Here is a 41,721-nt window from a genome sequence, read left to right on the forward strand (position 1 = left end):
CTCGATGGGAAGAAGCATATCCTTAGTTAAAGCAGATTTTCTTCCTCAGTGCAACCTAAGTCGATGCTTTCTCACGAGTGCGGGTTCATTTTCTAGGTTGACTTCGGCTTCCTTACCAGCATTTATTGAGATGTTGCCAATTGTCTGCTCTGCTTGCCATAGATCGTATTGCATTTGCTGATTGAGCCAACTTTCAGGAGATGTATCGAAAGCTTTCCCTAAGCGAATTGCCATTTCGGGGCTAATACCTGCCCTACCATTTAAGATGGCAGATAGGGTTTTTCGACTTACACCCAATGCTTCAGCAGCCTCAGTCACAGTCAGATTCAAAGGTTCGAGACAAAGTTCTTTAAGAACTTCACCAGGATGTGGTGGATTATGCATTTTCATCAGTGGTAGTCCTCAAGATCGACATCACAAGCATCAACACCGTCAAAGGTGAAAGTGATCCGCCAGTTTCCAGATACTCTCACCGTCCAGGTTCCTTTACGTTGCCCTGCCAGTTCATGAAGTACCAATCCGGGTAAGCAATTATTGTAGGTTGGGTTGACGCAAGGAAACCCAACAAAGAGTAACCTTTGGGGTGGTTGGGTTTCGCTTTTTCAAGCGAATTAAGCTATTTTCGCCTCAGTATTGTTTCGCTCAACCCAACCTACGAGGCTATTTTTAATATATCTCGTGGGTAGTGCGTTACGACGGATTGCTAGTCCTAAGTAAGAGCAGAGATTGTCGCCGTCTAACGCACCCTACTGGACTATTAATTACACGGAAACTTTCCGTATATCACGCCCAAAAGCGTGTTATCCAGATTAGCCTACTGCTAGTGGAGCAGTAGGAGCCACATTAGGGAACGCACCCTACAGCGATGGCCATCATACTGACAGTGGGAGCAGTCTAACGGTTGATCTGAGCGGCGGCAGATAGCCTCGGCATCACCCCCAATATCTCCCGTCCGTCCGCTCCAGCGCGTTGTTAGCCCGCTTTCGGCACCACGCGATGAGTCTAGAGGCAGACTAGATCTAGATCGCCAAAACTGATTTAAGCTGCCGATACAGATCTGAAACTGTATCGAGAAAATCAGGCTCATCTCTATCACACAGCCAACCCTTGCTGTACCACTTATGATAAGGAACGTGAACAATCTTCCAACCAGCCCGTTGAAGGATATCAATCCGTGAGAGATGACTTTCGGAGTAGGTGTAGCCACCTTCAGCAAAGTGATGTACACCATCAACTTCTATTGCACAACATTCCTCGTTTAGAGAGTTAAAGATAACAAAATCCAGTCGTTTGCTACAACTCTCAACCTGATTATAAATTTTCAATGATTCAGAGCCATGACTCTGAACAAATTCTTTGAGGTACTCTAGTACCTTAAACTCAAATTCAGATTCAACTTTTGATTCATCAAATCTCCAACTGAGCCTGTTGTCTAAAACTGTTTGTTGTTGAACGGGTTCTACCAAGCTACCTTCATTAACTGGATAACCGAAATTCTGCAAATACTCCTTTAGTAAATGAGCAGTTTTAGGTATTCCGCCATAGATAAGATAGGTATAATTTACAGCGCGACTGGTTGCTACATTAAACCGATTAGGGTTTTCATAGTGACCTTTTGCCCATCTATTGTTAGTTCCATCAAGCCCTAGAGTTATAATTATTATGTTCTTTTCATTTCCCTGAAACTCTTCAGGTGTGCCAACAAACAATTGATAATCTTTCCATTCATCATCAGAAAATTTTTCTTGAAGTCGTTCTCTAATGGCATTTCTTTGCTGAGTTAAGAACGACAAAACCCCAATTGTTGGTTTATTTCTAATCGTAAAGCCATGATGACTCAATGGTTCTTGTAGGTAGCTATTTTGACGGATCAAGCCACTGAGCTTGTTGATGAGTTCTTCAATTTCTTCAGGAACAAATTTTGTAGTCAATTCTCTTTGACCACCAACCTCAACTGCCTCAAAGCAAGACTTATTAACGTTTTTACCTACCTCTGTCATAATTAATAGGCTATCGTCGTAAAAGGTTTTGCTTGTAAATCTAGCTAGTTGAGGCATAGAACGAAAGTGTTCATTGAGAGTCACTTTTGGAATGGTAAAGTAATTATCTTGATTTATAATAAAATCAAGAATTGAAGATTTGCTTACAATTAGATCCTTTCCTTCTGCTTTTTCATAGGAAATAACCTGATTCAATCCTGCAAAGCAATGGTTCCAAATAAGTCTTTCAAACTTTCTATTCAGTGAGAATAAACCTGCTGCATTTAAGCCAAGTTGCTTATCGTCTCCTACCACACAAAAGCTTCTACCTCTATAAAAAGCAGGTATTATTTCTGCAATATTGACTTGAGAAGCCTCATCAACAATGACGAGATCAAAGATTTCATTTTGAAAAGGTAGAAATTGACCAATATCCTTAATTTCACCAGCCCAAAGCGGGAAAACACTGGTAAGTCTGTTGTAGTCAATCCTACTCATGGCTTCCAAGACTCTAGTTTGATTTGTCCACCTTAGAAGCTTCCGAAATGCATCAGTGACATTTTGATTCTGTTGTAAGTTTCTGGTAAATTGATATTCAATTAGCTGCTTAATATATTGTCTCTTTTTATCTAGCAAGACTTGCTCTTGCTGCTGAATCACTTTCCTTATTTGACTTAAACTAGGATTAATTCTACGTCGAATAGATACAGATTCGGTATAAGAACTATTCACTTTAAAGAGCAATTCTAGATATAGAGGAATTTGACCGAGTTCATTTCTTGAAAATCTAGTCTTGTCAGCTTTTAGTCCATCAACACACTGCTTGTAGAAGCGTCTTATATAAATAAAATCTTTACGCTTAAGATTCCCTGATGAGAGTTTTTTTTGAAGTTTATCAATATTTTTTATGAACCAATCTTTACCTGATTCATGAATTTCTTCCTCTCTTAAATCAAGTTGCTTTGTGTAGTTTCGGTCAAAGATATCAGCAAAATGATTTCTTTCTTTTAGATATAGATCGTTCGCCCGATAGAATTCATTTTCTGTATCTAAAGCTCTTTTCAATTGATCTCTGTGCTTTGCAAGCCCTTGATCTAGATCTATAATTTCTTGATGCAAGGAATCAAGTTCTTGTTTCTGCTTAGAAATATGACTAAGTAAATTATGTGCATTAACTCCCGAAGATTTTGCTTCAATATAAGCTTGAAGCTGCTTACGTTCTTGGCTTTCAGAGCCTACGTAAATGACGGTGTTTTTACCCAAAAAATCTTCTAATTTTCTACGAACGACATCAATAGCAGCCTTTTTTTGAGAAACAAATAATACTTTTTTGTTTAGCAGTAAGGCTGAAATCATTATTGCTACGATAGTGTAAGACTTCCCCGTACCAGGAGGTCCCTGGATATAGGAAATTTCACGCCGCCAAGCATTGTATAGAGCATCCTTTTGGCGATCAGAAAGAGGTAGTGGCAAATAGGCAACTGCCTTATCAATTGATAAACATTCGGTTAAATCGCTATTAAATTCAACAGATTCATTCTGCAAAATTCCTTTAAATAGCTTTTTCAGAACTTGATTTTGAAATGGCATTTAGCTAACCTCTGAAATCAGTTTTCGTAGTGCTGTATAAGTTGATAGTTGCCCAGGTGAGCTAGCAACATAAAAAAATCGATGATTGTAGAAGGTCAACTCTACAGTACCTAGCTTCTCTAGCTTCTGAAGAGTGAAGTCTTCCGTTGAAGGGTGTATTTGATTGAACTCAGGGATTTTTTCATGGATTCGTCGAAAAGTTTGGTCTGCTAATGAATTAGTCGTCAATTTTACACTCTCATGCCTGAGAATATCCTCTAAACTATTTTCTATATCTTCTAGAACTTCAAGCTTGTTGGCATCAACACCTGCACTCTGAAATCCCATTCCCTCATCTTCTTCTTCATCAAGATCTTGCTCTAAAACCAGAGTAATTAAGTCATAATTTAGACTCACCGAATCCAATTCAATGCTATAAGTCAATGACCTGCCGTTTTCATCTAGATCAGTTTTGACGAGGAAATAAATTAATGGTGCGGCAACATACTTCTTGACTTGCTTCTTCTTGAATGAACCAGCGATCAAGCCATTTCCCAGGAAAAGTTGGCGATCACTTTCCTTTTCAAGATAATTTCTGACATCACGCAAATACTGAGAATCTACATCTGCATCTTCAAAGGGTCGATAGTAGTGAGGGCTTTTCTTAGTTTTTCCATAAAGAGTGTTTTCCATCCCAGTACGCAGGCTAATTTTGCGACTCATTTCTTGAAGATAAGATAAGTACGCATGAACTACCTCGGATGATTCTTCTGAGTGTTTGGAATCCATATTTTTAAAATCTAACTGATTCTTCCAAGCTGTTTTTCAGCGCTTCAAGCTTATCTGCAACCGTTTGAAGTTTCCCTACTTGCAGATCCCCACCTCCACGTAGGAGTTCATATAAACTAGAAATATTTTTCTTTAGTATCTCAAGCGTATCAATAATTGCCTGGAGTCTCCCAATTTGTAGGTCTCCACTCCCACGTAAAAGTTCATATACTTTGTCGATAGATTTGCTTTGAGCATCAATTAGTTCAACTAACTTTTGCTCTATAGCTTGATTTCTTTGTATTAGACGTTCAAGCTGTTTGTAGATATCTGAATCAGATTCAGTCCGTTTCTTAGCGTTAGTGTTTAGACTTTTCTGTATTTGCAAAAGAATAAATGCAAGAATTGCAGTTGAGATTGCTGATACGGCTGAGAAAATTACCAAGGCTAGTTCCATCTTTGAGACTCTTTGGGTAAAACGATCCTTAGCACAGGATAACAAAAACTGTTGTGAGAGGCACTTGCCGATGACTTTACCGTAGCTTGATGCTTAACGCCGACAGGTAGCCCCTAAACTACTGCCTCACAGATAACCTTGCGGGCTAACTATTGATTATACGGAAATTTTCTGTATAACACTCCTGAAAGTAATGATATGGGTCAACTTTCGGCATATCACCCCATTTAGGCGCGATCTCCAGAACTTTTCCGTATATCACGCCCAAAAGCGTGTTAGCCAGATTAGCCTACTGCTAGTGGAGCAGTAGGAGCCACATTGGGGAACGCACCCTACGGCGATGGCCATCACAATAATTATATACTAGACGGATTTTTTCCATACAACACCCCAAATACAGATTTTCTGGCTCTTCGTTACTTGTTATGGTTCGATAGGGTGGCATAAATCGACTAAATCCTTATCTGGCAAGAGATTTAATTGATTAGTTCGCTCTAGATCGCAAACAATTGACAAAAATCGCGGTAATGTCTGTCTCTATAAGGGTTTCATTCCTTATAACCCCCATCCATTGCATAACACAAACCGAAGAGCCCGATATTGCTGATTCCATCGTTTATATTGTCCTTGAGAGCTTCGCAGGGACTTAATTACAGCAACAGCTTCTTGTAACTCCCGATTATCTGGATAATTTCTGGCTAGTTTATAGAGAGAATCTACTCGATCGTCGATATCCATGTTTATCTACCTCTTTGCCTAGATAATCTTATGATACCCAAGCTTACCGATAAAATTAACCCGAAGAACCAGCCTTTTGGAAAATCATTAAATGTTGTTGGGGCAAAGTCTCGATGATTTCTTCTGGCAGTAAACCAACAGCGGCCATTTCTTTTTCTACCTGTCTGCGGGTCATTTTATGAAGGGCTTTGATGGGAATCAGGGGATTTTCACGACGGTATTCTACTAATACCACCCTACCATCGGGTTTTAAGGATTTGACCAGATTCTCCATCATCTCGCGGGGAGAGGAAAACTCGTGATAAGCATCGACCATTAAAGCTAAATCGAGCGCATTTATAGGCAATTTGGGATCGGTTTCTGTGGCGAGAATTGTGGTTATATTCTTCACTTGATTTTCCTCGGCTAAAAAATCAATTGCCCCTAACATTTCCGGTTGCACATCGACAGCGAAAACTTGTTCTACTAAATTCGCCATAGGAAAACTCAAATAACCTGTCCCCGCGCCGATATCTGCCACTAGGTCTGTGGGTTTTAAATGTAGTGCGGTGATCAGATCATCGGGTTTTTCCGTGAAACGGCGACTAGGACGTTCTAACCATAACATTTCTTGGTGTCCCATGACTTTAGCGATTTCCCGTCCTAGATAAAATTTACCGATACCATCGCGACTATGAAGCGATCGAATCTGATAATATTCCTCTTGCGCTAAAACTGAAGCATCGTAGGTAAAATTTAATAATCCGAAACCGCAAAAAACCACTATTAGAAACGAGACAATTAAGAAAAATTTTTGCTTAAACAGCATCGGGATTAAAAACGGTGGGCTAGAAAAAATAAATTCCCCGTCCGGGACAGGGAAAAAATCCGTCTTGATCAACAAAACAATTAATCCAAAAATCCCATTAAAGTTTCGGGATCATCGATTTCATTGGAAGCAACGGGACGATTACCCATGACTGTATAAGTTTCGCTAATGTGCAGATGACTGAGAGCGATCGGACGATTGCCAGAAATCGCTAGAGTGCTACTGACTTCCATACCACTAGAGCCGACAGGACGCAATCCACCGACGGAAGAATAGGTACTAACCACTTTCAGATGGCTAACTTCCACGGGACGGCCCCCTGGTAACATTTCATCTTCCGTGAAGTGAAGATGGCTAGTACCAACAGGACGATTTTCGGGTAAGCGATGTTCAGGTTGATAGAATTTTAAGGCTTTGGAAGCCGATTCAGCGTTGTTTTTCACCGAAAGGGCGACCACTTCTTTATCTTTGGCGGTTTTAGCCGTAGTAGCTTTACCGCGTGGGCTGCTGGTCTTTTCTTCTGTGGTTGCTGGGGTTTGAGTCCCGTTCGTTTCTAGATTTTCCACCGTCATAACCTGATACTCCTTTCCGTTAATAGCTTCGGGGAAACGATAAGATTTAAGTTTAGGGTATTCTCGAAGACTTTTAATCTTTTTTTAAAATCCTCTCTAATATTAAGATACATCTTTCTTTCCCAAAACCCTATAAGTGTTGGTAATTTGATTGATAATTTATTTTGCCTGTTCTCTACACCTAGCCGCTAATGACCGCTTTTCAACTACAAGCACCCTTTCAACCCACTGGGGATCAACCGGCAGCGATCAATAAATTGGTAGATTCCCTGCAAAACCAGCATCGTTTCCAAACCCTCCTAGGGGCAACCGGCACCGGCAAAACCTTCACCATTGCCGCTGTGATCGAGAAAATTGGCAGGCCTACCCTCGTCCTTGCCCATAATAAGACCCTGGCGGCCCAATTATGCAACGAATTGCGGCAATTTTTCCCCAATAACGCCGTGGAATACTTTATCAGCTATTACGACTACTATCAACCGGAGGCTTATATTCCTGTCAGCGATACCTACATCGAAAAGAGTTCTTCAATTAATGATGAGATCGATATGCTGCGCCATTCGGCCACGCGATCGCTGTTTGAACGCAGGGATGTGATCGTCGTCGCTTCCATTAGTTGTATTTATGGTTTAGGAATGCCTGCGGAATACCTAAAAGCGGCGATTTCCTTAACAGTTGGTCAAGAGTTCGACCAAAGGCAATTATTACGGGCCTTGGTGTCAGTGCAGTACAATCGCAATGATTTGGAGTTAACTCGCGGTCGTTTTCGTCTGAAGGGCGATATTTTGGAAATTGTTCCCGCTTACGAGGATCGGGTTATTAAAATTGATTTTTTTGGCGATGAGATTGAAAGTATTCGTTATCTCGATCCCCTGACGGGGGAAGTTTTGCAAAAATTAGAGCGAATTAGTATTTATCCGGCCCGTCACTTTGTTACCCCGGAGGAGCGTTTAGAGGTGGCTTGTCGGGATATTAAAACCGAGTTAGATAACCGTTTATTGGAGTTAGAAAAAGCGGGCAAATTACTGGAAGCGCAACGTTTAGACCAACGGACTCGTTATGATTTAGAAATGTTGCAGGAAGTGGGTTATTGTAATGGCGTAGAAAATTATTCGCGGCATTTAGCGGGTAGATTAGCGGGGGAACCGCCGGAATGTTTGGTGGATTATTTTCCCCAAGATTGGTTATTAGTTGTGGATGAATCTCATGTTAGTGTGCCGCAAATTCGCGGGATGTATAATGGCGATCAATCACGAAAAAAAGTTTTGATCGATCACGGGTTTCGTTTACCCAGTGCTGCGGATAATCGTCCTTTGAAGTCGGAAGAATTTTGGCAGAAAGTTAATCAATGTATTTTGGTTTCGGCCACTCCGGGAGATTGGGAATTAGAACAGTCAGAAAATCGCATTGTTGAACAAATTATCCGACCGACGGGAGTTTTAGACCCTGAGATTTTTGTGCGACCAACCGAGGGACAAGTAGATGATTTATTAGGGGAAATTAAGGAGCGAGTGCAGTTAAATGAACGGGTTTTGATTACCACTTTAACTAAACGCATGGCGGAAGATTTAACCGAATACTTGCAAGAAAGGGGAATTAAAGTTAGATATCTACATTCAGAAATTCAATCAATTCAACGGATTGAAATTATCCAAGACCTGCGAGAAGGGGTCTTTGACGTGCTGATCGGGGTGAATTTGCTTCGCGAGGGGTTAGACCTGCCGGAAGTGTCTTTAGTGGCGATTTTAGACGCAGATAAGGAAGGATTTTTAAGGGCTACCCGCTCTTTAATTCAAACTATCGGCCGGGCCGCTCGTCATATTCGCGGTCAGGCAATTCTTTACGGAGATAATCTCACCGATAGTATGATTAATGCGATCGAAGAAACCAAGAGACGACGCGCTATTCAACAGGAGTATAATCAGCAACATGGGATTATTCCGCAACCGATTGTTAAAAGGTCAAGTAATTCAATTTTGGCTTTTCTGGATATTTCCCGTCGCCTAAATTCCCAACAATTAGAGCAGGTTTGTGAGAATATAGAAGAGCTTTCTTTGGAACAAATTCCCGAGTTAATTCAACAACTAGAAGCGCAAATGAAAGAAGCGGCGAAAAACCTAGAATTCGAGTCAGCAGCTAAATATCGTGATCAGATTAAGCAATTACGAGATAAGTTATTAAATCATGTTAGATAAACCTATGACTAGATTTATTCATGACCAGTTTGCCAAAGATTATCTCGAAGAATTATTATCTTCTCTGGGAGAGGTAAAATCGGCACGGGTTGTACGAGGAGAAGTACGAGAAATCGATGTCTGGTTTTCACCCCAGATTCTCGATAATAATCCTAGAGAACTGCTGGGATTACTGGGAAAAATGGCGATTAATCCCTGTTTATTTGAACCCTTTCGTAATCCTGTCACCGCTACAGAAATTAGAACTTGTCTGTTAAAACTATTGGAAGTGGAAGGGGAAATTAATCGTCAAGCAAATCGTCAGAAAACGAATCTTAACGATGGGGAAATCCCCCGTCTCTGGATTTTGACTCCCAGTGCTTCCTCGCAACTGTTAGGAGGATTCGGAGCTAAATTAGATGAGGAGAATTGGGGGGAAGGTATCTATTTTTTGGCTCCCTCTTTACGCACGGCAATCACCGTTATCCATCAATTACCCCCAACAGAAGCAACTCTCTGGTTAAGAATTTTAGGCCGGGGAAAAGTACAAGCAAGGGCGATCGATGAGTTAGAATCGTTACCAGAGGACCATCCTTTTCGGGTAAATGCTCTAGAATTATTATTAAACTTGAGAACTTCTTTAACTAACGATCAAGAGCTTGAACAGGAGGACAGAGAGTTAATTATGAGATTATCACCTTTATACACTTCCCGTCTTCAGGAAGAACTGGATGCTGGCCGTCAACAAGGTCTTCAACAGGGTCTTCAACAGGGTCTTCAGCAAGGAGAACGTCTGGTGGTAGAAAATTTATTGAAAGCTCGTTTTGGTAGTTTAGACCCAGATTTGTCCCTAATCATCGAGCGCATTTTATTATTACCAGTGGAGGAGTTTACACCTTTAATAATTAATTTATCTCGCACAGAATTAATTGCCCACTTTTCTAATTAAAAGCATAACTCAATCCTTTGATGATACTGGATTTTAAAATTGGCTGATTAACCAGAGCAGTCAATTTTCTGGGCAAATTCGGGGATATTGAGGATCGTTCTGGAACCAGCATCAGCTTTTTTTGCTAATTTGTGGCCAATTAGCGGCAATTTAGCTCTGATCACCTGAGAATAGCTTTTCTAAAGCTTCCTTCAAGGTTGGTTCCATGACAATTTTATTTTGATAAGCAACTGTTACTCTAGCGATTGTCGGGACACTATTTTGGTCTGCCACTAGATACAAAGGTTCTACATAAAGCAGCGATTGTTCAATGGGAATAATTAATAGATGTCCTTGCAAAACTTTAGAACCGTCCCGATTCCAAAGGGAAATCTGTTGAGAAATATCTGGATCTTGGTTAATTAAAGCCTCAATTTGATTCGGCCCGTACACTAACCTTTGTTTAGGAAATTGATAGAGTAATAACTTACCATACTCTCTATCATCTGAACGTGCTGCCAACCAAGCGATTAAATTTTGCCGACTAGAGGGAGTATAGGGATGGAGGAGAATAAATTCTTCTTTGTCGGAATCGGGCAGTTTCATGATTAAATAATAGGGTGATACAGCCTGGGGTTCCGTACCGTAAATTTCTAGGGGAATTTCCCATTGATCCTCCCGATTATAAAATACTTGCGGATCGGTCATGTGATAGGTTAATAATCTTTCCGCTTGGGTACTAAATAAATCTTCGGGATAACGGATATGACTGCGGATAGTTTTCGGCATTTCTGCTAAAGATTTAAAGAGATGAGGAAAGATTTTACTCCACGTCTGAATAATTGGATCATTTTCATCGGCAACATAGAAATTCACCGTTCCATGATAGGCATCCACTACCACTTTGACCGAATTGCGAATATAGTTAAATTTATCTTTCCCCGGGTCAGAATAGGGATAGCGATCGCTGATAGTATAAGCATCAATAATCCAATGTAATTTACTACTACTATCGCCCACATCTGCCGCTACTAAATAGGGGTTGCGATCATAATTTAAAAAAGGGGCGATAGTTTGCACACGATTTTGGATATCACGACGCATTAATAAGCGAGTTTCGGGAGTAAAATCTTGGCTAAATAACATTTGCCAATCCCGCAGATAAAGGGCAAATAGCCAACGTCTCCACCCCGTCCCCACTAGGATTCCTCCCTTACCATCGTAGGTATTATAGACATTTCCATCCCCACTAGGAAAATCCAATTCTTCTACGGTGGTGGGAGTCATCACATAATTATTAGTTAATTCCCCGTAGTAAATGCGGGGTTTACCAATGGGAATACTATAATCAATTAATTCGCTAGAGGTTTGTAGGGCCCCTTCGTCTTTATTTGTGCCGATATCTTTGACAAAATAGTAGGGTAAACCCCCGGCAGCCACTAAATTAACCGGGGAAAGAGTGAACCCATAACCGTGGGTATAAACGAGATGTTTATTCACCCAAGTGTTAGCAGAAGTGGGAACCGCACTATAATCTAATTCTCTAGCGGCAATAATTGTCTGTTGTTTTTCAGATATTTGACGTTCTTCGATTTTTTCAGGCAATCCTACTCGTACCCGATAGCGATCGATATCAGCATCGGGGAATTTATAATATAAGCGAATTTGCTGTAATTGTCGGTTAGTTTCTAGCAGTGGTTTGGTGTCCCAAAGACGAATATTATCGATAGTTAGATGGTTTCTCTCTAAAACTTCGGCATTTAATTCGGCCTGTGGATCGAAAACTTGGGCATCAATTCTATCTAAGGAAAAAGCCGCTCTTGTGGATTGAATACTTCTTTCGATATAGGGTCTTTCTCTCACTAATTCATTCGGTTGTACGACAGTTCTTTGCAATAGTCCACTGATAATTGTGCCACTTATCCAAACAATTAAATAGAGAAATACAGGAACTAAGTAGGGGAAAAATACCAACTTTTTCTTAGGATTTTTGTATAACTTGCGACGGTCTTTTTTACCAAATAATGCTTTTTCTCCTAACCATATAGAGGTTATTCCTGCAATAATTCCCAGAATAATTTCAATAAATTGACCAACATGAACATCGATATAACCCGCACCATAAACTACCCCTTCCGGAGAATAAAGTAGCAGGTAACGCTGAATAATATGGTGTAATACTAGCAGCCCCATTAACCCACTCCACAGGGCGTATAAATGACGCAGTTGCGGACGGGAAAACCCCATAAATTTTCCCAGAGAAAGACTATCACCCGAAAAAAGATAGGTTAAAATAACAGCAAAAAGAGTATATATTCCCACACCAGTGAGCCATAATTCTAGTAACTGCCACAGGGGTAATTGAAAGATGTAAAAACCTAAATCATTCCCGTATTGAGGATCGTTAATATTGAAAGGAACACCATAAAAATATTTTAAAAAATTCGCCCACTGCCCAGCAATAATAAAAGATAGCATGACAGTGAATACTATAGATATTATTCGCAAAAAATACTCGGTTTTAATTAATAATCCCAAGACTAAAAAAGCGATAATTAACCCTTGCCACAAATTACTGGAAATATCAGTTAATACTTGCCTAATCCAAACTATTTGCAGAGGAGAATTGAGGGAAGAACTGAGGTTAGGGAGATTAAAATCTGGTGTCCAGAGACTGAGGGCTAGTTTACTGTAATACAATAACATTGACCCGATCCAAGCTCCAATTCCCGTTGCGATAATCAAAAGGCCGAGTAAATTAATACTAGGAGATTGAGGACTAAGAGGATAACTATCTTCCCGGGGTTTTTGCCAACGAAAACGCTGGGCTAAACGTAAATTAGTAAAAATAAAGAGTAGAGAAAGAATCGCACTTCCCCAACCTAATCCTAGTTGCCAAGATAATTGTTTCAGGAAAGTGTTTAAATAACCCATCTCGGTAAACCAGAGGCTATTGGCTACCACTAATACCCCCAACTGCCCGATCACAAGGCAGCCGAGAAACAGTAAAATAGGTTTAGCGATCGAGCTTCGGTTATGTCTGATCAGCATGGATAAAGTGATAAAAGAGAGTCTTCTTTCATTCTAGCGATTTTAGTTTCTCCCTGCTGCTTTTTCTTAATTTAAAGATAAACTTAAGAAACTATAGCCGGGTTAGGGCAATAATTTAGCTTAAAGTCAGCAATTTTCCCTAATTTTAGCGAGGATTAGCAGACTGGAGTATTTCTCGAAAAATCCTGCGTCGATAGGAAGGAGATTCATTGCTCATATTCCATAAAGTTTCGTAGAAAAAGAAAGAAACGCCAAAATTTTGTTGTCTCGATTTTTCCACTTGTTGAGTAATATTAACCATCGGAATCGGACGACCTTTTAAACCAGATAAAATCCCAATAGCCACGGGGATAGATTCTCTAGCTTGCTGTAATTCTGGTTGCGATAATTCCCAGTCAAAGGCGTTCATATCAGTTCGATACACTTGTATTATTAACTCATCAATCAAGTTTTTTTGTTGCCATTTTTGCCAATCTAAAAGATAGGATTCTAGGGAGAAAGTGTAGGGATTAGGAGATAGGGAAATAATCGCTGTAGGTTGGCGCTTTTTAATCATCTGGGCTAAACTATTCATATAGTCAGTAATTTTATCGGCCCGCCATTGAATCCATGCTTTATCTTGGTAATCTTGCGGGGGTAATTGTCCCGAATGTTCCCTTTGATAGAGTTTAATCGTGGTTTCATCATAGCCAAAATCGGTGGGATAACCAAAATGATCATCAAACTGAATTCCTTCTATATCGTAGTTAGTAATAATCTCGCTGACTAAATCCGTAATAAAGTTTTGTACTTGCGGATGTAAGGGATTTAACCACACCCGTTGATGCACTTTTCCTTCCCACCAAATCACACTTTTATCCTGTCTTTGGGTTAACCAATCGGGATGTCGTTTGGCTAATTCTGAATCCGCAGGAGCCATAAAACCAAATTCAAACCAGGGAATAATTCTTAATTTTTTCCGATGACCTTGGCTAATTATTTCCTCTAAAAAGTCGCGATTTTTTAAAGATTCATGGGGATCGATCGCTCGTCCCGTAACTTTTTCTGCTACCTTAGAAGGATAGAGTGTATAACCCCAATTCCAGACCGTGGGATAAATAGTATTAAAGTTTAAATCAGCCAACCTATCAAGGGCATCTTTTAGGGTTTCCGGTTTAAATAATACCTCACTATCGATATTAGTTAACCAAACTCCACGAATTTCGGGTTTTTCTTGGGGTTGATTGGTCGATTGTGCCGGATAATTAAAGGTTATCGTCATGATACAAGCAAAGATAATTAAAAATATTACCCAGCTTATTTTTCCGTATCTTTGACTATAAATCACCAAACTATCGGCGAAATTATTAAAGGTTTTACTGATTCTATTCATAATGGGAAGTGGGGAAGTGGGGAAGTGGGGAGGTGGGGAGGTGGGGAGGTGGGGAGACCACTTCGTGCGCGTTGCGGGGGGAGGTGGGGAAATTGAACTACAACCCTAAAACCCCAAAACCCCAACCCCTAAAATCTATCTCCTGCCTGCTGCTGACTGCCTCCTGACTGATAAAATAACTAAATTATCTCTCTAAATTGCGAGGATCTAGGGCATCGCGTAAACCATCACCGAGTAAATTAAAAGCTAAAACGGTGAGAATAATTAACAAAGCAGCTGGCCAAATTAACCAGGGTTGTAGAACAATAATTGAGGCATTGGTAGCCAGAGAAAGCATATTTCCCCAACTAGGATCCGGTTGTTGAATTCCCAAACCAATTAAACTTAAAACCGATTCGGCCACAATAAACCCCGGCACGGCTAACGTAGCAGAAATAATGATATAACTGGCAGTTTGGGGCAGCACATGACGCAGAATAATATAAAGGGGTTTTGCTCCCATAGCTTTGGCGGCCTGAATAAATTCCTGTTCTTTCAGGGATAAAACTTGACCGCGAATTACTCGCGCTAATCCCGACCAACTGATAAAAGAAGTAATCAGGACGATTAATAAAAAGCGTTGGGTGCTGGTTAATCCTGCGGGTAAAACGGCCGCTAGGGCCACGAGTAAATATATGCCGGGGATAGTCATTAAAACTTCCACAAAACGCATTAAAATCGCATCTAACCAACCGCCAAAATAGCCAGAAACGCCACCGACAAATAAACCGATAGGGAAAGAAATTAAAATCCCGACCAAACCGATAAATAAACTAATTCTGCCCCCGAAAATCAAGCGACTAAAACTATCGCGTCCCGATTCGTCAGTTCCCAATATATTGATTCTACCATCGCCGATGACTCCGAACAGATGGAGATCAAAAGGGATACCGGGGAATAAAGTTACTTCCTGCCATTTTGGCGGCAAAGGTAGGCGAATTTGACCGAAATTATAGGTTTCACCCTTAACCAAGAGACGCAGCGGCAAGGGTTTGTTAAAATCTCTCATTAGCTTCCGCTCACCAGTTTCTATATTAATAGCACTTTGAGTGGTGGGATAGACGTGGGGGCCAATCCACTCACCCTTGTTACTTCCCGACTGCGAGCGCCAAAAGATTTGGGTGGGGGGTAGGAGAGACTGACCGGGTTGGGAGGAGTAGGGAGAGTAGGGAGCGACAAAATCCGCCGCCATTACGCTTAAATAGAAGATTAACAGTAAAACTGCTCCCCAACGGGCGAGAGGATTATCTTTGAGTTTGTGCCACCAGTCCATAGGCGATGAGGTCAATAGGAGAGTTAATCTTTATTTTGCTAGTCTGATTGCTACAATTTATCATACCAACAAAAAAGCTGTCTAATGTTTATTAATCCCCTTGTTTATGAGAAATCCTCTGTCTATCGTCAAGATTTTGAGACAGCGCAACCGTTTAAGCATTTGGTCATCGATAATTTTTTAGTTGGGGAGCAAGCGCAAATTTTGCTGGAAAATTTTCCCAGTTTTAAGCCGCAAAAAGCCATTAGTGAGTTAGGAAAAGTTGGCGGGAAGGCGGTTAATGAGGATTTAATCGGTTTAGGGGGTGTTTATCAACAGTTTGCCCGCCACGTTCAAGCTCAAGAGTTTTTAGAGTTAATTTCCGAATTAACCGGTGTTGATAATTTAATTCCAGACCCTAGTTTTTATGGGGGTGGAACCCACGAAAATTTACAGGGTCAAGAATTAGACCCTCACATTGATTTTAACCTCGATGAGCGTCATTGGTATCATCGCCGCTTGAATTTATTAATCTATTTAAATCCCCAATGGCAAGCAGATTGGGGAGGTAATCTAGAGTTACATTCCAATCCACGTCAACCGGAAGAAAATAAGATTAAATCTTTTGTACCTATCTTTAATCGTTGTCTTATTTTTGAAACCAATGAATATTCATGGCATGGATTTTCTCAGATTAATTTACCAGAAAATAAACGGCATTTATCGCGTAAATCTCTGTCTATCTATCTCTATACCAAAGAACGTCCAGACCAGGAATTATCACCATCTCATACAACTTTTTACATCCCGCGCCCGCTGCCAGAAAATATTCAACCCCATCAAGTTTTAAGCTCGGAAGATTACCAACAAATTAAAATTTTACTGAAAAGACGGGATGATTTAATTCGTTTTTATCAAGATAGAGAACTGAAAGAATCTCAGGATTTAGTTAGTTTAAAATCCCATATTAAGCGCTATCTATCCCTCCAATATCCTCGCCTATGGAAAATTATTAAAAGTTTACTCCGTTGGCGAAAGTGACCTGAGAAAAAATCCCTACTTTCCCATCAGAGAGAGTAGGGAATAATCAAAAAAACTAACTGGGAACTTAGCCTAATAACTGGGTAGCACGCGCAGTTAAAGCATTGGCAGTCAAACCATTATAGGCCATAATTTCCCCGGCACTGGCGGTGGTTTCTCCCCGTTTCCAAGCGAAGACATCCCGACGCGCATTACTGCGTAACATAATTGGTTCTAACATGGCGCTTGTACCACCGGTTACTCCGATTAAAGCATCACCGGCAAAGAGACTGTCAAAACCAGCATCATCGAGGAAATTATTATCAGCTGCCGAGCTAGTTTCACTCATCACATCGCTAGGACGGTAGAGACGACGGGGATTAATTACCGAGACGATTTTTACACCGATTCCCGCTGCTTCTAACTGTTGTGCAGACTCAAAGACGGGTAATAAAGTCATATCACCAATGACGGCAAAAACAACTTTTTTACTGCCTTCCGATTCGTGGAGAATTACGCCGCCTTTTTCTAAAGCTTGACGGGTTTGCTCAAAAGTGGTTCGCACCGGTAAAGGCGATTTACTAGCGGTGATTGTAATGCCTTTATTGCTAGTTCCTAACGCCCATTCATAACAGACTTGAATACTGTTAGCATCGCAGGGAAAGAGAGGAAAAATATTGCCATTTCGCATCATAGCGGCGAAATAATTTTCAATCTCTGGGCGTTGGTGTGTCCAACCATTACGCCCTTGCTCTAAGGCTCCGGCGGTGAATAAAGTAATAGTAGAAGGGGTGGGACGACGTAACTCGGCCATCGCTTGGGTTACAGTCTGCCAAATCGGTAAACCATTGATAGCAAAAGACTCGTAGGAACACCATAAAGTCCGCGCTCCCAAGAGAGATAAACCGACGGCTAATCCAGCACAGGCATCCTCGCTTAAAGGCTCATAAACTTGACCGTTAGGTGCTTGGAAATAGGTATCATCGCTGGTGGGGTGAATAATCTTTAAACCGACGTTAATATTATTAATTCCCGAAGCGGCATTACCATCAGCATTAGTGACGACAAAATTGGGGTCAGCTTTACCCACAGCTACCACTAATTCCCCCATGGCAGTGGTGGCCACTTTTTTATCACCACCCACAGTATATTCGGTCATGGGTAAGGTTCCTAAATCCGGCAGCGGGAAGACTTTTTCCGTTACCACTATTTCTGCTGCCGAACCCCCTCCAGAGCGCTCGAAATTAGTACGAACAATTGCCCAAGCTTCAGGGGGTAAAGCGCGTTCTTGTAAGGCAGTAACGATATAATCTTTTTCTAAAGAATCGCCTGGATAAAGATTATGGGAAGCCGCTCCCCGTTTGTGAACTCCCGCCCCTTTAAGTTGTTTAATAATGATCACCGTTAGTTGGCCTCCTAAAGCTAATTGGGCGGCTTTATCCGTGGCCATTAACACCACTTTCATGAACTCCAGACGCTGGTTAAAAGAGAATTTGGTGCTATCTACATATTCCCCATTTTGATTAGCATCATCGAAGTCTTTGGCATTAATGAGAATCACTTCCTCGAAACCATTACCGCGCCAATAGGCTTCCATTTCGGCGTTAGTTTTCAGGGACACCATGCTATGGTGTTCTTGGGAATAGCCATTCCAAACTAAAATCGGCAGAAAATTGGTAATTTCTGGATAAGCAGTGTGAAAATGACCGAAACTACTCATAATATACGGTTCTCCTAAACCACCATCCCCGATAGTCACAGGGAAAAGGGTATTAGGGTGTAATTTGGCCGCCGCCATGGCGAAATGTTGGCCTTGGCCCAAAGGACCAGCCGGCCCGAGCAGTCCGGGGATTTGTCCGGAAAGATGCCCTAAAAGTCCGTGTTTTTCCCGAAAACGTTCTCCCAATTCCCTGACGTTGCTGATGCCCATGGCTTCGAGAGAGCGATCGAGAAAGACGTTACTATAAAAACCGGGGGCATGATGGCCCACTTCGGTGAAAATATTTTTTTGGCCTAACATCATCAAAGAGGCAATTACGTCGGCAGCGCTGGCAAAACCGCCGGGGTGTCCCGATTCTTTGGTAGCGGTGATTTGTAGGGTGAGGTAACGCAAAGCATCGGCGGCTAGGAGGGTTTGATAGATAGCATTCGGGTCATTAGCGGCAATAATAGCGGTTTTTCCCTCAGCGATAGCGGCTTTTCCTGCATATTTATCAAATTCGGGTAAGGAACCCCCAAAATATTTTATTCCTTGACAAAAATCGGGAATTGTGCTAGTAGCTGTCATAAAATTAATATACCCCTTTACATACAGGCAATCGTTAAAACTATCTTACAGTTAGCGGTAACTCTCGTTAGATGCGATATTACACGGGGTTTCCATAGGCGATCGACTATTTGTGCTACACTGATCGCCAATGTTAACGATAAAATTAATCCTATTGATCATGTTAAATAGCAACCAATTACAGGATTTAATCAGTAAATCCCTACGTTATCTATTAATTATCGGCACTATTGCCCCCCTAACTTCCTTAGAGGCTCGCCCAGTCCAAGCCACTCCTCCGAGTAGTCCTACACCCGCTAAAGAGGCGATTGCTCCTATCCCCGCAGAAAGCAAAGAGTACACCCTAGGAGAAGGAGATAAAGTCCGCGTCACCGTCTACCAAGTCGCGGATTTAAGCGGCGATTTCCTTGTTTTAGCCGATGGAACCCTGACTTTACCTCTGATTGGTAGCGTCAAAGTGGAGGGAATGACCGTCACCGAAGCCGGCCAAACCTTGGCCAAGCGTTACACCACCTATCTCAAACGTCCCGTGGTTACTGTTAGCATTCTCACTCCCCGGCCTCTGCAAATCGCCATCGCGGGGGAAGTCAATCGTCCGGGTACTTATACAATTAACCCCGAACAAAGCCAAAAAACGCCCCTATTGACCGAAATAATCCGGCAAGCGGGGGGAGTGACTACGGTGGCCGATATTGGTCAAGTTCAAATCCGACGCAACCTCAAGGGACAAGAACAGCTAATTCAAGCCAATCTCTGGCAATTAATCCAAAAAGGCGATAAAACCCAAGATGTTAGCCTTAGAGATGGTGATAGCATCGTTATTCCCACTAAAACGACCCTTAGCGTCGGGGAAGTCAATCAATTAGCTGATGCCAATTTTGGACTAGATAGCGATCGAGAAATTAATGTTACTGTGGTGGGAGAAGTTTATCGTCCGGGGTCCCATCGTATTGTCCCCAATCAAGTTAACACCGTCACCACAGAGAATAATCGGGGAATTCGACGACAACCGGCCCGACTAACCCAAGCTATCCAAGAAGCGGGAGGTATCAAACCCCTCGCTGATATCCGACAGGTGCAAGTGCTGCGTTATACCCGTGACGGTTCCCAGCAGAAAATCCCCGTAGATCTCTGGAGTTTGCTCGATAAAGGCGATATGACCGCTGATATCATCCTCCAAGAAGGGGATACGGTGATTATCCCCACCGCTACTGAAATCTCGGCCAAGGAATCGGAAACCCTAGCATCGGCCAGTTTTGCCCCCAAAACCATTAACGTGAAAGTGGTCGGGGAGGTGAAAAAACCGGGGACAATTGAAGTTCCTCCCAATACCCCTCTCAATCAGGCAATTTTAACCGCAGGAGACTTTGATAAGCGTCGCGCCAATCAGTCCACAGTGGAATTAATTCGTCTCAATCCTAACGGGACTGTCACCAAAAACTCAATTAACATCGATTTTTCCCAGGGTATCAACGAGAAAACTAACCCGATTCTCCGCAATAATGATGTGGTTGTGGTTCATCGTAGCGGTCTGGCCTCTGCCACCGACACCCTCGGCACGGTTTTAAGTCCCTTTACCGGTCTGACAGGCCTCTTCAACGGATTTTTAAATCTTTTCCGTTAAAAAAGTTCACTTTACCCCGATGTCATTAGCCCAGTAATCGAGCTAATAATAGATATAGAAACGGCAAAAAGTCGTGAGCAGTCACGGCTTTTCTGCTCAATAGACTCAGGAAAGAAAACTATGATTTTTCTCCTTACTCTAGCCCTCATCGCCCTGTCGATTAGCTATAATGTTCAAGGCGAAATAATTAGCCTCAGTACCCGCTTATTAGGTCTTTTTTGTGGCTTGTTAAGTTTGTTCTTTACACCCCTACTGGTAAAGGTTTTTATCCTTGTCACTTTAGTCCTCTTTAGCTGAGATTTTAAACCCTAAACCCGACTAAAACCCTAAGCATACATAACCCATCAAAAAAACTGTTATGCAAAAACGCTATCTCGGTCAGACTAATATAGAAATTACTCCCCTTCTTGTGGGTACTTGGCAAGCAGGAAAAAAGATGTGGGCAGGTATTGAAGATGAGGAAAGTATTAAGGCTATTCGTGCAGCTTTTGAGGCAGGAATTACCACTGTAGATACAGCCGAAATCTACGGGGAAGGTCACTCAGAATTGATTGTCGCTCAAGCTTTAGCCGATATGCGAGAACAGGTAATTTATGCCACCAAAGTCTTTGCTAATCACCTCAAATATGAGCAAGTTATCGCAGCTTGCGAGCGCTCTTTAAAAAACCTCCAAACTGATTATATAGATATTTACCAAATTCATTGGCCTAGTGGTTCATGGAACACGGAAATAGTGCCTATTTCTGAAACTATGGCCGCTCTTAATTATCTAAAGGCACAGGGAAAAATTCGCGCTATAGGGGTTTCCAATTTCTCCCGCTCTCAACTGGAAGAAGCCAGTCAATACGGCAGAATTGAGAGTATTCAACCTCCCTATTCTCTGTTTTGGCGCTCGGTAGAAAAGGAAATTATGCCCTATTGTATAGAAAATAATATTTCTATTCTCGCCTATTCTCCCCTTGCCCAAGGTTTATTAACAGGAAAATTTAGAAATGGTTATCAGTTGGCAGCGGAAGACCATAGAATTAAAAATAAACTCTTTCATGGCGAAAACTTTCAGAGGGTACAAGCGGCTTTAAATCAATTAGAACCGATTGCTGACCGCTATAATTGTTCCCTAGCTCAATTATCTCTTGCTTGGTTAATTAAGCAACCCCAAACTAATGCAATTGCTGGGGTAAGAAATGCTGCTCAAGCAGTTAATAACGCTCAGGCAATGACAATTAATTTAACCCCAGAAGACCTAAAATTAATTGATAATATTGGTAAACAGGTAACTGATTTCTTGGATGATAATCCCGTGCTGTGGGATTTCTAAAAATTATGCAGCAGTTATCCTAAGGGTGAGATAGAAGTTTTGGTGGGTGCATCTCAACATTTGCAGAAATACCGACAATCAGCAATTATCAGTGACTCTTAAATTGGTACAAAAATATGAACAATCGCGTCTAAGCATCCCACCGAAAAACTAATGCGCTCCGGGGTTTGGGGGCGGCGCCACGACCCCAACGGGGGGTTTGGGGGGTAGAACCCCCCAAAAGCTTGGATTGAGTGATAAAATCGGAAGTAACGGCCAATTTTAAAAGAGAGTTTCCCTTTAAAAATCCCAACTTAGTAGATTTACGAAAGTGAGATTCAGTTCCTGTTCTTTGATTGTAACTGGCTACTTAGTTGATGATAGGTGGTGCGTTAGTAACGCACCCTACGTTTTACTTCATCTTTATGAGAAAGGCTTGATATTTAATTCTCAGGAAAAAGCCTGTATAATGATAGCTATAGTCCGATTCTGATCGCAGGATTATCCCTATGGCTAAATCCAAAAAACACAATCTGCAATGGATCAAAGAAACCCTCGACTTAAATCCAGATCATAACTGGAAATCTAGTCCAGGTAATAGTATTTTTGTAGCTGGTCGCGGTGCAGTGCGCTTTGAAGTTCCTCAAGATTGGCATTTTGAACCCGATGATAATTCCTTTCGTTTTTTGGATAGAAAACCCCCCAATGATGATTGTCGTTTAGAGGTTTCCTATAATTTACTTCCCCCCGGAGATTGGAAAGAATTACCCCTAAAAGGAATGGTCAAAAAGTTAGCTCGTGAAGATAGCCGCAATCCTCACGAAATTGGCGAAGTTATCCAAGAAAAACGCCAAACTGCGCGCATTGTTTGGGTGCAAATTCAATTCATCGACCCCCAAGAAAATCGGCCAGCTTATTCCCGTATTGCCGTGGGTATTGGTTCTGGAGTTCAATGTTTAATTACTATGGATTATTGGGTCGATGATGCGGAAAAATTCACCCCCGTCTGGGATACGGTTATCTCCTCGCTGGTGTTAGGTTTATACATTCGCGATCCCCGCAGCGGTTTAGCTTTCCCCGACTAAAGGTAATAGCAATTTTGTAGGAAAATTTCCTTGACAAAAAACCTTAATTGTGATAAAGGAAAAATTGATCGCTCGACTCTGGTGGGGATAAGTACCTAAGCAAAATTAATTACACATATCTAACCCCCCCTTGCCTCTTGGCTCCTGCATGAGTGCCTTTCTTCACTAGGAAATTTATTTTGCACGACTACTTAGCTGCCGGTTCCCGCATTGACGGGATGTGCAGGAAAGCAAGAGGCACTGAGACTTAAGCGCAAGCTATGACCTTTAAGTACCTAAGCAAAATTAATCACATATACATGAGTTAATCTGAGAGACAGTTCATTCGATATGCGATTACCCTGTAATACTAAATCCTGTTTAAAAGGGATAGAAGAGTGGGGAGCAGGGAGCAGGGAGCGGGGATTAGTGAGAGGAAGTTCGAGGATTTGTACTAAAATTCCCAATAGGCAGTTTAAAGGCAGTACAGCTTACAGCATTTCTCAGATAGATGAGGTTTGCTCTTGCATCTGAAATACTTGATTAGCAAGGATCAGTCTGTGCTTCACCTTTACGAGAAAGGCTGTATATAAAACTTTCTAGTTTTGACCGTTAAAACTGGATTTCGATAGTAATCAACTCCCTAACGGGGGAAAGAAGACGAAGGCAATTAATCCCTACAGCAGTGTCTTTTTGCTCCTATAAAATAAAGCTTAATATCTCTATCTAAAGGGATATGATTAATTTTCCTAGCTCATATAGAATAACCAGTAAGAGATGAGCAAAATATGAAAGCATATAACTGACTGTCTAAAGTAAATTATTCTTCCTCGATACATTTCTTGAATTTAAACCTCAGTCATATATATGAATACCCTAAGTACAGGACAAAAAATAATTTCTTCTCTGGCAAAAATGGTTCCAAGCTTTATCTGGAGAGACTTTCGGGATTATGTTCCAAAAGTGCTACCGTGCAAGGCTTTCAAAGATTTTGTCCTGTACTGAGATGAATACCTTCATCTGTAATTAGCAGGGCTAACCCTTTGAAATTATCACCGATATTAGCAAGGAAATTATCTACAATCACCATGCTATTAAACCTTTGTCGACCAATTATAAACTAGGATAAAACACTGATGAAAGTCCTATTAGTTGCCTCGACGGGAGGTCATTTCCAAGCGATGCAAAAACTGCGACTTTTTTGGGAAAACCACAATTGTTGTTGGGTCACTTTTCGTACCCCCGAAACCCAAGAAATCTTGCAAGACTATCCAGTTTATTGGGCTTATGCCCCGACTAATCGCAATATTCCCAACCTATGGCGTAATTTTGTCTTAGCAGCCCAAGTTCTTCTCAAAGAACGTCCTCAATTAATTTTATCTACAGGGGCAGGAGTTGCCGTTCCCTTTATCATTTTGGGCAAGTTATTGGGATGTAAAACAGTCTTTGTTGAGTCTTTTACACGGGTTGAAGCTCTCAGTTTATCGGCACGATTAGCCCAACCATTTTTAGATGTTATCTATGTGCAGTGGGAACAGCTAAAACAACGTTATGCTAAGACCGAAATGGTAAATTAACCGATATTTATGGCAATTGTCGAGGAAAATACTATGATTCTAGTCACTGTCGGTACAGAGCAGTATCCTTTTAATCGTCTGATGGAATGGATAGATAGTTTAATCAAACTAAGTATAATTTCTCCAGAAGAAAAAGTGATTGTCCAATACGGTTCTTGTACCCATTTACCGAAAAATGTGGAAGCATACCCGATTTTGCAGCCAACAGAGTTTCAAGACTTAGCCCAAAAAGCCCGTTTAATTATTGCCCATTGTGGAGAAGGAACGATTGATTTATTGGCGACCTTGAAGGTTCCCTTTATTTTAGTTCCCCGTTCCCATATTTTCGGTGAACACGTTGACAATCATCAACTAGAATTAGCGGCAGCTCTCCGGCTGAAAGGAATTTGTATTGCCCAATCGAAGCAGGAATTAGCTTACTTTGTCAGTGAGCCTAAACTGACCAGTTTAGGGAAAGCTCCCACGGATTATTATCACGATATCTGTGATTCTTTAAGTCAACGCTTTCAGGATAGGGCTCTCTTATTCCTCTTATTGTGTGATCAGTTTAACTTACTATAGAAGCGATCAATCTTTGTGTCCTCTGTGTCTCTGTGGTTCCTTCCACTCGCTCGCCAGCAGGACTGTATCTTAGAATACATTTTACCCACCAAACTCAAGAGAGCCAGGATAGTTACGAGCCTCGTCTAGCTTCTACTTGGCGGAAAGTATCTCTCTCTAGAAAACTCCGAAAAATTTCCGAGGGATTGTTTGTAGAAATCAGCTACCTGTGGAAAAACCTTAGCCGCTATCTCCACTTTTCCTTTCTTCAGTCCTGTCCTTTAGGAATGTCTTCACTTTAAGACCTGGCACTATATAAGAGGGAAAACTGTCTATTAACTGTCTATTAATTGACGCAATTGTGATTAAAATCACGGTTAGATCGAGGTAAGTCTGTTTCAGTAGATTTATATTTTCCAGTGATTTAACACTCACTTGTCTTCAGACAACTTATAATTTATTCTTTCCAAAAGTCAACTATTTTTAGGAATCAACTATGGCTAATCGATTAAGAGTGATCATGCTCGGACCTGATCCCCACGAACAGGGCGGCATGGGGTCAGTGGCTTCTTTGATTTTAAATACACCTATACCCAATATTAAAATTCAATATTTGTCCACTTGGAAAGCTTATTCGGGCAAGGCAAAAATCGGCAATTTGTTGCATTTAATTGCCACCTTTAACCAAGCATTTCTGTCTTTTTTGCGCCTGTTATTGCAGGGAAAAGTTGACGTAGTGCATCTTCACCTCTCGGAAAGGGGCAGTGCTTTAAGAGTCAGTATTATGATGGTCTTTGCCCTGATTTTTCGTAAACCGATTATTATCCATGCCCACGGTTGTGAATTTCATGAATTCCACGATAACTTAGCTGCACCTCTGAAAAAAAGCTTGGATTGGCTGCTACAACAATGCACCTATCTGATTGCCCTATCCCAAAGCTGGCAGAATTATTATATTTATCATTGTGGCCTAAAAAGTTCTCAGGTTTTGCTCCTAAATAATCCCGTACAGCTGCCCGCCCAAATTCCCGAACGTCAAAACAGACAGCAATTAAATTTAGTTTTTTTAGGTAGAATAATTCAACGCAAGGGAGTATACGACCTCCTGCACGCTCTCGCCAGACTAAGCCAAGAATCCCTAGGCAAAATCCATTTAATTTTAGCGGGTAGCGGTGAAGTTGACCAAGCTCAAGCTCTCGCCCAAGATTTAGGCATAGAACCATATATTAGTTTCCCTGGTTGGATTAACCCCCAAGAACGCGAGCAGCTCCTTGCCCAAGCAGATATTTTTCTCTTACCTTCCTATAATGAGGGGCTACCCATGGCCCTTTTAGAAGCCATGAGTTGGGGACTAGCGGTAATTACTACACCCGTGGGCGGCAGTGGCGAAGTTGTAATTCACCAACAGACAGGTTTATTGGTTAATCCTGGCGATAGGCAAGGATTGGCAGATCAGTTGGAATTATTGGTCAATAATGAATCACTCCGCCTAAAATTAGGGAAAAATGCCCGAGAGTTCGTTACTCCTTTGGATATCAATAACTACAATAGGTCTCTTGCCAACCTATACCAATTAGCCCTTAGAGCAGCCAAATCTTTGGCTGTAGAACCAAGTTTTTAGTACCTAAATTTATGGAAAACCGACACCTAACTGAGGAAATTGATTTCCTCAAATACTGGTCAATTGTTAAGCGTCATTGGCTCCCCGCCACGGCTGTGGCAATGTTGCCATTAATGGCCTTGCTATACTTAGCTTTTTCGTCCGAAAAACAATACGAAGCTTCTGGTAAACTCAAGTTTAAACGAGAAAATGTTACCTCTGCCTTGGTCACGGAAGCGGGTGAGAAAATTGGCAAACTCGATTCGTTAAAAGTTCAAGATACACCTCTAGATACAGAAGCAGAAATTTTGCAATCGGCTCCCATAGTTACTGAAGTGATTAAAAACTTAAATCTTAAGGACAAAAAAGGAGAATTGCTGATATATGAAGACTTTTTAAAGAATTTAAAAGTTACTAACATACCGGGTACCGATATTTTGATGGTTAGTTATAGAAGTCCCAGTGGAGATCAGTCCGCAAAAGTAGTTAATGAGGTGATGAAGAACTATTTAAAAAATAATATCACCTTGAATCGGGCAGAGGTCGAGGCGGCTAAACAATTTGTTAGTCAACAATTACCGAAAGCTGAAAAAGCTTTAAGAGAAGCAGAAAGTAATTTACAAAGCTTTAAAACCAAGAATCAGATCGTTGATTTGCGAGGAGAGGCAAGCCTACTTGTACAGCAAATTGGGCAATTAGATCAACAAATTAGTCAACTGCAAGGAGAAAAGGCTAAAGTGGCAGCAAAAAGTCAAGAACTACGCCAAAATATCGGCACAAATCCCCAAAAAGCGATCGCTCAAAGTAAGGTTAATAATTCCATTGCTGTACAGAATGCTCGCCTGAAACTGCAAGAGGTGGAAAGAGAATTGGCTGTGGAACGCACCCGTTATACAGAAGCTAACCCAGTGGTGATAACATTAAGAGACAAACAAGCGGTTTTAAAGAATTTATTGAATCGGGCAGTCCAAGAAGCGATGACACAACCCGGAAGTAATTCTCGCGTGTCTCAAAGCAAGGACTTACAGGACAGTTTGACAGAATATCTAGTCAGTAATGAAGCGGAAAATAAAGGTCTAATCAAGCAATTAACTTCTCTACAAGAAACAAAAGCTGCCTATGCTCAACGGGCTAAACAAATTCCACAACTAGAGCAAAGCCAAAAAGTTTTAGAGCGTCAAGTGGAAATTGCTCAAACTTCCTACCAAGCACTCAGAAAAAATCTCCAGGAGCTAGAAATTACCGAAAAACAGCAGGTAGGCAATGCTCAAATTGTCAGTGATGCTGTGCTTTCTAAATATCCGAAATCATCGCAAAAACAGTTAGAGACTATCGGTATAGTTGTAGGGGGTATAACTTATTTATTAACGACTTTTCTGTTAGAATTGGTTTCTCCTTCACTTAAAAGTATTAAAGAGATCAAGAAAATTTTTCCCTATACCTTTTTAGGTTCTTTGCCTCGACCAAATAAAAAAATGACTAATATCATTCTTCAAGAACAGCCCAATTCCCTATTTAGTCAAGCCTATCGCCGCGTTTTGTCCCAAATCACTATTGCTAATCCCGACAAAAATCCGATAACTGTTATTGTTACCAGTAGCATTTTTGGAGAAGGAAAATCAGAAGTAGCTGCTAATTTAGCTCTGGCTAAAGCTGAACTTGGTAGTCAGGTTTTAATAATTGATGCTGATCTCCCTAATCCTCAACAACAGAGAATTTGGTCTTTAGACAATGATCAAGGCTTAAGTGATATTTTGGCAAGAAAAACTCAATTATCTTTAGCAATCAAGAATATTAGTAAAAATCTCGATCTTATCTTAGCAGGTCATCAAGTTATTAACCCATTAGCTCTATTTAATAGTGATAAAATGGAGAGTTTATTGTACGAAAGCCTCGAAACTTATGACTTTATTATTATCGATGCGCCGCCGTTGCTTTTGAATGATATTACTCTCCAAATTAGCCCCAAAACAGACGGGATTATTTTCGTAGTCAACCCAGAAAAACTAGAGACCACCACAGCCATACAAGTGCAAGAAATACTGAAGAAATATCAGTATAACCTGCTTGGTTTAGTCGTTAATGGAGTGAGAATTGATCGGGAATCAGAACCTTATTTTCGCTATGCCAAAAGCTACTTTAACTCTTGATTATCTTGATTAATTACTATATACATAAAAAGTATTTTAGTTATATTAAATCTCTAAATTTAACCCAAAAAAATGAACGCATATCCCCTAGTATCTATTATCATCCCTGCCTATAACACTGAATCCTATATTGCCAAAGCTATTCAATCTGCCCAAGAGCAAACCTTAACCAATATAGAAATCATTGTTATTGATGATTGTTCCACCGATAACACTCTTGCCATTGCCCAAAGTTTTAATGATCCCCGTATTATAATTATCCATAATTCAGAAAATCTTGGAGCAGCATCTACCAGAAACAAGGCAATTAAATTGGCAAAAGGTAGCTGGTTAGCTCTCTTGGATTCCGATGATTGGTATGAACCAAACCGCCTGGAAACTCTCTTGGAAGTTGCCCAAAAAACTCAGGCAGATCTAGTTAGCGATGATGTGTATCTCATTTATGATCAAGCACCGTCGCCCTGGACAACAGTAATTAAAATGAGTGGGCAAACCCTTGCTCACCCCCTGGTATTAGAGCCAATTTCTTTTATTACAAAACAAAAGTTTGAAAGTAAAAGCCTCTTTGTCACGATGACTAAACCAATTATCAATCGTCAATTCTTACTAGCGCATAATCTTGAATACGATCCCACTCTCAGACAAGGACAAGATTATTGGTTTTATTTAGACTGTTTGTTAAAGGAGGCTAAGTTTATTTTTTATCCCTATCCCTACTATTATCAAAGAACTAGACCAGGCTCCCTGACTCAGCAAAAAACCTCCCTAAGACTAGAATCTTACTGTCGAGCTAACCAAAAGTTTTTAGAAAAAATAGAAGTAAAAAATAGTCGAGAATTAACCAGAGCTTTAGTTAAGAATTTGCGTCATCTTCAGAGGTTTAAAAATTATTATAAAGTTGTTGAACCCCTGAAAGAGGGAAAATTTTTGGAGGCCCTACAAGCCCTCAATATCGATTTCTTGCTCCTGTTCCTGCAACGCATTCCCACACTTTTATAAAACCATCTATCCCAAAAACCCGCTTAGGAAAAAACTATTATGAGCTTAAGAGCAAAAGTGATGCGTGGGGGAGCTTATCTAGCGGGACGGCAAGGTCTAGGTATGGTCTTAAGTATTATCAGTGTCTTCTTAGTTACCCGTCTAATCGGTCCAGAAAATTATGGATTATTTGTATCGGCGTTTGGAGTTTTTTCCTATCTGCAACGGATTTTTCAGCTAGGAATTAATTTTTATCTAATTCGAGAGATTAATCCAGAAGAAGAACCGCATAATTATCATCAGGGATTTACCCTCATGCTTCTACTAGGTATTCTTGGTTTAATACTAGGAATTATTACCATTCCTTTGCTGGCACAATGGATTAAGATAGGCAATTTTTCAGCCCTTGCCATATCCCTATTTTTGAGTTTACCTTTTGTCCTCTGTTTTCAAATTCCCTTAGCTAAATTAGAAAGAGAATTAAACTATAAAAAAGTTGCCATGATTGAATTGCTCAATCAATGCCTCTACGTTTTAGTAAGCGTTTATTTCGCCTTCCAGGGAGCGGGAGCATGGGCATTAGTAGCGGCTTGGTGGGCGCAAACTCTCCAGTCAGTGGTGCTGTTTTTCTGGTGTTCCGGTTATCGTCCTCGATTATTCTGGAATCTCGTTTTAGTCAAAGATATGTTAGGCTACGGCATAACTTTGTCCGCAGCCCAGTGGATTTTCTTTTTGCGAGACCTAGTTAATCCCCTGCTGGTGGGACGTTTTGGCGGAGCAGAAGCCGTCGGTTTTGTTGCCTTAGCCATTCGTTTAGTCGAAGTTCTCAGTTTTGTTAAACACGCAACTTGGCGTATTTCCATGGCCGCCTTAGCCAAAATTCAAGATAACCCGCCCAAGCTACGCTGGGCAATTACCGAGGGTATGAGCCTACAAGTCCTCGCTCTCGGCCCGATTTTGGATGTAGTCGCATGGACTTTACCTTTGATTATCGGTTTGGCTTTTGGGGAACGCTGGCGCGTCGCCCTACAGGTATATCCCTTTATTGCCTGGGCTTATTTGACTAATTCCCTCTTTAATCTCCATTCTTCCACACTCTACGTTCTCAGAAAAAATACCTATGTGGCTTTATTTCACCTTCTCCACGTCGCCCTTTTTGCAGGAGGAGCTTGGTTACTGTTGCCAAAATTAGGTATTGTTGGCTATGGATGGGCAGAAGTTATCGCCCTTCCCGCTTATGGTCTGATTCACCTTTTTATTACTAAAATCATTGGCAGCCCCGATTATCGTTTAGCCCTCCTCTGGTGGGCGGCCTGTTCTCTTCCCTTATTTGTTCAACAATTGGGTATGTGGACGGGTTTCGGTCTAATTTTTGTGATCCTACTGCCGATAACACGCCAACAAATTCGCAGTTATTGGCATAGTTTTCAACATTCTTCCTGATTTTTCCTGAACAGCCCATGATTAACCCCAATCAGTCGCCCCTAGTCAGCATTTTAATCAATAACTATAACTATGCTGGTTTTTTACCGGCAGCGATTTCTAGTTCCCTAGAACAAACCTATCCCCATCTGGAGATAATTGTGGTAGATGACGGTTCCCAGGATCGTTCTCGTCAGGTGATAGAAGAATACGGTCAGCAAATTATCCCCATATTCAAAGTTAATGGTGGTCAAGCTTCCGCTTTTAATCAGGGTTTTGCTGCTAGTAGCGGAGAAATTATCTGTTTTTTGGATGCAGACGATTTATTTAGTCTTAATAAAGTTGAAAAGGTCGTAGAGATTTTTCAGGACTATCCCGATATTGGTTGGTGTTTTCACTCCTTGCAGATGTTTACAGATAAAACTGCTGCCCCAGACCATGCTACCCCAAAATCAGTCAATTCAGGAGTTTATGATTTAAGAAATTGCTTGTCCCAGGGAAAACTGCGAGGAAAAATGCCCTTTGAGGGTACAGCCACCTCTGGCATCTGTTTTCGCCGCTCTTTTTTAGAGCAGTTATTACCCATGCCCGAAGAAATTAGAATTACTAGCGATGATTACTTAAAATACGCCGCTTTTGCCCTAACTCCGGGCTATATTCTCCTAGAAAAACTTGCCCAACAAAGAATCCATGCTAACAACGCTTATACTTTACGAAAAAAACAAAAATCTTTACGGGGTAAAATTAATATTTTAACTGCCTTTTGGCTTAAAAGTAATTTTCCGCAAATGTCGAAATTTACTAACAATATTTTTGCTCTCGGCTATAGCTTCTATAATCGAGAAGATAATGGCGACCCGCACCTAAAACTTCTCATTCACAAGTATTTCTGTTCTCTTACCATAGGAGAAAAAATAGAAGTCCAGATCAGAAGAATTTATTATTGTTTAAAATCAAAGATTAATCCTCTTTTTCAACCATGATCAGAATCCCCCCACTACTGGAAAAGTTTATAACTATTTTTAGTCTAATTTTTTACACACGACTATTTTCTTTTGAAAGCTTATTTGTCCATTCCGAGGGGGAATTAGCCGTCAGTTCTCCTGACTATACTCCCTTAGATCCACTTCTCTCTTTAATGCAGCATGGAATCGCTTTTGTGGTTTTGGTGCTAATGGCTCTCCGTTGGCAACATACCATCGGATTTTTTGGCCGTAATCCCTTTCTTTGGTTACTAATTATTCTGGTACTAATTTCCGCTAACTGGTCGAATTTTCCTGAGATTACCCAAAGACGTTCCTTCGCTTTTTTAGAAACTTGTCTATTTGCCTTATATTTTGCCTCGCGCTACGCAATTAAAGAACAACTAAGACTAACAGCTTATGCTTTAGGCATCACTGCTATTATTAGTTTTTTCTTCAGCCTTGCCTTCCCCTCTAGTGCTTTAGAATCGGGAGTCCATGCTGGCTCATGGAGGGGTCCTTTTCTCCATAAAAATCTCTTTGCTCGTTTAATGACCTTAATTTGTCTAGTTAACCTACTGGTCACACCAGTTAATCGGAGAGAAGGCTATCTATTTTTAGCCTTTTGCTGTCTCTCTTTTGGAATGATTGGACTTAGCACTTCTAAAAGCGCTCTTTTTATCGGTATAATCCTATTCATACTAATGCAAATTTACCAAACTATTTCTTGGCAAGATTATATCAGAATTCCCCTCTGGTTAACTGGGCTTTTACTGGCAGGTTCTTTATTTCTTTGGATCGGGATGAATTTAGAAGATATTATTACTGCTTCTGGTCGAGATTTAACCCTATCAGGAAGAACTATTATTTGGTCTGCTGTTCTTGATAAAATCCAAGAAAGACCTTGGCTAGGTTATGGATATTTAGGGTTTTGGTATGGATTAAAAGGACCTTCTTCCTATGTACAGAAAGCCTACGGTACTACCTATATACCTCCCCACTCTCATAATGGCTTCCTCGAACTAGCTATTGCTTTCGGATTAGTGGGAACTATCCTATTTATTATGAGTTTTTTATTAGTTATAAGACGCGCAATTATCTCTGCTATTTATCAATCCCATCACGAGGGTTTATGGCCGTTGATGTACTTATCATTTCTGATACTATATAATCAAACTGAGTCCACTTTACTCGAACATAACTCCATTTTTTGGTTGTTGTATATGTCCCTAGCTCTATCTCCTTTTTTACCTCAGCATAATGCTCAATTAAACTATGAACAAAATAGCGTTTTTTCTCAGTGATTTAGATGGCGGTGGGGCCGAACGAGTTATACTTAACTTGGCTAATGGTTTTGCCCAACAGGGAGAATTTGTTGATCTAGTTTTAGCTCGAAAAGAAGGTTTATACTTAGGACAGATTGACCCCGGGGTGAATACTATAGATTTAAAAGCCAAAAGTCTGTTTAGGAGTATCCCCTCCCTAGTCAAATATCTACAAAATCAACGTCCACAAGCCATGATATCAGCCCTAGAAGATACCAATATTGTTGCTCTTATGGCTAAAATCCTAGCAAGGAAAAAAATATCTGTCTTTGTGACAGTACATAATAACTTATCTCAAGAAATACGCCATGCTCAACAGTGGAAGCGCAAAATAGTTCCCTATTTTCTGCGGTGGATTTATCCTTTTGCTAACCGAGTGGTTTGTGTTTCCCAAGGAGTCGCCCAAGACTTAATTAAATTTGGCATCAAACCTCAACAAATTCGAGTCATTTATAATCCGATTGTTACCCCAGAATTAATCGTCAAACTGCAAGAAAACCTAGAACATCCTTGGTTTTTACTTGGTCAGCCGCCAGTAATTTTAGGAGTGGGAAGACTCAATCATCAAAAAGATTTTCCTACCCTAATTCGGGCTTTTGCTTTAGTTCGACGAGTGCAACCCGCTAGATTATTAATACTAGGAGAAGGAGAGACCCGCAGCGAACTTATATCGTTGATTAAAGAACTAAATTTAGATACAGACGTACAATTAGAGGGATTTGTCGAAAATCCTTTTGCTTATATGAAAAAGGCACAGGTTTTAGTATTATCCTCCGCTTGGGAGGGTTTTGGTAATGTTTTGGTAGAGGCAATGGCTGCTGGCATTGCAGTGGTATCGACGGATTGCCCTAGCGGACCAGAGGAAATTTTAGATAAAGGAAAATACGGTTCCCTAGTGGCGATCGCTGATTCAGCAGCTATGGCAGCGGCAATTCTTAATACCTTGAAAAATAACGTCGATCCGAGTTGGCTAAAAAATAGAGCCGAGGAGTTTTCTTTAGAAAAAATCCTGGATCAATACCGTTTACTAATAGAGAAAAAACTTTAGTGGATTTTTATCTAAAATTATGAAAAAATTGCAGTCTTTTCAACTGATTTTAGCAGCGATTCAAGCAGATATTGATCGCTATGTTGTTACCGACAATTTGTCTTGGCTAGAAGTGGTTTTAACCAAAAGAGGTTTTTGGGCGACCTTGCAATATCGTGTCAGTCGTTGGATTCATTTTCATTTCCATTTTCCTATTCTCCGGAGTCTCCTAAAAGCTATTTGCCTCATTTGGCGTTTAATCCTTGAAATGATTACTGGCATAGAATTACCTAACCGGGCTGAAATTGGTCAGGGTTTGTTTATACCCCACGCTCACGGCATTATTGTTCACTGCGATGTTCAAATTGGCGAATACTGTAATTTAAGCCAAGAAGTGACTATTGGTGTGGCTGGCCGGGGAGAAAAAGCGGGAGTGCCTAAAATTGGGGATCGTGTATATATTGCCCCTGGTGCGAAAATTTTTGGATCGATTATTATTGGTGATAATGTAGCCATCGGTGCTAATGCAGTAGTTACAAAAGATTTACCCGATCAGGCGGTGGCGGTGGGTATCCCCGCTAAAGTTATTAGTTATCAAGGTTCAGAAGATTTTATTCTCTATCGAGAAACCCCAAAAAATTCTCAGAAAGTTTTCCCAACCTCTTTTCAAGATCGACCCTAGAAGTCTTGAACTATAGCTTCGCCAAGTACGAAAGCGACTAATGATATTCTCAATCTTAATTGAAATGACTATAATATTGTCGCCATAATAAACTCTTTTGCTAGAACTATTAAGACAATATCAAAGAAACGGCGTTGTTTAATCAAGATATGAATACTAAAAGTTAGCCTATTACTAGGTTTTAAAAATTGCAAAAGAAGACAATTCATGCTTAAAATCAATCGGCAACGCCAGGAAAAATTCACCCCCGTCTGGGATACGGTTATCTCCTCCCTGGTGTTAGGTTTATACATTCGTGATCCCCGCAGCGGTTTAGCTTTCCCCGACTAAAGGTAATAGCAATTTTGCGGGAAAATTTCCTTGACAAAAAACCTTAATTGTGATAACAGAAAAATCGATCGCCCGACTTGCGTGAGGATAGCTGCCAGTCCCCGCGTTGACGGGATGTGCGGGAAAGCAAGAGGCACTGAGACTCAAGCGCAAGCTATAACCTTGAGGAATAGTGATAAAAGTGGCTTGCAGGGCAATATTTAGGGGCGATTCGGGATTATTTACCCGTTTATAACCCTGAGTGATATTAAAAACTCGACCATCGGGGGTAACTTGAGAAACCACCGCGCAGATATCGAAACTAACCGCGTCTGCTTGACAATAACAATCCAGACGGGGACTACCCAAAATCGTTAAATCTTTCCCTAGGGGGGGAGAAGTGTAGGTAATCACATCACTGCGACAGTCTAGCATGGTGCGGTCGAATATTCCCCCCGGTAGGGCGCTATGACCTCCTAAAGATGGGACCGGTCGCCAAGGATCGTGAACGATGGTATCCTCGATCGCAGGTTCTAACAAAATCGCGCTTAATTTCCCCTCATCCTCGCGCAGATTGGCTAAACCTTGACTAGCAAGATAATAAATTTGCTGATTTTCTCTGGGAAACTTCTCCAGATATCGCCATTGATTAGACCCCATTTGAAATAGATACATAGGAGGATTTTTTAATAACTCCGTTTCCTGACCTTTTAAGAAATAATCAAACCATTGCAGCTGCATTTTATCCACGGGACTAATTGCCTGTTCACCATAATCTATCTCTCCTACTTTTCTCCCCCAGGGTAGATGAGTCCAAGCACCAATAATTAGCTGTTGGGGATAGATAGAACGCGCTTGCATTTCTTGGTATAAACTCAAAGTTCCCCGGAGATGAGGATCGAACCAACCTCCGATATGTAACATCGGTAAATCGATATTTTTTAACAGGTTTTGCGGTGATAAATTTTGCCAATAGTCATCGGGAAGATAACGAGTAATCCAATCGTGATAAAAAGAATCAGCAGCTAAATCTTGCAGAATTTGGGGAGAGGCAGCAATAGGATCAAAAAGGGGTAAATTTCGGGAAGCTACCCAGAGTTTTTGATAGGCAGTTTCGTCCCCTTTTAATCTAGCTGTTTCCGCCGCTAATTGTATTGCCCAAGCGAGATTATATTGTAAATTAAATGCTTCATTTTCATAGCCCCAATCTCGATATAAATTGTGAGCGATCATTGCTGGGCAAATAGTTTTTAAAGCAGCATGACCATTAGTAGCGGCGTATAATTGAGTCATTCCCTGATAGGAAAAACCATACATTCCCACCACACCCGTATTATTAGGAATAGTTAAAACCCATTCAATGGTTTCTAATCCGTCGCTAATTTCATGGGCAAATAAATTAAAATTTCCCGTCGAGTTTCCCCGTCCCCGGACATCCTGAATTACTACAATATAACCCTGACGTGCATACCAGCTAGGATGGGCATAAACCACCGTGGAAGCGATCGTTTTTCCGTAGGGTTGTCGCATTAGTAAAATGGGAAAAGATTCCCTACTATCGGGAAGATAAATATCGGCAGCTAAACTAATGCCATCTTTGGTGATCAAACTAGCCGTTTCTTTTTTTATGGGGTAGGGATTAAACATTATTATCTCTTTCAGATCAAAAATACTGTCGGGTGGCTCAATCGAGAAAACTTGACAAAGACCAGATAAAGCTTAACTAAATGTTACAATAGAGGCGGACTGCCTCAACTGCCTAGGACTGGAGAAAAATCAGCGATGCTACGACTAGAGAGAATTAGTAAGATTTACCCGACGGGAGAAGTGTTAAAAGATGTCACTTGGGAAGTAAAAACTGGCGATCGCATCGGGTTGGTGGGAGTCAATGGGGCCGGAAAATCCACCCAGCTGAAGATTATTATGGGGGAAGTGGAACCCACGGCCGGGGAGATCATCCGTCCTACCAGTCTCCATATCGGCTATCTCACCCAGGAATTTGAAGTGGATCCCCGTCGGACGGTACGGGAGGAATTTTGGACGGTGTTTCAAGAAGCGAATCAAGTCCACCATCAACTAATAGAAATTCCCCAGCGCATGGAAAAAGCTGATCCCGAAGACTTAGATCGCTTAATTCATCAATTGGATCGCCTACAAAGACAATTTGAAGCGTTAGATGGTTACGGATTAGAAGCGCGCATCGAGAAAATTTTACCAGAAATGGGCTTTACTATTGATGACGGCGATCGCTTGGTAAGTTCCTTTAGTGGTGGTTGGCAAATGCGGATGAGTTTAGGTAAAATTCTCCTGCAAACTCCCGATATTTTACTCCTCGATGAACCGACTAACCATTTAGACTTAGAAACCATTGAATGGTTAGAAAAATTCCTCAAGGATTTAACCACTCCCATGGTCATAGTTTCCCACGACCGGGAATTTCTCGATCGTCTCTGTACCAAAATTGTCGAAACTGAAAGGGGAGTTTCTACCACTTATTTAGGTAATTATTCTGCCTACCTACAGCAAAAATACGAACAACAATCTGCTCAGTTAAGTGCCTACGAACGTCAGCAAAAAGAACTAGAAAAACAGCAAGCTTTCGTGGATCGGTTCCGGGCCAGTGCCACCCGCAGTACCCAAGCAAAAAGCCGGGAAAAACAATTAGAAAAGGTAGAAAAAATTGAAGCACCAATTGCCGATGTGCGTACCTTAAAATTCCAGTTTCCTCCAGCAGTGCGTAGTGGTCGGGAAGTGGTAACTATTAAAAATATTGTTCACATTTACGATGATAAAATTCTCTTTTTGGGAGCAAATCTGGAAATAGAAAGGGGCGATCGAGTGGCGTTTTTAGGACCAAATGGTGCAGGAAAATCCACGCTTTTACGTTTAATTGTTGGGTTAGAAGCTCCCACAGAAGGCTCGATCGAAATCGGTAAACACAACGTTATTCCTAGTTATTTTGAGCAGAACCAAGCGGAAGCTTTAGACCTAACTAAAACTGTTTTAGATACCATTCATGATGAAGTTCCCGATTGGAAAGATGTGGAGGTTCGCAGTCTTTTAGGGCGATTTTTATTCAGTGGGGAAACGGTATTAAAAAAAGTAGAATCTTTGAGTGGTGGCGAAAAAGCGCGTCTTGCTTTAGCCAAGATGTTACTTGCTCCCGCTAACTTATTAATTCTCGATGAACCCACTAATCACCTCGATATTCCCGCCAAGGAAATGTTAGAATCGGCTTTAAAAGTTTATGAAGGCACGGTTTTAATTGTTTCCCATGATCGTTATTTTATCTCCCAGGTAGCTAACAAAATTGTCGAGATTCGGGATGGGGAATTAATTGTCTATGCAGGAGATTATCACTATTATCTAGAAAAACTAGACGAAGAAAAACAAAAAGCCGAACAAAAACGCATTGAAGCAGAAAAAGCCGCTAAAGCTGCCGCGAAACGGGCTAAACAAAAGGCCAAAAAAGGTTAGAATGTAAAGTATCACCCTATCCACGATTATCTATTCAATTAATTAATCTTATGGCAGCTATAAAAGTAGGCGATCGAGTTCCCAATTTTTCTCTCCCTTCCCAAACAGGGGCAACGGTTAATGTCAGCGATTTAATCGGTAAAAAATCCCTGGTAATTTATTTCTATCCCAAAGATGACACTCCGGGTTGTACCGCAGAATCCTGCGCTTTCCGCGATAGTTACGAAGTGTTTACCGATGCGGGTGCGGAAGTTATTGGTATTAGTGCCGATAGTCCCCAATCTCATCAACAATTTGCCCAAAAATATAATCTTCCCTTCACCCTTTTAAGTGATAGCGATAACCGAGTCCGTAAATTATTCGGTGTTCCCTCTACCTTATTCGTCCTCCCCGGACGAGTTACCTATATCATTGATCAAGAGGGAATCGTCAGACATATTTTCGATTCTATGTTAGATTTTAAAGCTCACGTTACCGAATCTTTGAACACGATTAAATCTTTTTAGGTTGATGATTATGCAAGAAATTAAAACATCTATCCCATAATTGGGACAGTTCTGACTTAAAAATAAAATTAATGGTGTGTTAATTTTGACTAACACACCCTCAATCTGCTTTAGTTATTGGCAAAAATGACGGCTGGAAACAGAAGGCTAACATAGGCAAAGCTAACACCCAAAAGTTTGTCGTTATTCCTTATAAACGTCTAATTGAAATGTTAACTTATACTAAATCCGTTGTGGTTTCAAGTTACAACATCCTAAGAAAAGCATTGCCAAATCCGTTCAGCTATGGGATAGAGAGGTGCGTAGTTCAGCCAAGGAGAATTAATCTCTCGAAGTAAAGGTGAAGGGAATTTCTCAAATGGAATTCAGTCTGTTTATAATTGACTATACTTTTACTAACTATATAGTAAAGACTTTCAGGGTGTTTTGCTTGACGACTCCAATGGACTTGCTATAGGAACGATAAAAGTTTAACTTTCTTGGCACGATGCTAAATAACAAACTACAACTTCTGTTAACCAGGGTAGGCCCATGGGCTGTTGGCGGCCTGCTCGGCGGTTTGATCGGCTCTCTGGCCGCGGTACTGCTGACTGAGGCAATTAAGCAAACCCTCAGGATTGCCTCTGACCTAGACAAAGTCTGGCTACTGCTGCTGCCTCTGGTGGGCGTTACCTTAGCAGTGCTAGTCCTGTTTGGACTGGGTAGAGGGCAACCCGTGCAGACCTTAGCTCCCCGGGGGGCAACTTCCTCTGGTCGCTGGGGTTCTCTCATGGACTGGTACTCCTTCCCCCATGACATTGCTCGCGCCGACCTGACCGGTGACGTGGTGAACGCATCCGGCACCGAAGAGCGGTTCCCTTGGAATCTAGCCCCCTTGCGCGCCCTGGCCATCCTCTCCACCGTTGGACTGGGTGCGCCCATGGGAACAGAATCACCGGCAGCTCATATTGGCGTGGCGACGGGAACCTGGTTAGGTAGCATAAATCCAGCCCTAGGTCAACTGGTGCGGCCCCTGGCCATCGGTGGCGGTGCGGCCAGTGTTTCTGCCCTGATGGGAATCCCTCTGGTGGGCAGCTTTTTTATGTTTGAGTTGAGTCAGCGACGCCAGGTTCCGATCACCCCGGAGCGGGCAGCGGCGATGTTAGCCGGGGGACTGGTGGGATGGGGAGTCAACGCTGCCTTTAAGCTGCAACTGATCCGGCTGGTCGTGCCGCAGGTTGCCCCGACTGACTTCTGGGATGCGGTGGGTGCCACTTTGTTGATCGGAGTGATCGCCGGCACGATTACAGCCCTCACTGGTGAGGCGATCTACTGGGCCAGAGGCTTGCGGGACAAGCCCGCCACTCGTCTCCTGATCGGTGGCCTGGTGATGCTATTCTTGGCGATCGTGATCGGACAGGTGGCGACCCCCGCAGCGGCTTTTGGACCAGGGGGAGCCGCTATCGTCTGGGCCGAAAACATTAAAACAACTCCTTACCATCTGTTAGCGGTAGCTCTGCTCCGGGCCACGGCCACCACCGCTGCCGTTTTAGCCGGGGGCTGTGGCGGCGTGTTTGTCCCTTTTCTGGCGATCGGCGACCTCAGTGGCCGGGTGTTCGCAACCACCTTTGAGATTTCGGGGGATCTGGCGGGTGCGGCGGGGGCAGCGGCCGGTATTGCTGGCGGCTATCGCCTACCTCTGACCGCCATGGCGATGGTGCTGGGGGTGGGTGGACCGGGGGCAGCCCAGCTAACCTGCCTTGCCACAGTGGTGGTCGCCGCCCTTTCGGGATTGGTGGCCGCACGGGCAGCCAATCAACTCTCCAGTTCCCTGCGCGCAATGTTCCGCTAGAAGCCACCGTCAGGGGATTGACAATCTCCGCACTTTTAGGGCGGAGATTCTTGGGCAACATCTTGCCTCTACTAGCAACCAGCAATTCTCAGTTTTAGACATAGCAAGCCTTTTAGGGATTTAAAGAACATTTTAAAGGGGGATTTTTGGGGCAACTTTGGGTGTACTATCACGTCAAAAGCCTGAAGACTCGTGACTTGACATCCTCGCCGCCGTAAAACGGACGGCGATTCCCAAACCTCACGATTTGGGTTTCTGCTTCTTTCCCGAAGGATTTTTCGCACCTGCCTTAACAGATTTACTCTGTTCTGGTCTTATGGTCGCTCTACAGACTGA

The 41,721-nt window shown here is 41.6% G+C and carries 33 protein-coding genes; 20 read left to right on the forward strand and 13 right to left on the reverse strand.

Annotated elements, in window-relative coordinates:
* Nucleotides 1-45 precede the first annotated feature (45 nt).
* From O9332_RS03005 to O9332_RS03045, 8 genes are all read right to left on the reverse strand, one after another.
* Nucleotides 46-390, reverse strand: a complete 345-nt coding sequence (locus O9332_RS03005) for a HigA family addiction module antitoxin (protein WP_353853401.1) — start codon at nt 388-390, stop codon at nt 46-48.
* A 629-nt stretch (nt 391-1,019) separates the two neighbouring features.
* Nucleotides 1,020-3,569 carry an AAA domain-containing protein gene (locus O9332_RS03015; RefSeq protein WP_002757076.1) on the reverse strand — a complete coding sequence of 850 codons (2,550 nt, stop codon included), beginning with the start codon at nt 3,567-3,569 and terminating at the stop codon, nt 1,020-1,022.
* Nucleotides 3,570-4,337 (reverse strand): hypothetical protein, encoded by a 768-nt coding sequence (locus O9332_RS03020; protein ID WP_002757074.1) that lies wholly within the window; start codon nt 4,335-4,337, stop codon nt 3,570-3,572.
* Between the two features lie 4 nt (nt 4,338-4,341).
* Complete coding sequence (locus O9332_RS03025) at nt 4,342-4,773, reverse strand: hypothetical protein (protein WP_002757072.1); 432 nt, start codon at nt 4,771-4,773, stop codon at nt 4,342-4,344.
* Between the two features lie 295 nt (nt 4,774-5,068).
* The gene (locus tag O9332_RS03030; RefSeq protein ID WP_288023591.1) at nt 5,069-5,218 is read right to left on the reverse strand and encodes a hypothetical protein; all 150 of its coding nucleotides are present in this window, start codon (nt 5,216-5,218) and stop codon (nt 5,069-5,071) included.
* A 110-nt stretch (nt 5,219-5,328) separates the two neighbouring features.
* Nucleotides 5,329-5,511, reverse strand: a complete 183-nt coding sequence (locus O9332_RS03035) for a hypothetical protein (protein ID WP_288023593.1) — start codon at nt 5,509-5,511, stop codon at nt 5,329-5,331.
* Nucleotides 5,512-5,566: 55 nt separating this feature from the next.
* Nucleotides 5,567-6,319: a class I SAM-dependent methyltransferase gene (locus tag O9332_RS03040; RefSeq protein ID WP_288023572.1), complete on the reverse strand. Its 753-nt coding sequence runs from the start codon at nt 6,317-6,319 to the stop codon at nt 5,567-5,569.
* Nucleotides 6,320-6,399: 80 nt separating this feature from the next.
* On the reverse strand, nt 6,400-6,891 hold the full coding sequence (locus O9332_RS03045; RefSeq protein ID WP_002760830.1) for a hypothetical protein: 492 nt from the start codon (nt 6,889-6,891) through the stop codon (nt 6,400-6,402).
* Nucleotides 6,892-7,082: 191 nt separating this feature from the next.
* Between O9332_RS03045 and uvrB the strand changes: the two genes are divergently transcribed.
* Both uvrB and O9332_RS03055 read left to right on the forward strand, forming a co-directional pair.
* A complete protein-coding gene (uvrB, locus tag O9332_RS03050; protein WP_002760832.1) occupies nt 7,083-9,086 on the forward strand; it encodes an excinuclease ABC subunit UvrB in 2,004 nt (667 codons plus the stop codon).
* A gap of 4 nt (nt 9,087-9,090) precedes the next feature.
* Nucleotides 9,091-10,014, forward strand: coding sequence for a flagellar assembly protein H (locus tag O9332_RS03055; protein WP_288023574.1), 924 nt, complete (start codon nt 9,091-9,093; stop codon nt 10,012-10,014).
* 150 nt (nt 10,015-10,164) lie between these two features.
* Here O9332_RS03055 and O9332_RS03060 read toward each other — a convergent pair whose 3' ends face one another.
* The 3 genes from O9332_RS03060 to O9332_RS03070 form a co-directional block, all read right to left on the reverse strand.
* Complete coding sequence (locus tag O9332_RS03060; RefSeq protein ID WP_002760837.1) at nt 10,165-13,044, reverse strand: UPF0182 family protein; 2,880 nt, start codon at nt 13,042-13,044, stop codon at nt 10,165-10,167.
* 145 nt (nt 13,045-13,189) lie between these two features.
* Entirely contained in the window at nt 13,190-14,416 is a 1,227-nt protein-coding gene (locus O9332_RS03065) for a glycoside hydrolase family 10-like protein (RefSeq protein ID WP_002760839.1), read from the reverse strand.
* A gap of 184 nt (nt 14,417-14,600) precedes the next feature.
* Nucleotides 14,601-15,728: an ABC transporter permease gene (locus tag O9332_RS03070; protein ID WP_079207658.1), complete on the reverse strand. Its 1,128-nt coding sequence runs from the start codon at nt 15,726-15,728 to the stop codon at nt 14,601-14,603.
* Nucleotides 15,729-15,812: 84 nt separating this feature from the next.
* Here O9332_RS03070 and O9332_RS03075 point away from each other — a divergent pair, with 84 nt between their 5' ends.
* Nucleotides 15,813-16,748 (forward strand): 2OG-Fe(II) oxygenase, encoded by a 936-nt coding sequence (locus O9332_RS03075; RefSeq protein WP_288023577.1) that lies wholly within the window; start codon nt 15,813-15,815, stop codon nt 16,746-16,748.
* A gap of 67 nt (nt 16,749-16,815) precedes the next feature.
* On the opposite strand, the gene O9332_RS03080 is transcribed toward O9332_RS03075, so the two are convergent.
* Nucleotides 16,816-19,014, reverse strand: coding sequence for a phosphoketolase family protein (locus O9332_RS03080; RefSeq protein WP_288023578.1), 2,199 nt, complete (start codon nt 19,012-19,014; stop codon nt 16,816-16,818).
* 130 nt (nt 19,015-19,144) lie between these two features.
* Between O9332_RS03080 and O9332_RS03085 the strand changes: the two genes are divergently transcribed.
* The 14 genes from O9332_RS03085 to O9332_RS03150 all read left to right on the forward strand — a co-directional run bounded on the left by O9332_RS03085 (nt 19,145) and on the right by O9332_RS03150 (nt 35,592).
* On the forward strand, nt 19,145-20,638 hold the full coding sequence (locus O9332_RS03085) for a polysaccharide biosynthesis/export family protein (RefSeq protein ID WP_288023579.1): 1,494 nt from the start codon (nt 19,145-19,147) through the stop codon (nt 20,636-20,638).
* Between the two features lie 358 nt (nt 20,639-20,996).
* Nucleotides 20,997-21,956 carry an aldo/keto reductase gene (locus O9332_RS03090; protein WP_288023581.1) on the forward strand — a complete coding sequence of 320 codons (960 nt, stop codon included), beginning with the start codon at nt 20,997-20,999 and terminating at the stop codon, nt 21,954-21,956.
* A gap of 488 nt (nt 21,957-22,444) precedes the next feature.
* Nucleotides 22,445-23,020 (forward strand): Alr1449 family protein, encoded by a 576-nt coding sequence (locus tag O9332_RS03095; protein ID WP_288023583.1) that lies wholly within the window; start codon nt 22,445-22,447, stop codon nt 23,018-23,020.
* Between the two features lie 1,115 nt (nt 23,021-24,135).
* On the forward strand, nt 24,136-24,576 hold the full coding sequence (gene pssD, locus O9332_RS03100; protein WP_002760856.1) for a PssD/Cps14F family polysaccharide biosynthesis glycosyltransferase: 441 nt from the start codon (nt 24,136-24,138) through the stop codon (nt 24,574-24,576).
* Between the two features lie 9 nt (nt 24,577-24,585).
* The gene (locus O9332_RS03105) at nt 24,586-25,137 is read left to right on the forward strand and encodes a glycosyltransferase (protein ID WP_002760858.1); all 552 of its coding nucleotides are present in this window, start codon (nt 24,586-24,588) and stop codon (nt 25,135-25,137) included.
* Nucleotides 25,138-25,612: 475 nt separating this feature from the next.
* Nucleotides 25,613-26,737: a glycosyltransferase family 4 protein gene (locus O9332_RS03110; RefSeq protein WP_002760862.1), complete on the forward strand. Its 1,125-nt coding sequence runs from the start codon at nt 25,613-25,615 to the stop codon at nt 26,735-26,737.
* Nucleotides 26,738-26,748: 11 nt separating this feature from the next.
* Complete coding sequence (locus O9332_RS03115; protein WP_002760863.1) at nt 26,749-28,866, forward strand: GumC family protein; 2,118 nt, start codon at nt 26,749-26,751, stop codon at nt 28,864-28,866.
* Nucleotides 28,867-28,938: 72 nt separating this feature from the next.
* Entirely contained in the window at nt 28,939-29,865 is a 927-nt protein-coding gene (locus O9332_RS03120; RefSeq protein ID WP_002760865.1) for a glycosyltransferase family 2 protein, read from the forward strand.
* Between the two features lie 39 nt (nt 29,866-29,904).
* A complete protein-coding gene (locus O9332_RS03125) occupies nt 29,905-31,287 on the forward strand; it encodes an oligosaccharide flippase family protein (protein ID WP_002760867.1) in 1,383 nt (460 codons plus the stop codon).
* A gap of 17 nt (nt 31,288-31,304) precedes the next feature.
* The gene (locus O9332_RS03130) at nt 31,305-32,249 is read left to right on the forward strand and encodes a glycosyltransferase family 2 protein (protein WP_002760869.1); all 945 of its coding nucleotides are present in this window, start codon (nt 31,305-31,307) and stop codon (nt 32,247-32,249) included.
* Nucleotides 32,246-33,532 carry an O-antigen ligase family protein gene (locus tag O9332_RS03135; RefSeq protein ID WP_288023586.1) on the forward strand — a complete coding sequence of 429 codons (1,287 nt, stop codon included), beginning with the start codon at nt 32,246-32,248 and terminating at the stop codon, nt 33,530-33,532. Before O9332_RS03130 ends, O9332_RS03135 begins: the two co-directional genes overlap by 4 nt.
* A complete protein-coding gene (locus O9332_RS03140) occupies nt 33,504-34,601 on the forward strand; it encodes a glycosyltransferase (RefSeq protein ID WP_002760871.1) in 1,098 nt (365 codons plus the stop codon). Before O9332_RS03135 ends, O9332_RS03140 begins: the two co-directional genes overlap by 29 nt.
* Before the next feature lie 19 nt (nt 34,602-34,620).
* A complete protein-coding gene (locus O9332_RS03145; RefSeq protein ID WP_002760872.1) occupies nt 34,621-35,262 on the forward strand; it encodes a serine O-acetyltransferase in 642 nt (213 codons plus the stop codon).
* A 207-nt stretch (nt 35,263-35,469) separates the two neighbouring features.
* The gene (locus O9332_RS03150) at nt 35,470-35,592 is read left to right on the forward strand and encodes a hypothetical protein (RefSeq protein ID WP_256377800.1); all 123 of its coding nucleotides are present in this window, start codon (nt 35,470-35,472) and stop codon (nt 35,590-35,592) included.
* On the opposite strand, the gene O9332_RS03155 is transcribed toward O9332_RS03150, so the two are convergent.
* Nucleotides 35,575-37,218, reverse strand: a complete 1,644-nt coding sequence (locus tag O9332_RS03155; RefSeq protein WP_002760873.1) for a CocE/NonD family hydrolase — start codon at nt 37,216-37,218, stop codon at nt 35,575-35,577. The genes O9332_RS03150 and O9332_RS03155 overlap by 18 nt on opposite strands.
* Before the next feature lie 135 nt (nt 37,219-37,353).
* On the opposite strand from O9332_RS03155, the gene O9332_RS03160 reads away from it, so the two are divergent.
* The 3 genes from O9332_RS03160 (at nt 37,354) to O9332_RS03170 (ending at nt 41,385) form a co-directional block, all read left to right on the forward strand.
* On the forward strand, nt 37,354-39,048 hold the full coding sequence (locus O9332_RS03160; RefSeq protein WP_002760874.1) for an ABC-F family ATP-binding cassette domain-containing protein: 1,695 nt from the start codon (nt 37,354-37,356) through the stop codon (nt 39,046-39,048).
* Between the two features lie 50 nt (nt 39,049-39,098).
* On the forward strand, nt 39,099-39,554 hold the full coding sequence (locus O9332_RS03165) for a peroxiredoxin (RefSeq protein WP_002760875.1): 456 nt from the start codon (nt 39,099-39,101) through the stop codon (nt 39,552-39,554).
* A gap of 487 nt (nt 39,555-40,041) precedes the next feature.
* Nucleotides 40,042-41,385 carry a chloride channel protein gene (locus O9332_RS03170; RefSeq protein ID WP_002760876.1) on the forward strand — a complete coding sequence of 448 codons (1,344 nt, stop codon included), beginning with the start codon at nt 40,042-40,044 and terminating at the stop codon, nt 41,383-41,385.
* Nucleotides 41,386-41,721 lie beyond the last annotated feature (336 nt).

The sequence above is a fragment of the Microcystis sp. LE19-10.1B genome, assembly GCF_027530565.1.
GTDB classification, from domain to species: domain Bacteria; phylum Cyanobacteriota; class Cyanobacteriia; order Cyanobacteriales; family Microcystaceae; genus Microcystis; species Microcystis aeruginosa.

What these genes read in the sequence shown, in the direction of transcription:
- pssD (WP_002760856.1), top strand. Translation starts at nt 24,136, where the DNA reads ATGAAAGTCCTATTAGTTGCCTCGACGGGAGGTCATTTCCAAGCGATG.
- O9332_RS03035 (WP_288023593.1), bottom strand. Translation starts at nt 5,511, where the DNA reads ATGGATATCGACGATCGAGTAGATTCTCTCTATAAACTAGCCAGAAAT.
- O9332_RS03065 (WP_002760839.1), bottom strand. Translation starts at nt 14,416, where the DNA reads ATGAATAGAATCAGTAAAACCTTTAATAATTTCGCCGATAGTTTGGTG.
- O9332_RS03145 (WP_002760872.1), top strand. Translation starts at nt 34,621, where the DNA reads ATGAAAAAATTGCAGTCTTTTCAACTGATTTTAGCAGCGATTCAAGCA.
- O9332_RS03165 (WP_002760875.1), top strand. Translation starts at nt 39,099, where the DNA reads ATGGCAGCTATAAAAGTAGGCGATCGAGTTCCCAATTTTTCTCTCCCT.
- uvrB (WP_002760832.1), top strand. Translation starts at nt 7,083, where the DNA reads ATGACCGCTTTTCAACTACAAGCACCCTTTCAACCCACTGGGGATCAA.
- O9332_RS03085 (WP_288023579.1), top strand. Translation starts at nt 19,145, where the DNA reads ATGTTAACGATAAAATTAATCCTATTGATCATGTTAAATAGCAACCAA.
- O9332_RS03075 (WP_288023577.1), top strand. Translation starts at nt 15,813, where the DNA reads ATGTTTATTAATCCCCTTGTTTATGAGAAATCCTCTGTCTATCGTCAA.
- O9332_RS03155 (WP_002760873.1), bottom strand. Translation starts at nt 37,218, where the DNA reads ATGTTTAATCCCTACCCCATAAAAAAAGAAACGGCTAGTTTGATCACC.
- O9332_RS03125 (WP_002760867.1), top strand. Translation starts at nt 29,905, where the DNA reads ATGAGCTTAAGAGCAAAAGTGATGCGTGGGGGAGCTTATCTAGCGGGA.
- O9332_RS03020 (WP_002757074.1), bottom strand. Translation starts at nt 4,337, where the DNA reads ATGGATTCCAAACACTCAGAAGAATCATCCGAGGTAGTTCATGCGTAC.
- O9332_RS03110 (WP_002760862.1), top strand. Translation starts at nt 25,613, where the DNA reads ATGGCTAATCGATTAAGAGTGATCATGCTCGGACCTGATCCCCACGAA.
- O9332_RS03055 (WP_288023574.1), top strand. Translation starts at nt 9,091, where the DNA reads ATGACTAGATTTATTCATGACCAGTTTGCCAAAGATTATCTCGAAGAA.
- O9332_RS03030 (WP_288023591.1), bottom strand. Translation starts at nt 5,218, where the DNA reads ATGCCACCCTATCGAACCATAACAAGTAACGAAGAGCCAGAAAATCTG.
- O9332_RS03135 (WP_288023586.1), top strand. Translation starts at nt 32,246, where the DNA reads ATGATCAGAATCCCCCCACTACTGGAAAAGTTTATAACTATTTTTAGT.
- O9332_RS03040 (WP_288023572.1), bottom strand. Translation starts at nt 6,319, where the DNA reads ATGCTGTTTAAGCAAAAATTTTTCTTAATTGTCTCGTTTCTAATAGTG.
- O9332_RS03115 (WP_002760863.1), top strand. Translation starts at nt 26,749, where the DNA reads ATGGAAAACCGACACCTAACTGAGGAAATTGATTTCCTCAAATACTGG.
- O9332_RS03130 (WP_002760869.1), top strand. Translation starts at nt 31,305, where the DNA reads ATGATTAACCCCAATCAGTCGCCCCTAGTCAGCATTTTAATCAATAAC.
- O9332_RS03095 (WP_288023583.1), top strand. Translation starts at nt 22,445, where the DNA reads ATGGCTAAATCCAAAAAACACAATCTGCAATGGATCAAAGAAACCCTC.
- O9332_RS03015 (WP_002757076.1), bottom strand. Translation starts at nt 3,569, where the DNA reads ATGCCATTTCAAAATCAAGTTCTGAAAAAGCTATTTAAAGGAATTTTG.
- O9332_RS03150 (WP_256377800.1), top strand. Translation starts at nt 35,470, where the DNA reads ATGCTTAAAATCAATCGGCAACGCCAGGAAAAATTCACCCCCGTCTGG.
- O9332_RS03120 (WP_002760865.1), top strand. Translation starts at nt 28,939, where the DNA reads ATGAACGCATATCCCCTAGTATCTATTATCATCCCTGCCTATAACACT.
- O9332_RS03090 (WP_288023581.1), top strand. Translation starts at nt 20,997, where the DNA reads ATGCAAAAACGCTATCTCGGTCAGACTAATATAGAAATTACTCCCCTT.
- O9332_RS03060 (WP_002760837.1), bottom strand. Translation starts at nt 13,044, where the DNA reads ATGCTGATCAGACATAACCGAAGCTCGATCGCTAAACCTATTTTACTG.
- O9332_RS03070 (WP_079207658.1), bottom strand. Translation starts at nt 15,728, where the DNA reads ATGGACTGGTGGCACAAACTCAAAGATAATCCTCTCGCCCGTTGGGGA.
- O9332_RS03170 (WP_002760876.1), top strand. Translation starts at nt 40,042, where the DNA reads ATGCTAAATAACAAACTACAACTTCTGTTAACCAGGGTAGGCCCATGG.
- O9332_RS03025 (WP_002757072.1), bottom strand. Translation starts at nt 4,773, where the DNA reads ATGGAACTAGCCTTGGTAATTTTCTCAGCCGTATCAGCAATCTCAACT.
- O9332_RS03105 (WP_002760858.1), top strand. Translation starts at nt 24,586, where the DNA reads ATGGCAATTGTCGAGGAAAATACTATGATTCTAGTCACTGTCGGTACA.
- O9332_RS03080 (WP_288023578.1), bottom strand. Translation starts at nt 19,014, where the DNA reads ATGACAGCTACTAGCACAATTCCCGATTTTTGTCAAGGAATAAAATAT.
- O9332_RS03160 (WP_002760874.1), top strand. Translation starts at nt 37,354, where the DNA reads ATGCTACGACTAGAGAGAATTAGTAAGATTTACCCGACGGGAGAAGTG.
- O9332_RS03045 (WP_002760830.1), bottom strand. Translation starts at nt 6,891, where the DNA reads ATGACGGTGGAAAATCTAGAAACGAACGGGACTCAAACCCCAGCAACC.
- O9332_RS03005 (WP_353853401.1), bottom strand. Translation starts at nt 390, where the DNA reads ATGAAAATGCATAATCCACCACATCCTGGTGAAGTTCTTAAAGAACTT.
- O9332_RS03140 (WP_002760871.1), top strand. Translation starts at nt 33,504, where the DNA reads ATGAACAAAATAGCGTTTTTTCTCAGTGATTTAGATGGCGGTGGGGCC.